General features: G+C 61.9%; 40 protein-coding genes (1 of these 40 running past the window's edge). 15 read left to right on the top strand and 25 right to left on the bottom strand.

Going from position 1 to position 57,671, the window contains the following annotated elements; genetic code table 11:
• Positions 1-1,567, bottom strand: the 5' portion of a protein-coding gene (locus tag RT460_RS12325; protein WP_313319256.1) for an EAL domain-containing protein. Its footprint begins 1,382 nt before the window's first position; only the first 1,567 of its 2,949 coding nucleotides appear in the window; it begins with the start codon at positions 1,565-1,567; its stop codon lies beyond the left edge, outside the window.
• Positions 1,568-1,893: 326 nt separating this feature from the next.
• On the opposite strand from RT460_RS12325, the gene RT460_RS12320 reads away from it, so the two are divergent.
• Positions 1,894-3,999: a M13 family metallopeptidase gene (locus tag RT460_RS12320; RefSeq protein ID WP_313319255.1), complete on the top strand. Its 2,106-nt coding sequence runs from the start codon at positions 1,894-1,896 to the stop codon at positions 3,997-3,999.
• 234 nt (positions 4,000-4,233) lie between these two features.
• Here the strand turns inward: RT460_RS12320 and RT460_RS12315 are convergent, their stop codons facing one another.
• Complete coding sequence (locus RT460_RS12315) at positions 4,234-5,160, bottom strand: oxygenase MpaB family protein (RefSeq protein ID WP_313319254.1); 927 nt, start codon at positions 5,158-5,160, stop codon at positions 4,234-4,236.
• Between the two features lie 321 nt (positions 5,161-5,481).
• On the opposite strand from RT460_RS12315, the gene RT460_RS12310 reads away from it, so the two are divergent.
• The gene (locus RT460_RS12310) at positions 5,482-6,084 is read left to right on the top strand and encodes a hypothetical protein (RefSeq protein WP_313319253.1); all 603 of its coding nucleotides are present in this window, start codon (positions 5,482-5,484) and stop codon (positions 6,082-6,084) included.
• 232 nt (positions 6,085-6,316) lie between these two features.
• Here the strand turns inward: RT460_RS12310 and RT460_RS12305 are convergent, their stop codons facing one another.
• From RT460_RS12305 to RT460_RS12285, 5 genes are all read right to left on the bottom strand, one after another.
• Positions 6,317-6,652 carry a hypothetical protein gene (locus tag RT460_RS12305; RefSeq protein ID WP_313319252.1) on the bottom strand — a complete coding sequence of 112 codons (336 nt, stop codon included), beginning with the start codon at positions 6,650-6,652 and terminating at the stop codon, positions 6,317-6,319.
• Between the two features lie 27 nt (positions 6,653-6,679).
• Positions 6,680-7,453, bottom strand: a complete 774-nt coding sequence (locus RT460_RS12300; protein ID WP_313319251.1) for a LytTR family DNA-binding domain-containing protein — start codon at positions 7,451-7,453, stop codon at positions 6,680-6,682.
• Positions 7,443-8,795: a histidine kinase gene (locus RT460_RS12295; RefSeq protein ID WP_313319250.1), complete on the bottom strand. Its 1,353-nt coding sequence runs from the start codon at positions 8,793-8,795 to the stop codon at positions 7,443-7,445. Before RT460_RS12295 ends, RT460_RS12300 begins: the two co-directional genes overlap by 11 nt.
• Positions 8,796-9,115: 320 nt before the next feature.
• A complete protein-coding gene (locus tag RT460_RS12290) occupies positions 9,116-11,095 on the bottom strand; it encodes a hypothetical protein (RefSeq protein ID WP_313319249.1) in 1,980 nt (659 codons plus the stop codon).
• Between the two features lie 122 nt (positions 11,096-11,217).
• Positions 11,218-12,867, bottom strand: a complete 1,650-nt coding sequence (locus RT460_RS12285; protein WP_313319248.1) for a M28 family metallopeptidase — start codon at positions 12,865-12,867, stop codon at positions 11,218-11,220.
• Positions 12,868-13,220: 353 nt separating this feature from the next.
• On the opposite strand from RT460_RS12285, the gene RT460_RS12280 reads away from it, so the two are divergent.
• Complete coding sequence (locus tag RT460_RS12280; protein ID WP_313319247.1) at positions 13,221-16,253, top strand: carboxypeptidase regulatory-like domain-containing protein; 3,033 nt, start codon at positions 13,221-13,223, stop codon at positions 16,251-16,253.
• Between the two features lie 168 nt (positions 16,254-16,421).
• Here RT460_RS12280 and RT460_RS12275 read toward each other — a convergent pair whose 3' ends face one another.
• The 5 genes from RT460_RS12275 to RT460_RS12255 form a co-directional block, all read right to left on the bottom strand.
• The gene (locus RT460_RS12275; RefSeq protein ID WP_313319246.1) at positions 16,422-17,672 is read right to left on the bottom strand and encodes a sigma-70 family RNA polymerase sigma factor; all 1,251 of its coding nucleotides are present in this window, start codon (positions 17,670-17,672) and stop codon (positions 16,422-16,424) included.
• Positions 17,673-17,766: 94 nt separating this feature from the next.
• Positions 17,767-18,123 carry a DUF1428 domain-containing protein gene (locus RT460_RS12270; protein ID WP_313319245.1) on the bottom strand — a complete coding sequence of 119 codons (357 nt, stop codon included), beginning with the start codon at positions 18,121-18,123 and terminating at the stop codon, positions 17,767-17,769.
• Between the two features lie 13 nt (positions 18,124-18,136).
• Positions 18,137-18,544 (bottom strand): VOC family protein, encoded by a 408-nt coding sequence (locus RT460_RS12265; protein ID WP_313319244.1) that lies wholly within the window; start codon positions 18,542-18,544, stop codon positions 18,137-18,139.
• Entirely contained in the window at positions 18,541-18,984 is a 444-nt protein-coding gene (locus RT460_RS12260) for a VOC family protein (RefSeq protein ID WP_313319243.1), read from the bottom strand. The genes RT460_RS12265 and RT460_RS12260 overlap by 4 nt, the downstream gene beginning before the upstream one ends.
• Positions 18,985-19,008: 24 nt before the next feature.
• Complete coding sequence (locus tag RT460_RS12255; RefSeq protein WP_313319242.1) at positions 19,009-19,440, bottom strand: YciI family protein; 432 nt, start codon at positions 19,438-19,440, stop codon at positions 19,009-19,011.
• Between the two features lie 164 nt (positions 19,441-19,604).
• Here RT460_RS12255 and RT460_RS12250 point away from each other — a divergent pair, with 164 nt between their 5' ends.
• From RT460_RS12250 to RT460_RS12240, 3 genes are all read left to right on the top strand, one after another.
• The gene (locus RT460_RS12250) at positions 19,605-19,979 is read left to right on the top strand and encodes a YciI family protein (protein WP_313319241.1); all 375 of its coding nucleotides are present in this window, start codon (positions 19,605-19,607) and stop codon (positions 19,977-19,979) included.
• A gap of 240 nt (positions 19,980-20,219) precedes the next feature.
• Positions 20,220-23,321 (top strand): TonB-dependent receptor, encoded by a 3,102-nt coding sequence (locus tag RT460_RS12245; protein ID WP_313319240.1) that lies wholly within the window; start codon positions 20,220-20,222, stop codon positions 23,319-23,321.
• A 338-nt stretch (positions 23,322-23,659) separates the two neighbouring features.
• Complete coding sequence (locus tag RT460_RS12240; protein WP_313319239.1) at positions 23,660-26,641, top strand: TonB-dependent receptor; 2,982 nt, start codon at positions 23,660-23,662, stop codon at positions 26,639-26,641.
• A 90-nt stretch (positions 26,642-26,731) separates the two neighbouring features.
• Here the strand turns inward: RT460_RS12240 and RT460_RS12235 are convergent, their stop codons facing one another.
• Positions 26,732-28,810: a gluconolaconase gene (locus RT460_RS12235; protein ID WP_313319238.1), complete on the bottom strand. Its 2,079-nt coding sequence runs from the start codon at positions 28,808-28,810 to the stop codon at positions 26,732-26,734.
• Positions 28,811-28,897: 87 nt separating this feature from the next.
• Between RT460_RS12235 and RT460_RS12230 the strand changes: the two genes are divergently transcribed.
• Positions 28,898-29,359 carry a hypothetical protein gene (locus tag RT460_RS12230; protein ID WP_313319237.1) on the top strand — a complete coding sequence of 154 codons (462 nt, stop codon included), beginning with the start codon at positions 28,898-28,900 and terminating at the stop codon, positions 29,357-29,359.
• Between the two features lie 253 nt (positions 29,360-29,612).
• On the opposite strand, the gene RT460_RS12225 is transcribed toward RT460_RS12230, so the two are convergent.
• A complete protein-coding gene (locus RT460_RS12225; RefSeq protein WP_313319236.1) occupies positions 29,613-30,386 on the bottom strand; it encodes a lytic transglycosylase domain-containing protein in 774 nt (257 codons plus the stop codon).
• A 121-nt stretch (positions 30,387-30,507) separates the two neighbouring features.
• Between RT460_RS12225 and RT460_RS12220 the strand changes: the two genes are divergently transcribed.
• Both RT460_RS12220 and RT460_RS12215 read left to right on the top strand, forming a co-directional pair.
• The gene (locus RT460_RS12220) at positions 30,508-30,816 is read left to right on the top strand and encodes a hypothetical protein (RefSeq protein ID WP_313319235.1); all 309 of its coding nucleotides are present in this window, start codon (positions 30,508-30,510) and stop codon (positions 30,814-30,816) included.
• A gap of 34 nt (positions 30,817-30,850) precedes the next feature.
• The gene (locus RT460_RS12215; RefSeq protein ID WP_313319234.1) at positions 30,851-31,090 is read left to right on the top strand and encodes a hypothetical protein; all 240 of its coding nucleotides are present in this window, start codon (positions 30,851-30,853) and stop codon (positions 31,088-31,090) included.
• Between the two features lie 12 nt (positions 31,091-31,102).
• On the opposite strand, the gene RT460_RS12210 is transcribed toward RT460_RS12215, so the two are convergent.
• Both RT460_RS12210 and RT460_RS12205 read right to left on the bottom strand, forming a co-directional pair.
• On the bottom strand, positions 31,103-32,176 hold the full coding sequence (locus RT460_RS12210; RefSeq protein WP_313319233.1) for a chitinase: 1,074 nt from the start codon (positions 32,174-32,176) through the stop codon (positions 31,103-31,105).
• Between the two features lie 224 nt (positions 32,177-32,400).
• Positions 32,401-33,363: a hypothetical protein gene (locus RT460_RS12205; RefSeq protein ID WP_313319232.1), complete on the bottom strand. Its 963-nt coding sequence runs from the start codon at positions 33,361-33,363 to the stop codon at positions 32,401-32,403.
• Positions 33,364-33,547: 184 nt separating this feature from the next.
• Here RT460_RS12205 and RT460_RS12200 point away from each other — a divergent pair, with 184 nt between their 5' ends.
• Positions 33,548-35,296 carry an acyl-CoA dehydrogenase family protein gene (locus RT460_RS12200; protein ID WP_313319231.1) on the top strand — a complete coding sequence of 583 codons (1,749 nt, stop codon included), beginning with the start codon at positions 33,548-33,550 and terminating at the stop codon, positions 35,294-35,296.
• A gap of 224 nt (positions 35,297-35,520) precedes the next feature.
• Here the strand turns inward: RT460_RS12200 and RT460_RS12195 are convergent, their stop codons facing one another.
• Positions 35,521-37,023 carry a SulP family inorganic anion transporter gene (locus tag RT460_RS12195; protein ID WP_313319230.1) on the bottom strand — a complete coding sequence of 501 codons (1,503 nt, stop codon included), beginning with the start codon at positions 37,021-37,023 and terminating at the stop codon, positions 35,521-35,523.
• 295 nt (positions 37,024-37,318) lie between these two features.
• Between RT460_RS12195 and RT460_RS12190 the strand changes: the two genes are divergently transcribed.
• From RT460_RS12190 to RT460_RS12175, 4 genes are all read left to right on the top strand, one after another.
• Positions 37,319-38,161 (top strand): MnmC family methyltransferase, encoded by an 843-nt coding sequence (locus tag RT460_RS12190; RefSeq protein ID WP_313319229.1) that lies wholly within the window; start codon positions 37,319-37,321, stop codon positions 38,159-38,161.
• 176 nt (positions 38,162-38,337) lie between these two features.
• Positions 38,338-38,979 carry a CDGSH iron-sulfur domain-containing protein gene (locus RT460_RS12185; protein ID WP_313319228.1) on the top strand — a complete coding sequence of 214 codons (642 nt, stop codon included), beginning with the start codon at positions 38,338-38,340 and terminating at the stop codon, positions 38,977-38,979.
• A 24-nt stretch (positions 38,980-39,003) separates the two neighbouring features.
• Positions 39,004-39,300, top strand: coding sequence for a hypothetical protein (locus RT460_RS12180; protein ID WP_313319227.1), 297 nt, complete (start codon positions 39,004-39,006; stop codon positions 39,298-39,300).
• A gap of 347 nt (positions 39,301-39,647) precedes the next feature.
• Positions 39,648-40,778, top strand: coding sequence for an alpha/beta fold hydrolase (locus tag RT460_RS12175; protein WP_313319226.1), 1,131 nt, complete (start codon positions 39,648-39,650; stop codon positions 40,776-40,778).
• Positions 40,779-40,888: 110 nt separating this feature from the next.
• Here the strand turns inward: RT460_RS12175 and RT460_RS12170 are convergent, their stop codons facing one another.
• The 4 genes from RT460_RS12170 to RT460_RS12155 form a co-directional block, all read right to left on the bottom strand.
• Positions 40,889-42,100 (bottom strand): serine hydrolase domain-containing protein, encoded by a 1,212-nt coding sequence (locus RT460_RS12170; protein ID WP_313319225.1) that lies wholly within the window; start codon positions 42,098-42,100, stop codon positions 40,889-40,891.
• Positions 42,101-42,506: 406 nt separating this feature from the next.
• Positions 42,507-45,911 (bottom strand): TM0106 family RecB-like putative nuclease, encoded by a 3,405-nt coding sequence (locus RT460_RS12165; RefSeq protein ID WP_313319224.1) that lies wholly within the window; start codon positions 45,909-45,911, stop codon positions 42,507-42,509.
• Between the two features lie 84 nt (positions 45,912-45,995).
• Positions 45,996-47,327 (bottom strand): hypothetical protein, encoded by a 1,332-nt coding sequence (locus tag RT460_RS12160; RefSeq protein WP_313319223.1) that lies wholly within the window; start codon positions 47,325-47,327, stop codon positions 45,996-45,998.
• A gap of 28 nt (positions 47,328-47,355) precedes the next feature.
• A complete protein-coding gene (locus RT460_RS12155) occupies positions 47,356-48,765 on the bottom strand; it encodes a competence protein CoiA family protein (RefSeq protein WP_313319222.1) in 1,410 nt (469 codons plus the stop codon).
• Between the two features lie 50 nt (positions 48,766-48,815).
• Here RT460_RS12155 and RT460_RS12150 point away from each other — a divergent pair, with 50 nt between their 5' ends.
• Positions 48,816-49,853: a hypothetical protein gene (locus RT460_RS12150; protein WP_313319221.1), complete on the top strand. Its 1,038-nt coding sequence runs from the start codon at positions 48,816-48,818 to the stop codon at positions 49,851-49,853.
• Here the strand turns inward: RT460_RS12150 and RT460_RS12145 are convergent.
• From RT460_RS12145 to RT460_RS12130, 4 genes are all read right to left on the bottom strand, one after another.
• A complete protein-coding gene (locus RT460_RS12145) occupies positions 49,850-53,653 on the bottom strand; it encodes a hypothetical protein (RefSeq protein ID WP_313319220.1) in 3,804 nt (1,267 codons plus the stop codon). The two genes, RT460_RS12150 and RT460_RS12145, sit on opposite strands and share 4 nt — an antisense overlap.
• Positions 53,654-53,814: 161 nt before the next feature.
• Positions 53,815-55,341 carry a phage terminase large subunit gene (terL, locus tag RT460_RS12140; protein WP_313319219.1) on the bottom strand — a complete coding sequence of 509 codons (1,527 nt, stop codon included), beginning with the start codon at positions 55,339-55,341 and terminating at the stop codon, positions 53,815-53,817.
• Entirely contained in the window at positions 55,334-55,762 is a 429-nt protein-coding gene (locus RT460_RS12135) for a DUF5681 domain-containing protein (RefSeq protein ID WP_313319218.1), read from the bottom strand. The genes terL and RT460_RS12135 overlap by 8 nt, the downstream gene beginning before the upstream one ends.
• Positions 55,759-57,120, bottom strand: coding sequence for a DNA methyltransferase (locus RT460_RS12130; RefSeq protein WP_313319217.1), 1,362 nt, complete (start codon positions 57,118-57,120; stop codon positions 55,759-55,761). Before RT460_RS12130 ends, RT460_RS12135 begins: the two co-directional genes overlap by 4 nt.
• Positions 57,121-57,671: the final 551 nt, after the last annotated feature.

Genomic DNA, 57,671 nt, shown 5'->3' with positions numbered 1-57,671 from the left:
CGTCCTTGCGCAGATGGGTGCTGATCTTCATCCCTTCCTGCTCGCCGCGCAGCGCGCGCGCCACGCTTTGGCGGATGTCGGGCCATTCCTCCGGCGGCCGGATGTCCAGGATCGACATCGCCAGGAATTCCTCACGGGTGTAGCCGTACTGCGCCACGGCTGCCTGGTTGACCTCCATGAAGCGCAAGGTCACCAGATCAAAAATCCAGAACGGCGCCGGGTTGCGGTCGAACACCAGCCGGAACTGGCGTTGCGCCTCTTCGGCGCGCTCTTCGAACTGCACCCGCTCACTCACGTCCACCACCGCGCCGGCCAGGCGTCGCGTACTGCCTTCCTCGCCGACCAGTTCGCCGCGGGTGGACAACCAGCGCCATGAGCCATCGGCCAGTTTCAACCGGAACCCGACATTGAGCGCACCGTGGCCTTGCCGCGCCATGCTCAGCTTGTCCTTCAGCGAACTGCGCTCGTCTTCATGCACCTGCGCCAGGAACTGCTCCAGGGATGCGCTGTTGCCCTTGAGATGCAGCATCTGCCGGGTCGGCTCGGACCAGACCAGTTGCGGCGGCTCACCATGCACGTACCAGGTGCCAACCTTGCCCACTTCATGGGCCAGCGACAGCTCAGCGTTGCCCGCGCGCAACTCATCGCCCAGGCGGGCCTGGTGCCTGGCACTGCGATCAACCGCGAACAGCAGGTAGGCAAGGCCCAGCAGATAAAGCAGGTAAATGCCTATGCCCGCATACAGGAACACGTACCAACGCGCCATCACCTCCTGGTAGGACAGCGCGGTGAACAGGATCAGCGGGTAATCCGGCGGCACGCTGACCGCCGCGATACGCAGCTGGCCGTCCGATGGGCTGACCACGACGCCACGTGCGATGACGTCGTTGGACGCGGGAATGATGGACATGGGCGTCGGCAGCTTCTTGCCCACCAGGCGCCCTGGGTCACGGCTGTGTGCCAGCAACTGACCATAGCGGTTGCCGATCGAGGCCACGCCGTCGCGGCCCAGGTCCAGCCCGCTGACGACTTCCTGGAATGTTCCCAGCCGCACCCGCGCCAGCAGCCACTGGCCCGGCTGTACCGCCAGCGCACTACGCACTGTCCAGTGCCCGCCCGGCAGTTCCTCCAGCGCGCCCACATACAACTCACCGCTCAACACGCGGTTCTGTGCGATGACCCACTGAGGCAGCGTTGGATCACCGCGCCCGGATGACAGCGGCCGGCCCTGGCCGTCGACCAGGGTGATCGATACCAGGTCATGGTTGCGTTCCAGGACGCCGCGAAGACTCGCCTCGAACAATGCCGGGGCCTGTTCCGGGACACGCGCATAGAGTTCGCGGCCATCGTTGGCGCTGCCGCGCAAGGCCCGCTCCATGGTGATCAGCTGCGCACGCAGCAAACGGTCGCTGCCGCTGGCCAGCGCCACGCTCTGCCGCTGTGCGGCCTGCAAACGCGTGCTGCGGTCGTTCCACAACATCATGGTCAGCGCGACCGCCAGCAGGATGGCCACCAGCACACCCGCGATGGCGATTACCCGCACCGGATGGGCAGGTGCTCGGCTCACCAGGATGTCCGGAGCAGCAAAGGAAGGCGTTTTGTGTTCACGATTGTTGATCCAACGACTGCTTTGGCACCAAGGGTGCCGCCGGATGGGGATCCAGCGACGACATCAAACAAACGTGTGACCGCCGCACTGCCAGCGCCTCCCCAGACACCACCCGCAGCGGGTTGCCTGCAAGCATGCCGCACAAGGGCCATCGGCGTGAAGGGCTTGTGAGAAAAATCTTTGCCACGCCACACGCCGGCGCGCACATCAAGTGCCAAAATCGGTATCTGCCTGAGCGCCAGCACAGGTCTAGACTTGGCAACCCAACCTTTCTGGATACTGCCATGGCTTTGCAACGTTCCCTGCTGATGCTTGCAATCGGTGCCTCGCTCGCGCTGAGCGGCTGCGACAAGGACGGCGCAACGCCGGCCACTGCCAGCAGCCCGGCCGCAGCACCTGCACAGGCCGCGCCCAAGGCGCAGCTGGGCAGCTTCGGCTTTGATGCCGATGGCATGGACCGCACCGTCGCCGCCGGCGACAACTTCTTCGACTTCGCCAATGGTGGTTGGGTGCAGCGCACCGAGATCCCTGCCGATCGTTCCAATTACGGCAGCTTCAACGTGATCGCCGAAAAAACCTTGGCCGATACCCGCGCGATCATGGAAGAAGCTGGCAAGGCCGATGCTGCCGATGTCCGTAAGATCGGTGACTATTACGCAGCGTTCATGGACGAAGCCGGCATCGAAGCGCGCGGCGTGGCGCCGATCCAGCCGCAGCTGCAAGCCATTGCCGGCATCGCCGACAAGCAGGCGTTGGCACGCACCCTGGGCGCCAGCCTGCGCGCCGATGTGGATCTGCTGAACGCCACCAACTTCTATACCCCGCACCTGTTTGGCGTCTGGGTCTCGGTGGACCTGCTGCAGCCGGATCGCAACGCACCCTATCTGGTGCAGGGCGGCCTGGGTATGCCGGACCGTGACTTCTACCTGCAGGACGGCCGCATGGCCGAACTGCGTACGGCCTATCAAGGTTATGTTGCCAAGCTGCTTGAGTTGTCCGGCGACAAGGATGCAGCGGCCAAGGCAGCACGCATCGTTGCGCTGGAAACCAAGATCGCCCGCGCCCACGCCACCCAGGAAGAAACCAACGACGTGCAGAAGGGCGCCAACGCCTGGAAGCAGAGCGACCTGACTGCCAAGGCACCCGGCATGGATTGGGCGGCCTTCCTCGATGGCGCCAACCTGGGCGCACAGCAGGACTTCATCGTGTGGCAACCGAAGGCGGTGAACGGCCTGTCCAAGCTGGTCGCCAGCGAGCCGCTGGACGTATGGAAGGAATACCTGGCCTTCCATGCCCTGGATGAAGCCGCGCCCTATCTGCCCAAGGCGTTCGCCGATGCCAGTTTCGCCTTCCACGGCACAGCGATGAGCGGCACCCCGCAGCAGAGTGATCGCTGGAAGCGCGCCGTGGCCGAGACCAACACCGCCGTTGGCGAGGCCGTGGGCAAGATCTACGTCGAGCGTCACTTCGATGCGGCCACCAAGGCACGCGCCGATGAAATGGCCAAGAACATCATCGCCGCCTTCGCCAAGCGCATCGACGCATTGGCCTGGATGTCGCCGGAAACCAAGGCCCACGCCAAGGCCAAGGTGAACGGCCTGAAGGTGGACATGGGCTATCCCAGCAAGTGGCGCGATTACAGCGCACTGGAAGTAAAGCGCGACGACACCCTGGGCAACGCCCAGCGCGCCTCGCTGTTCGAATACCAGCGCAATATCGCCAAGCTGGGCCAACCCGTGGACCACAGCGAGTGGGCCATGCTGCCGCAGACCATCAATGCGATGAACGTGCCACTGGAGAACCGCCTGGTGTTCCCGGCGGCGATCCTGCAACCGCCCTTCTTCGACGGTGCCGCCGATGACGCCATCAACTACGGCGCCATCGGTGCGGTGATCGGCCACGAAATCAGCCATGGCTTCGACAATGCCGGCGCGCTGTTCGACGAAACCGGCAAGCTGCACAACTGGTGGACGCCGAACGACCTGAAGCAGTTCAACGCCGCCGGCGATGCGCTTGCCATGCAGTTCGACAGCTACGAGCCGTTCCCCGGTGTACACGTCAATGGTCGCCTGACGCTGGGCGAGAACATCGCCGACGTCGCCGGCCTGGGCACCGCCTACGATGCTTACCGGCTGTCGTTGCAGGGCAAGCAGGAGCAAACGCTGGAGGGCTTCACCCCGGACCAGCGCTTCTTCCTCGGCTTTGCCCAAGCGTGGCGCAGCAAGGCACGTGAGCAGGCCCTGCGCAACTCGCTGCTGACCAACGTGCACGCACCGGGCCAGTTCCGTGCGTTGACCGTACGCAACGTGGACGCCTGGTACCCCGCGTTCGAGGTCAAGGAAGGCCAGAAGTTGTACCTGGCACCGGAGAAGCGGGTAAAGGTCTGGTAACAGGCTGCGTTTTTGTTTTTGGAGACAGGCGCCCATGGCGCCTGTTTCCTGCTTCTTGTTTCCTGTAGTGCCGAGCCATGCTCGGCAGAAGCCTTGCCGGTAATGCCCTGCCGAGCATGGCTCGGCACTACAACGCCCTCCCTTGCGCCGAAGGCGCGGGGGAGGGTTGGGGAGGGGTTGTTTTTTGCTCGTAAGGCCTCTGCCGAGCATGGCCCGGCCCTAGATACGCGTTGGTCAGGCCGGGGCAGGCCACGTAGACAGCACCGCAGGCACCTGCCCTACCCGCTTGCAGGCACGTGTGGAAATGCCATCGTTCAATGCAATGCGGAACAACGGTGCAACGCTGCGCAGCACGCGCGCGGCGACCACCGATTGCAGTTGCTGCCCCCTGCTGCGTCCTAGCAGCTGCACCGCCCACTCCGGCAGCAAGGCCGCGCCGGCCGCAAGAAACACATCGCGCGAAACCCCCGGCAAGGGCACCGGCAGGCGTACCTCGGTGAGCACATCCAGCACTTCGCGCGAACGCGCATCCATGCGCAGCTGCGCCTGCTGCGCGTGGAAGTACGCGTACACCTGCGCCTCGCTGGATGGCACGTCGCGCGCACCCAAGGCCTCGGCAACGCGCCGGTACTCATCGTAATAACGGTCGGCAATGGCCACGGGCACGTCACGGCAATAGCGTCGGCATCCTTCAAGAAACCCGAATGCTTCGGTGACATGCACCCAGGTCAGCAACTGTGGATCATCGGCCGCATAGGCCTGGCCATCGGGCAAGGTGCCAACCACCTGCGCATGAATACGGCGCACGCGTGCAATCAACTTCTCGACCTCACCCGCCGGTGCATAGCTGGTCCCGGCGACGAAACTGGTGGTGCGGCGCAGCCGCCCCACCAGGTCCTGGCGGAAGTTGGAATGATCGTAGACGCCGGCAAGTGCACGCGGATGCAGCAACTGCAGCATCAGGGCGCATAGACCACCAGCGAGCATGCCGGGAAATTCGGAATGAATGCGCCAGGTGACGCTGTCCGGGCCGAACCAGCCCGGGTCGCCCAATGGCGTGTCGTAGGCGACACCACTCTGGTCGCGTGGAAAGGCGTCCAGCACCCAACGGCGGATGTGGGCAGTGGCGGCGGAGGAAACGGGTCTGAACAGGGACGACATGGACCCTATCCTAGCGGCAGGGCTGCGCAACTGGGCCCCATCCCCCCTGCCGGCACCGGTGCCTTCGTTCATCCTCGGCCGGGTAACGAAATATTGTGCAACCGCAGCACCAAAGTGCTGCGGAACGCGTAATGCCCGCCACTTGCCTGATGATGCAACGCAAAACCCGGGCGCCCAGGCTGTACCCCTACTGCCGGCAGCGCCGCCATCTTCGCACCGCCCCCATTGCCAAGCACGATGAAAGTGCTAGAACTTGAAGCGCCTGACCGTTCCACGCTGCATCCGTCGCTCGTTCCAGATAGTTACTGCAAGGAGCTCAACATGATCGCGTTGTTTCGAGGTTTGGGGTTGTTGTTGGAAGACAACGAGCTGTATCACAGCCCGTTTGAAAAGCAGGTTGACCACTGGAAAAAGCTGAGCGACCAGCAGATACGCGAGGAAGTGAACCTGTTGGCCAAGGCAAAGTGCCAATGGCTGATGGCGTCGATCGTACTTTGGCAGGCATCGTCGCTGCTGATCCTGGGATTGATCACCAACTACCTGTGGCGTGATGATTTCCATATCACCTTCACCCGCGTGGTGATCGTGCTCGGCTCATGGATCTCGATCCTGTTCGTGATCTGGTTCATGGCCAACATGTTCGACCGCACCGCCGGTTTCGAGCGCTGGATGAAAGCCTTCAACAGCCGCGCCCGCATCAGCTCCGACGCCGACAGCGTCGATGAAGTGGCCGAAGCGCTGGAGATGGCCAAGCACTATCCGGAAGTGCTGGACTACAAGCAGGCGGTCACGGCCAACCGCGAGTTGCGCCATGAAGACATCCGCATCATGCGTGAACTGGGACGGATGCGGCAGCACTCGATGCTGGTCGGCGAACTGAACCACATTGGCGACGATGGGCTGCGTCTGCAACCTGCGTTCTGACGTTATTCCCCTTTGTTGCTCCTCATCGCCGCGCTTTGTCGCGGCGATCTTTTTTGTCTGGGAACCGAGGGCGTAACTTCCCCCTCTCCCCAATCCCTCTCCCGCAAGGGGAGAGGGGCTAAAGCTGCAGGTGCAGAAAGTGCCTGAACTCCAGCGCGCTTGCGTCAACGCAAGGCCGGGGTGCGGCGCGCGGTTTGGGAGAGAGGTGCGCTTCAACACGGCACAACCAAACTCACCGCCGGATGCTCACCTGCTGCGCAAAACCGGCCGGCAAGCCGTCAACGATGCGTGTATTGCCCACCACCACCACGAAGTCCTGCAAGGCTTCGCGGTTACAGACCTGCCCTGCACCGCCAGCAGCGGCATCGCAATGCTCACGATAAACCTGATAGCCGCAGCGACCGCTGTCGCTCTGCAGGCATTGGAAGCGCGCCACACCGGCGTTGACCGTGGTGCGGCTGAGCAGGTTCTGCTCGCCACTGATGCGGGTAACCGAGGTCTGCCCGGGGGATTCGTGTATGCCCAGCATCGACAACAGGCTGCCAAGCAGAACGGTGAGGTAATGCATGGTGATTCTCCGGCTGACCAGGCGGCATCACATGCCGCGGAAAAGACTCATGAACGGTTGGCTGACTACCAATGTCTCGGCCCGCTGCTTCAGCCGCAGCACGCCGCGCCCACTGTCGTCGCGGCTCACTGCTGCCACCGCTTTCATGTTGACGATGGTGCCGCGGTGGATCTGGCGGAAGCTGTTTGCATCCAGCGCGGCGGCCAGTTCACGCAGGGAACTACGCAGCAGCAGCTCCTCGTCGGCGGTGACCACCACGGTGTATTTGCTGTCAGCGCGGAAATACAGCACCTCGTCCAACATCACCAGGCGGGTTTCGCGGCCATTGCTGGCGGTGATCCAGGCCAGCGGTGGCGCGGCAAGTGCCGCCGAGGGTTGTCGCGCCAACTGCTGCAGTAGCCGCTCCAGCATGCCCGGGTCGGGGCTGCCACTCTGCCGACGTGCCAATACGCGCTGACGGGTTGCCAGCAGGCGTTCGTCACTGACCGGCTTGAGCAGGTAGTCCATCGCGCCTTGTTCAAACGCGCTGATCGCGTACTGGTCATAGGCGGTGACGAAGACCACCTCGGTCTGCGGACTCACCTGCTGCAGCGCGCGGGCCACGTCGATGCCGGTAATGCCGGGCATGCGGATGTCCAGAAAGGCCAGGTCGGGCTTGTGGCTATCCAGGGCCTCCAGTGCGGCAGCGCCATCTTCGCATTCGGCGACGATGCGCAACTCCGGCCACAGGCGCTGCAACTGGTCCAGCAAGGACTGCCGCAGCAGGGGCTCGTCCTCGGCGATCAGGGCATCAAGGTGCATGGGGCACCTCCGGTACCGCAGGTATCTGGACCGTGGCCACTGGCACCGACGGCACGGCGGCCGGGGCCGGGGCCGGGGCGCCCCCGCCCGTAACCGCTGCAACGGGTCCACGTCGCGGCAGGCTGATGGTGGCGGCCATGCCACTGGGGAAATTGGACACCAAGGCCAACGTGGCCTGTTCACCGCAGCTCAAACGCAGCCGCTCGCGCAGGTTCTTCAAGCCGATCCCGGTACCGCTGTTGTCCGAGCTGATGCCCTGCCCATCGTCGGCCACGGTGATGGTCAGCTGGCCGTCCAGCTCGCGGGCCAGGATCCACACCGTGCCGCCACCACTCTTGGGTTCCAGGCCGTGCTTGATCGCGTTCTCCACCAACGTCTGCAGCGACATCGACGGCAGGCTGATGCCGTGCAGGGCCTCGGGCACATCGATCTGCAGGGCAAGCCGCGAGCCCATGCGTATCCGCAGGATCTCCAGATAGGCCTGCACACGCTCCAGTTCCTGCCCCAGCGTGGACACCGATTGATCGATGCCCGGCAGCGAACTGCGCAGGTACTGGATCAGGTGACCGAGCATCTGCTCGGCACGCAGCGGATCACTGCGGGTCAATACCTGCGCATTGGCCAGCGTGTTGTAGAGGAAGTGCGGTTCCACCTGGGCATGCAACAGGTTGAGGCGGGCAACACTGAGTTCCTTCTCAGCCTCGGTGCGTGCAACGTGTTCGCGTTCCTCACGACGCTGCTGGGCGACCTTGCCACTGAGGGCATGGGTGATGGCCTCGGCATTCTCATAGTTGCTGCCCTCGTCCAGCAGCAGCAGGTCCACCCAGGCGCCGGCATCCGGCTCGAAGAACAGCGTGACGCTGCTGGTATCCACGCCGGGGATGACCCGTGCGGTGATCTGGTTGTGCTTGATGGCCAGCCGTGCCATCGGGTTCCACCGCGACGGCGGGCGTTCGCCATAGGGATCTGCGCGGCGCTGGGTGGCACGCAGCTGCAGGGTACCGACCGAACGCTCCAGCTGCTCGATCCGCGGCATCTGCCCGATCACCTGCTCCAGCAACGCGAACGCCCTGGGGGCATCCAGCGGCAGCTCGACCTGGCGGCGATGGCGGTTGGCCAGGGTCTGCGAATCGATGCGATCAGCGATCAGGGTGACGCGCCGGATGTGACTGACCACGGAGGTCAGCGCGAACACCGACAGGGCCATCGCCGCGAGCCCGAAGATCCAGCCGGGCGCTTCGTCCATGCCACTGAACAGGCCGCTCCACAGGAAGGCCGCGGCCAGAAGGGTCAGTGCCCAGGCAGCGAGGATGCGGAAACCGAGAAAGAGGCTGGCGAACATGGTCAGTCACCGAGAGGATTGGGAGCGAGCATAGGCGTCCGCCACGGGGCTGCAAGCGGCTTGCGACGAAAGCCGGGAAAAGGCGATCAAGCCCGGATTGGCGACGATGGAAGCCCCGGGCATCGGCAACCGCGGCGGAAGCCGCCAAGCATCGGAATCGCGCGTGTCTGCCGGTAGCCCGGGTAAGCGCAGCGCACCCGGGGGCTCTGCGCGGACTGCCCCGGGTGCGCGCTGCTTACCCGGGCTACGTGGTGCGGGCCTTATTGGGAAAGCGCCTGCCGAGCATGGCTCGGCAAGCCTCTGTCGCGCAGGTCTCGGTGCTACAGGGGCTTGGCTTGCCAGTCCGCCGGTAACGGCCAACGGGCAACCCCGTCACCGCACAGGCCTATCAGGGCATCACCTTGCGGGGCCCAGTGCAGCTGGCGCAGGTCCCAGCAGGCCGAACGACTCGGGTTCAAGCTGAGCGACCTGCCGCTGTCCAGGTTCCATACCGTCAGAACCGGCGTACCGCCGCCGTTGCTGCCCAACGCCAACATTCGACCATCGGCAGATGCTGTCGCGGCATTCAAGGAATCCAGACCCGGCAACGTGAGTGAATGCCGCAGCTTTCCGCTGGCCACATCAATCACATGCATGCCCGGATTGCGGCGCGACCCTTCCATCAGCACGAAGCCCACCGCAACCCAGCCACCGGCCGCCGAACCCATCGGCGTCGGCACCCACTGCGCCATGCCGGCATCGTCATGGACATCCACCTCGCCGAACCGGCGCGGCAGCGGCAGCACGCGGCTGACACGGCCATTGCTCACGTCGAGCTCGGTCAAGCCAGCCGGGTCTTCCACCCAGAAGCCCTGTCCCGGTCCGTCCCAGCGCACCGGCTTGATCAGCGCATTGCCGGGATAGCCGCCGACCACGCCTTGCCGCGGCGCATCGAATTTCTGCGCATAAACCCAAGGCACGCCTTCGGCCGCCGGCGCAGCCTGAAGTTCCAATACACGCAGCACGTCGCGGATGCCGCCGCGGCCGTCCAAAGCATGGTCGTAGGGCTGTGGCTGCCCCAGCCCATCCTGCGTCCAGTTCCAGCCGCCGCTGATCGGCTGGCGTACGTTGCCCGCCCATTGCACCGGATGCGATGTCGCAGCCGCCTGGCCGACGGCATACGTCACCACGTGCTGCTGCACAGCCAGCCACGCAGTGCGCCCTTGCGGGTCGGTACTCAAGCCGGCCCGGCCGGCATCGCCTGCGGCCTGCCACAGCCGCTGCGGCGTATTGCCCATGCCTGGCGCCCAGCGCCACAAGGCATCGGGGTAGCCGCTGAGCAACAACACGCTGCCGTCGGCCAGCGGTCGCATGTCGTAGTACTGGCCACTTTCGCTCGTCAGCAGCCGCTGCGCGGCCGTAGCATCCTTGCTGCTGCCCGGCGCGATCAGCGTTGGCTCGACGATACGACTGTCAGCCTGCAACGGCAGCTGCCAATCAGCGCTACCTACGCCGACCTGCAAGGCTGCAGCGGGCAGCTTGCGCAGCGCGTCGTAGACGGGGGTGAAAAGGGACTGCGGTACACCGCGTCGGCGCAGCCGGGGCGAGGGGCCGCCGCCCATCACATTGAACTCGCGCAGCTGGTCGATGATGCCGCCATCCGGGTTTGGCCAATCATCGGTGCGGCTGAGGGTTACCGCCGTGGCCGGCTTTCCCAGCGCTTCGTCGATCTGCATGACCCGCACTTCGATCGTGCTTTTGGCGCGCCCGAGCATGCCGTGTTTATGCTCGGCGCTGGCCTGCCAGCTGGCGAAGTCGACCTGCAACTCGGCCATCCTGTCGCTTAGCGCATCGACCGTGGGATCGCGCTGCAGGCGTTGTTCGCGTATTGGCAGTTCTTCAGCCAGCAGTGCGCCCTGCTCCACTGCCGTGCGTAGTGCAGGCATGCGATAGCGACGGATGAACTCCGCTTTCAGTTCCGGGCGGCGGGCAATCAGCACATTGCCCCAGCCGTGTTCCATGTAGGCCACGCGCGTGCGTTGCACCGGAGCCTTGAACGTACCCAGCGGTGCCAGGCTGGCCTGTACCACCGGCAGCACTTGATCGAACGGTAGGGACACCACCAGCTCCACCTGGCCCAGCAGACGCTGGTTCTTGGCCAGCAGCGGCGTCTGCAGTGCAGTGGGCAGGCCCTTTTCCGGTTCCTGCTGATTGCTGGGAAGCATCTGCCAGTTCGGCGGCAATGGCGAGGCGAGTGCTGCCATCGGAAAAATCGTGCAGGCCAGGCAGAGGATTGCGCGGCGTGCGCTGGTATTTGGCATGGGTCTTCCTTGGTGGTGCGAAAAGCGAGGAGCGGGACGAGCCTCAAACGTTGTGCAGCTACGGCCCTCACCCCAACCCCTCTCCCACGGGAGAGGGGCTTCAAGCGCACTTGCGTTGTGCCTTATTTACGCTCTGCGGCGCTCGCGTCGCGGACCGCGCGGAAGCTTTCTTCCGGGCTCCAGTTCGGCCAGTCGCGTGAGTTGGCCAGTTTCTCACCCAGCGTGTACAGCACTTCCAGATCGCGGGCTGCGCCGGCAAAGGTCCAGTCGGCCTGCCACTCGTCGCCCTGCTGGTGATAGCGCTTGGCGGTGTACTCGTCGGAGGCCTTCTTGCCGGCGGCCACGCCACCGTCGATCCAGTCCTGCCCTGCCCCGTAGGACAACGCCGGCACGCCGCGCTTGGCGAACGGGAAGTGATCGGAGCGGAAGAACAGGCCGGCTTCGGGCTTGGTGTCCGGGGTGTAGCGGATGTCCCAGCCCTTGGCCACGTCCTTGAGCTGATCCAGCAGTTCCACCTTGGCCGTGCCATAGATGCCGAAATCACGCGACGGGCTGTACGGCGACATACCGTCCATGTTGATCACCGCCACCGTTTCGGCCAGCGGATACAACGGGTTGTTGGCGTAGTACTCCGAGCCGAGCAGGCCCTTCTCTTCGGCGGTCACCGCCAGGAACACCACCGAACGCTGCGGCTTGGGCTGCGAGGCAAAACCACGCGCAAGTTCAACCAAGGCCGCAGTGCCCGAGGCGTTGTCCATTGCGCCGTTGAAGATACGGTCGCCACGCGCGTCCGGCTCACCGACACCGATGTGATCCCAGTGGCCGGAGTAGATGATGGTCTCATCCGGATGCGTGCTGCCTTCCAGGCGCGCCACCACGTTGTGCGAGGTGATCACCTCGTTCTTGACCTGGTAATTGGCCGAGAAGGTCTCACCCTGCAGTTCCACCGGCTGGAAGTCGCGCGACTGCGCCTGCTTCTTCAGTGCTTCGAAATCCAGGCCGGCGCGCTTGAACAGGTCTACCGCCAGATCACGCTGGATCCAGCCTTCCAGGGCCGGGTGTGCCTCGGCCGGGTTCTGCCGGACCACGTCGAACATGGTGTTGGTATTGGAACCGGCCACCGTCGCCCAGCCATAGGACGCCGGTGCGGTTTCGTGCACGATCAGCACGCCGGCGGCGCCCTGGCGCGCGCCCTCTTCGAACTTGTAGGTCCAACGGCCGTAATAGGTCATGCCCTTGCCGTCGAAATCACCGGCGCCGGACTCGAAATCGGGGTCGTTGATCAGCACCACGGCGATCTTGCCCTTCAGGTCGACGCCCTTGAAGTCGTCCCAGTTGCGCTCCGGCGCCTTGACGCCATAGCCCAGGAACACCAGCGGCGCGTTGCGGATATCGACCTGGCTTGCCCCGTTCATCGCTGCACGCACAGCGATTTCCTGGCCCTGGGTCAGCGTCTGCGGCTTGCCCTGGCTGCTCAGCGACAGCTCCGGCTTGCCGACGATATCACCCTTGAGCAGCGGCACGGCCTGGGTCCACAGGCGCTGGCCGTCCTTCAGGTCACCACCGGGCTGCATGCCGGCATCGGCAAACTGCTTGCTCAGGAAGGCGATGGTCTTTTCCTCACCCGCCGTCGCCGGCGAGCGGCCTTCATAGGCGTCGGAGGAAAGCTCCTTCACATCGGCCGAGATACGGGCGCCGTCGAACTTCGGCGGGGCGGCCATCAAGGCCGTGGACACGGACATCGCCAACAGGCTGATTACAACTCGTTTCACGCGGTACTCCAGTGGTCAGTCAACCCTTGGAGTTTAGCCAGCCGCGTGCCGCCGTGCAGTGTCGTTGTGCACTGTCGCGCCCCTCGCCAGTGGACTACCCCAGGCCTGGCACCCGCACGCTACGACCGGCAATCCCCCGGCCCGAAAAGCCATCGGCGGGCGCTGCTGATGGCGGTGGCCGCTGGTGGGCACATCAACCCAGCGCAAGCGCCGCCATCCATTAGCGGGGAATTGTTGCCGCCATGTGTCAGCGACCACCATGGCCCGTTGCATTGCCGTGAAACCTTTTGGCCAGGGCGACTCATGAAGTCGGGGAAGGGGCGCCCGCCAACTTTTATCTCAGAGGGGTTTCAATGAGCAGTTTCAATCGCAACCAGCGCACCTTCAGGCGTACCGCGCTGGCGGTGGTTCTCACGTCCGTCATCGGCGCCGCCGCCGCACAGAGCACCACCGGTTCGCTGTACGGCAGTGCCCCGGCTGCAGCCGGCGGTACGATCACAGTGCAGAACGAGTCCGGCCTAAAGCGCAGCGTGACGGTCGATGCCAACGGCCGCTACAACCTGGGTTCGTTGCCGGTAGGCAAATACGCCATCACCCTGCAGCGCGACGGCCAGGTCATCGACACCCGCCAGGACGTGCTGCTGAAAGTCGGCATGGGCACCGAGGTGTCCTTCGGCGGCGCTGAAGGCGCTACCAACCTGGATGCAGTGACTGTCACCGCCGCCAATGCACCGAAGATCGACGTGACCAACACGGTCTCCAAGTCGGTAATGACCTCTGAACAGCTGGCCGTGCTGCCGCTGGGCCACAGCGCCGAGGCCATCGCCCTGCTGGCTCCGGGTGTGGTCGCCGGCAGCGGCGAGTTCAGCAATGGCTCGCGCTCGGTGCTGTCCTTCGGCGGCTCCAGCGTTACCGAAAATGCTTACTACATCAACGGCTACAACACCTCCAACCCACTGAGCAACATGGGGGGTGTCAGCCTGCCGTACGGTTCGATCGACCAGCAGGAAACCTTCACCGGTGGCTACAGCGCCCGCTACGGCCGTTCCACCGGTGGCGTTATCAACCAGCTCGGCGAGCACGGCACCAACGAATGGCACTTCGGCTTCCAGACCACCTGGTCGCCGGACAGCCTGTCCGCATCGCCGCGTGACATCTGGTACCCACGTGCCACCCTGCCCAGCGGCTATGGCTACACCGATGACTCGTTGCCGGGCACCCTGTACCGCTACCGCAACAACGATGCAGCAACGCGCACGACCTATAGCGGCTATGTCAGTGGCCCGCTGATCGAAGATCGTCTGTTCATCCATCTGGCTGCCGAGTCGGACAAGACCGAAGGCGTATCCACCGGCAACAGCGCTGCAGCCCAGCAGATCCGCAACAACTACAGCTACAGCTCGCCGAAGTTCTACGGCAAGATCGACTGGAACATCAACGACAACAACACCCTGGAATACACCCGTATCCAGAACACCGATCGCCAGGCCGGCTACTACACCGCCTTTGACTACGACACGCTGACCGAGGGCGACCGTACCGGTGTTTATCCCAACACCACCAAGCTCAAGGACACCTACGACATCTTCAAGTACACCGGCTACTTGACCGATGACTTGACCTTGAGCGCCACCTACGGTCGCAGCAACGAGGAAAACCTGGAGTTCAACCCGGCCGAAACCTCGCAGCCCTACCTCAGCGGCACCGCCAGCCAGGACCCGTCGATCACCGGCGGCACGCCGATCCGCAACTCCTCGGCGACCTACGTCGGCAAGTCGCCTGATGCCAGCAACAAGAGCCGCGGCCTGAGCGTTGACCTGCAGTACCGCATCGGCAACCACGAGTTGACCGCTGGCATCGACAACATGTACTTCAATGCCTACAACGAAGGCCAGTCGATGAACGGTCCGGGCTACGCCTGGATTTACGGCAAGCTCGCCAACCCCAGCGCCTCGCCCAACGCCGCTTTCGATATCGCCGCGCCCGGCGGCAACGGTTACTACGTGCAGAAGTACATCTTCTCCACCACCACCAGCATGAGCGTGGAGCAGAAGGCCTATTACCTGGAAGATCGCTGGCAGATCACGCCGGACTGGCTGGTCACCCTGGGCCTGCGCAACGACAAGTTCACCAACTTCAACAGCTCGGCCGTGCCGTATGTCGAGAGCGGCAACCAGTGGGCGCCACGCCTTGGCGCAAGCTGGGACGTGTTTGGTGATTCCTCGCTGAAGGTATTCGCCAACCTGGGCCGCTACTACCTGGCCCTGCCCAACAGTGTGGCTATCCGCGGAGCCTCCGCCTCGACCTACACCCGCGAGTACTTCACCTATACCGGCATCGACGCAGACGGCAACCCGACCGGGCTGACCGCGCTGGGCGATGGCCCGATCTCGGCCAACAACGAATACGGCCAGACCCCGGACCCGCGCTCGGTCGCACCGACGGACCTGAAATCGCAATACCAGGATGAGCTGATCCTCGGCTTCGAGAAGACCCTGGGCGACTCCTGGAACAGCGGTGCCAAGGTCACCTTCCGGCGCCTGCAGACGGCCATCGACGACATCTGCGATAGCGACCGCATGGTTGAGAAGCTCACTGCGATGGGCGTGGACCCGGACTCGGTCGACATCCCCGGCTGCCTGATCTTCAACCCGGGCAAGACCAACACCTTCATGCTGGCCAATGTCGACGGCTCCGGCTACACCCAGGTGCAGATGAACGGCCAGGACTGGGGCTACGGCAACAACAAGGCCAAGCGCAACTACGTCGCGGTGGATCTGTTCCTGGAACACCCGATGACCGACAATTGGTACGGCCGCGTGGACTACACCTGGTCGCGCAACTTCGGTAATACCGAAGGTCAGGTGAAGTCGGATATCGGCCAGGATGACGTATCCAAGACCCAGGACTGGGACGCGGCTGCGCTGATGGCATACGCCGGCGGTTACCTCGCCAATGATCGTCGCCACCAGCTCAAGGCGTACGGTGCCTACAAGATCAACGACGAGTGGATTGCTTCGGCAACCCTGCGCGTGCAATCCGGCATGCCCAAGAGCTGCCTGGGCTACTACGGCACCAACGAGGACGATCCGCTGGGTTACGGCTCGTCGTACCACTCCTGCTTCGGTGCTTCGTCGAGCCCGGGTGATGCCGGCCGCCAGCCGTGGACCAAGCGGCTGGATCTGGGCGTGCAATACCGTCCGTCCTTCGCCGACCACAAGCTGGCCTTTGGCCTGGATGTGTTCAATGTGTTCAACGAACTCAAGCCGGTGCAGAGCGAAGCGCAGGCACAGGATGGGCCGTACACGGTGTCCAATACCTACAATATCGGCACTTACTACACCTCGCCGCGTTCGGTCCGCTTGAGCGCGTCCTACGACTTCTGATTAAACAGCCTGCAAGGCTGATCGCTCAAACTGAAGTCACTGAAGCCCCGGCACTGCCGGGGCTTTTTCTTCTCTCATCGGAGCGCTGAAAGCGAACGCCCGAACTGGACAGCATTCCTGCAGATGGGAGGCAAGTGCTTTCCAGCCCGCCTCAACCAATAGCAGACATCATTGCTTCGCAGCAGCGCGCGCCAGCAGGCTCTCACGCTCGCGCGCATTGTTGCTGAGCGCTGCCGCCTGGGCGAATGCGAGGGCAGCTTCATCATGTCGCCCCAACCGCGCCAACAGATCACCACGCACTGCTTGCAATGGCGCATAGCCCTGCAGTTGCGGGTCGCCCAGCAAGCCCTGCAGCAGCGTCCATGCCACTGCGGCCCCCTGCGCCTGCGCGACAGCAACCACGCGATTGAGTTCCACCACCGGCGACGGCATCGCCTGGGCCAGCCGGGCATACAGGGCCGCAATCGCGGACCAATCGGTATCCGCAGCCTCTCGCGCTCGAGCATGGCACGCCGCAATCGCCGCCTGCAGCACATAGGGATCGTCACTACCGCCCAAGGCTTGCGCCTGTTCCAGTAGCGCCTGCCCACGCGCAATCTGCAACCAATCCCAGCGACTGCGGTCCTGATCCAACAGCAGTACCGCCTCGCCATCGGCTGCTGCACGCGCGCGCAGCCGCGACGCTTGCAACTCCATCAATGCCAGCAAGCCGAGGATGGGCACGCTGCCCGGCATCAGGCCCGCCAGCACGCGGCCAAGCCGCAGCGCCTCTTCGCACAATCCTGGCCGCATCCAGTCATCACCGCTGCTGGCGGCATAGCCTTCGTTGAACACCAGGTAGACCACGTCCAGCACCGACTGCAGGCGTTGCGGCAGTTCGCTGCGACGTGGCACTTCGAAGGGGATTTGCCGCTCCGCCAACAAGCGTTTGGCACGGACGATGCGCTGGGCAATGGTTGGCTCGGGCAACAGATAGGCGCGGGCGATTTCGTGGGTGCTCAGTCCGCACAACAGGCGCAGGGTCAGGGCAACCCGGGCATCGGCGGGCAACGCCGGGTGGCAGGCGACGAAAACGAGCCGCAGCAAATCATCACCGATGTCATCCAGATGCTCGGGCTGTTGCGCAGCCATGGCCTCGTCCTGCTGTTCATCGATGAGCTGCCTGTGGCGCTGCGTGTACAGCCGCCGTTGACGCAGGCGGTCAATGGCGCGCCGTTGCGCGGTGGCCATCAGCCACGCAGCGGGATTGTCCGGCGTACCTTGGTGCGGCCAGTGTTCCAAGGCGGCAAGCCAGGCGTCCTGGGCTACTTCCTCGGCACTATCCAGGTCACCGAGCATCCGTGCCAGGCGCGCAAGCAGGCGTGGCGATTCCATGCGCCATACGGTGTCGAGCAGTCGTTGCGTTTTCGCGGTACTCATCGCGCGTGATGACAGCACCGTCGCCCGGCCACTGCAAGCCGCAGCGCCCTCCCCCACACCCACTGCGCAGGGGAAGGCGCATCCCGATCGCGCATCACAACTGCACGAACGGCTTGAAACCACCCCAGAACATGCGCTTGCCATCGAACGGCGTGTTCTGCGGGGTCATGCCTGCTATCCGTGGATCGGCCATTGCCTTGGCGTTGACCTTGTCGCGATGGGCGCGCGAACGGAACAGAACATAGGCAAACACCACCACTTCGCCCTCTTTCAGCTTGACCGCCTGCGGAAAGGAAGTGTGCTTGCCCGGCTTCACGTCCTCTGCCACGGCCTCGACATAGGCCAGGGCACCGTGCTCCTTCCATATGCGGCCTGCCTTGCGCGCAAGGCGTTGGTAATCACCAAATTTATCGCTGGGTACCGGCAATACGTAGCCATCGATGTAAGCCATGATCGTCTCCTGGTTACTGGTCGGGCATGCCGTCCATATGGGCGATTTCCCATAGGTGGCCGTCCAGATCCTCAAAGCCGCGTTGGTACATGAAGCCGTAGTCGCGCGCCGGCATGGGCTCGGCACCACCGGCAGCCAATGCCTTTGCAAGCAGCTGATCCACCGCATCGCGGCTGTCCGCCGACAAGGCAATGATCACCTCGGTCTGCTTGCGCCCGTCGCCAAGCGGTTTGGGTGTGAAGGTCTGGAAGAAGGGTTCAACCAACAACATCACGAAGATGCTGTCGCTCACCACCATGCAGGCGGCGTTCTCATCGCTGAACTGCGGGTTGAAGCTGTAGCCGAGCGCGCCGAAGAACGCACGCGAAGCCGGCAGGTCACGTACGGGCAGGTTGACGAAAATCATCTGCGGACCACTCATGCATCACCTCCGGCGGACATCGGCTTCATGCAGTTGACCATCCAAGGCTTGCCATAGCGGTCGATCAGCATTCCCCAGCGGTGCGCCCAGAAGGTTTCCGCCAACGCCATCTGCACCTGGCCACCGTCGGCGAGCGCGGCAAATACGCGCTCGGCTTCCTCGATGCTGTCCACATCGACGTTGATCGTGGTGGCACTGCCATCACCGGGTTGCGGTCCATCGGCAGCCATCAGCACCGCGCCGCCAGCTTCCACCTGGCAATGGGCGACCTGGTCGGCCTGCGGCATGAAGCCGCCGCAGCCCTCGCCGTCCATGTCCGGACTCGGCGGCATGTCGCTGTATTTCATTTCCGATACCACGCTGCCGCCCAGTGCCTTGGCATAGAACACCATGGCGTCGTGGGTCTGGCCATTGAAGCCTAAAAATGGAATCAGTTTCATTGTCGTGCTCCTGGCTGGGTGGGGTCAGTTGTTGTGATCGATCTGTTCGCGCAAACGCTGCTCCTGCGCCTGCAATTCCGGAGTGAAGGCCTCGCCGAAATCTTCAGCTTCGAAGAACGGGCGGATCTCCACCTCGACCGGCGTGCCGCCATCCGGGGTGAACGGAGCGCGCTTGAGCCACTCCAGTGCCTCCTCCAGTGACCGCACCTGCCAGATCCAGAAGCCGGCGACCAGCTCGCGGGTCTCGGCGAACGGTCCGTCAATGACGCTGCGCCCTTCGGCGGCAAAGCGCACCCGGGCGCCATGGGATGTCGGCCGCAGGCCATCACCGGCCAGCATGATCCCGGCCTTCACCAGTTCTTCGTTGAATGCGCCCATCGCGGTGATCTCTTCGCGGGTGGGCATCACACCGGCCTCGGTGGCGGGCGTAGCCTTGACCAACACCATCACTTTCATCGTCGTGCTCCGTGGCAGGCGGTTTGCCTGCTTACAACCAGAACGACGAACCAACGGCGTACAACTCGACACACACGCAAGGCCTTTTTATGAATTTGTTCATGCGGCACTGCGCCATGGGCTTTGCGACATGATGTCCGCCTCTTGCCCAACAGGTCGGCCCCATGAAGTTCATGCTCCTGATCTACATCGACCCAGAGCTGCTGCAGACCTTGCCCGATAGCGATTACGACGCACTTATGCGGGGTTGCCTGCAGCACGCCGATGCCCTGCAAGCCAAAGGCACCCTGCTGATGTCACAACGGCTGCAGTCCGCGGACAAAGCCCAGACCCTGCGCAGCCGCCACGGCCAGCCGCGCGTCACCGACGGACCGTTCGCCGAAACCCGCGAGATCCTGGCCGGCTTCAATCTGATCGAAGCGGCCGATGCCGCCCAGGCCATGCAGATCGCACGCCAGTTCCCGTGGGCCGCGTACGGCAGCATCGAGGTGCGGGCAGTGGATGACCTGTCTGTGGAACGGGATCGACTGCGCCTATGACGCGGACTAGCGTTGCAATCGATTCCTGCGGCCTGTTAAGCCTACGCAGGCTAAGCATTCACCTACGATAGAATTGGCTTGACACATAACATGTTGTTTTAATTGGTAAATAAAAATTTTTACGCGATTTTTGATGAACGTCCATTAACTTTCAGCCGTAACCAGCGTTATCTTTCGTTCACCTGGGGTTTAGGCATCTGACTTGAGGCCTGCCAGGACCATCTATTTGGAGAGAGAGAGATGACCCACCGCAAGACCATTCAGCGGGCCGCGCTGAGCGCTGCCCTGAGCCTGTGCATTGCTGGCGGCGCCTACGCCCAGAGCACCACAGGCAGCATTTACGGCACCGTGCCTTCGGCTACGCCCGGAACCACCGTCCAGGTGACCAACAATTCCGGTTTCTCGCGCACCGCCACGGTTGATGCCGATGGGCGCTACAGCATCAGCTCGCTGCCGATCGGCAACTACAAGATCAACGTTCAACGCGATGGGCAGGTCATCGGTACCCGCGATGTCTCGGTCATCGTGGGCGCCGGCACGGATGCCTCGTTTGCCAGCGGTGGCGCCTCGACGCTGGAGACGGTGAATGTCACTGCCACCGCAGCAGCAGCCATCGACCTGACCGCAGTCGATACCCGTACCGTGATCACCGCTGAACAGCTCAAGCGCCTACCGATCGGCCGCACCGCTGAAGCCATTGCGATGCTCGCCCCGGGTGCCGTTGCCGGCGCCGGCGGTTATACCGCGCTGGCCAACTTGGTTTCGTTCGGTGGTGCCGGCGCTTCCGAAAATGCCTACTACATCAATGGCTACTTCACCGGTGAGCCGCTCTCCAACCTCGGTGGCTCGGGCTTGCCCTTCGTCGCGGTTGCACAGCAGGAAACCTACACCGGCGGCTACAGCGCCAAGTACGGCCGCTCCGATGGCGGCGTTATCAACCAGGTCGGCAAGAGCGGCACCAACGATTGGCAGTTCGGCGCGCAGATCGACTGGGCTCCCAAGTCACTGCGCTCGCGTCGCGATGACCTGTACCTGCCCGATATTGACCTGTCGCAGTTCAACTCCAACGCCAATCTTCCCTCTACCTGTGGTGTGGATAAGGATGAGAAGTGCCAGTGGGGTTATGCAGATCCGGACCTGGCAGGCACCAAGTACCAGAGCGGCAAGGGCGTGGAGTTCGGTTCAACGCGCTATAGCGGCTACGTTGGTGGCCCGATCATCCAGGACAAGCTGTTCTTCTTCGCTGGTGGCGAGTGGTACAAGACCGATTCGGTGACCAACCCGAATACCCTGGGCAATCCGCGCAGCGTGCATGCCGAGGACGACAACTCCAAGTACTACGTCAAGATCAACTGGAACATCAACGACAACAACCTGCTGGAGGCCACCTGGTTCCAGCAGAATGATGACTACAGCGGCAGCTATCGTGATTACGACCTGGACACCTTCAAGGAAGGCGCAAGGCTCGCGACCGTGCCTACGCCCATCATCAAGGAGACCGACTACCGCGTCTTGAAATACACAGGCTTCCTGACCGACAGCCTGACCTTGAACGCAACTTACGGCACCAGCGATTTCACCAACCGCCAGGTCAATCCCAGCATCATCCCCGGCGCGCCGTACATCGTGGGCTCTTCATTCCAGAACCCAGCTGCCAACGGTGGCAACGAAGTCAAGAACATTCAGGGTGGCTATCAGTCGATTGATGCCAAGGACAAGACCCGCGGCCTGCGCGCGGACCTTGAGTGGGTGGTGGGCGACCATACCCTCAGCCTTGGCGTGGACAATATCAAGTTCGAAGCCAAGAACGAGGGCACCTCACAGGTTGCCGATTACTGGGAGTACAAGAAGGCCACGGATGGCTCGGCCAACATCTCGCCGTCGCTCGGTGTAGGTGCCCCTGGCGGCGACGGCTACTACGTCCGTCAACTCAAGTATTTCAACAACACCAGCATGTCCTTGGACCAGAAGGCCTGGTACCTGGAAGATCGCTGGCAGGTCACCGACAACCTGATGCTGTCGCTAGGTCTGCGCAACGACGAGTTCACCAACAAGAACGACGCCGGCGAAGCCTACATGGATGCCAAGAATCAATGGGCGCCGCGCTTGGGCTTCAGCTGGGACGTCATGGGCGATGCCTCGTTGAAGGTGTTCGGCAATGCCGGCCGCTACTTCCTGGCCATGCCCAACAACGTCGCCATCCGCGGCGCTTCGGCGTCCACCTACACCTTCCAGTACTACACCTACACTGGCGTTGATGCCAACGGCCTGCCCACTGGCTTGGTCGATGTGCCGGGTGTGGACGGTGCTCCAGCACCTGGTCCGGTTTCTTCGAACGGCGAGTACGGCGTGCCGATCGATGTCCTGGCGTTTGCGCCCAAGGACATGAAAAACATGTACCAGGACGAGTACATCCTGGGCTTTGAGAAGACCTGGGGTGAAAACTGGGTATACGGCGCCAAGGTGACCTACCGCGATCTGAAATCATCCATCGACGACATCTGCGACAGCGGCAAGATCGTCGACAAGCTGATCGCTGGCAACATCGATCCCGACTCGGTCGAAATCGCAAGCTGCTACATGTTCAACCCGGGCGGTTCCAATACCTTCAGCCTCAAGAATGTCGACGGTTCAGGGCGTACCGAAGTCAAGATGAACGGTGCGGACTGGGGCTTCGACGAGGGCGTGAAGCGCACCTACAAGGCACTGGACCTCTATCTTGAACATCCGTTCGATGGCAAGTGGGAAGGCCGTTTGAACTACACCTACAGCAAGAGCGAGGGCAACAACGAAGGCCAGGTGAAGTCCGAGTTCGGCCAGACCAACATTTCCAAGACCCAGGATTGGGACGCTGCGGAAATGATGCGTTTCGCCAATGGCTACCTTGCCAATGACCGTCGCCATCAACTCAAACTGTTCGGCAGCTATGCCATCACCCCGGAATGGATGGTGGGCGGAAACATCCGCGTCATGTCAGGCTCGCCGATCAGCTGCCTGGGCTACTACAACCCGGATGGTTCGATCAATGAAGGCACCTCCGCAGCCGACCCGATCGGCTACGACGCCGCCTACCACACCTGCCTCGGCAGCATTGCAAAGCCCGGCTCACGCCGTAACCCCTGGACCAAGAACGTCGACCTGGCATTGACCTATCGCCCGGCCTACTTCGATGACAAGGTGACTTTCAGCATGCAGGTTTTCAACGTGCTCAACGACCAGAAGGCTACCCAGGTCGATGTGACGTCGGAAGAAGGTCCTTACACCGTGTCCAACACCTACATGGTGCCGATCGCCCGCCAGACCCCGCGCTATGTGATGTTCTCGGCGACCTACGACTTCTAAGCCTCTGCGCGCAAAAAGTGCCCCTTAGAAGGGCATGGACTGACTCTCTGACACGTGATTGACCCCGGCTCCGGCCGGGGTTTTTTTTGGGCCTGAAGAATGGCCCCGCGCCCCATCCACCCAGGCACATGAGCAGGACTTGCGTAAATGAACAGGCGCAAAACACCACGGCAACAGAATTACTCCTTTAACTTCAATAGCTTGAAATTAGTTTCACCTGATATTGCAAATTGCAATCAAGTGAAATTAATATTTCGTTCATCTGTAATGAAACCTACATTTCACTGCAGGGTGGTTGCAACAGCAGTTCGTCGTCTTTCACTGATCCAAGGACTTCCATGACTCGCAGCACCAAAGTCACCAAGCTCAAGCGCACCGCGCTGGCTGTCATCCTGACCTCTGTCATCGGCGCCGCCGCTGCCCAGAGCACCACCGGCTCCCTGTTCGGCAATGCGCCGGCAGCCGCCGGTGCCACCATCACCGTCCAGAACGAATCCGGCCTCAAGCGCAGCGTCGCCGTCGACGCCAACGGCCGTTACAACCTCGGCTCGTTGCCGGTGGGCAAGTACTCCATCAGCCTGGAACGCGATGGCCAGGTCATCGACAAGCGCGAGAACGTGCTGCTGCGCGTCGGCGCCGGCACCGAAGTTTCCTTTGGCGCCGAAGGTGCCACCACGCTGGATGCGGTGACTGTTACCGCTGCCAGCGTGCCGTCCATCGACGTCAGCAACACCGTCTCCAAGTCCGTCGTCACCTCCGAACAGTTGGCGGTGCTGCCGTTGGGCCGTAGTGCCGAAGCGATCGCGCTGCTCGCGCCCGGCGTGATCGCCGGTAGCGGCGAGTTCACCAACGGCTCGCGCTCGGTGCTCTCCTTCGGTGGCGCCAGCGTTTCCGAGAACGCCTATTACATCAACGGCTACAACGTCACCAATCCACTGAACTATCTGGGTGGCGTCAGCCTGCCTTATGGTTCCATCGATCAGCAGGAAACCTATACCGGCGGCTATAGCGCCCGCTACGGCCGCTCCACCGGTGGCGTAATCAACCAGCTCGGCGCACGTGGCACCAACGAGTGGAAGTTCGGCGTGCAGACCACCTGGTCGCCGAAAAGCTTGGCCGCCTCGCCGCGTGACATCGTGTATCCAGGTGACGGCTCCATCTACCGTTACCGTGACGGCGACGGCAAAACCCAGACCACCTACAGCGGCTACGTCAGCGGCCCGTTGATCGAAGACCGCCTGTTCGTGCAGCTCGCCGCCGAGGCCGACAAGACCGATGGTGTTTCGACCAACAGCATCGAATCTGCGCAGCAGGCACGCAATAACTACAGCTACAGCTCGCCGAAGTTCTACGGCAAGATCGACTGGAACATCAACGACAACAACACGCTGGAATACACGCGTATCCAGAACACCGACCGCCAGGCCGGTTACTACACCGCTTTTGACTACGATGACCTGAGTGGCGGCGATCGCACCGGTGTTTATCCGAACACCACCAAGATCAAGGACACCTTCGATATCTTCAAGTACACCGGCTATCTGACCGATGACTTGACCTTGAGCGCCACCTACGGCCGCAGCAAGCAGGACAATCTTGCGTCCAACCCCAGCGATTCTCCGTTGCCGTATATCAGTGGCTCCGCGTATCAGGATCCGGCAATTACCGGCGGCTCCCCGATCCGCAATTCGCAGGCGACCAATGCCGGCAAGGCCAACGACGCAGGCAGCAAGACCCGCGGACTGCGCGTGGATCTGGAATACCGCATCGGCAACCACGAGCTGACCGCCGGTATCGACAACATGTATTACAACGCGCACAACGAAGGCCAGTCGATGACCGGCCCGGGTTATGCGTGGATCTATTCGCAGGTTGATCCGAACGAATCGCCGAACAGCAAGTTCAACATCGCTCCCCCGGGCGGTGAAGGCTACATGGTGCAGAAGTACATCTTCTCCACCACCACCAGCATGAGCGTCGAACAGAAAGCCTACTACCTGGAAGATCGCTGGCAGATCACTCCGAACTGGCTGGTAACGTTGGGCGTTCGCAATGACAAGTTCACCAACTTCAACAGCTCGGCGGTTGCCTATGTTGAGAGCGGTGACCAGTGGGCGCCACGCGCTGGCGTGAGCTGGGACGTGTTCGGTGATTCTTCGCTGAAGGTCTTCGCCAACCTGGGTCGCTACTACCTGGCCCTGCCCAACAGCGTGGCCATCCGTGGTGCATCGGCCTCGACGTACACCCGTGAGTACTTCACCTACTCGGGCATCGATGCCGACGGCAACCCGACTGGCCTGACCGCTCTGGGCCCAGGTCCGGTGTCGTCCAACAACGAATACGGTGTTGCACCGGATCCGTACTCGGTCGCACCCACCGACCTCAAGTCGCAGTACCAGGACGAACTGATCCTCGGTTTCGAAAAGACCTTGGGCGAATCCTGGAACACCGGCGCCAAGGTCACCTATCGCCGCCTGCAGGCTGCGATCGATGACGTCTGCGATCCGGACCGCATGGCTGACAAGCTCAGTGCTGCTGGCGTGGATCCGGACTCGGTCACCATCCCGGGCTGCCTGATCTTCAACCCGGGCAAGACCAACACCTTCATGCTGGCCAACGTCGATGGCTCGGGTTACACCCAGCTGCAGATGAATGGCCACGACTGGGGCTTCGGCAGCCAGAAGGCAAAGCGTGACTACGTCGCCGTCGACCTGTTCCTGGAACATCCGATGACCGACAAGTGGTACGGCCGCGTCGATTACACCTGGTCACGCAGCTTCGGCAACACCGAAGGCCAGGTGAAGTCGGATATCGGTCAGGACGACGTGTCCAAGACCCAGGACTGGGACGGCTCCTACCTGATGGAGTACGCCGGTGGCTACCTGGCCAACGACCGTCGCCACCAGTTGAAGGGCTTTGGTGCTTACCAGTTCAATGACGAGTGGACCGCCTCGGCAACGCTGAGCGTCGCCTCAGGCATGCCGAAGAGCTGCCTGGGCTACTACGGCACCGATATCACCGATCCGATGGGTTACGAGTCGGCCTACCATTATTGCGGTGGCAAGCCGTCGCGCCCGGGTGATGCAGGTCGCCAGCCGTGGACCAAGCGTCTGGATCTGGGCGTGCAGTACCGTCCGGCCTTCGCCGAGCACAAGCTCGCATTCGGCCTGAACGTCTTCAACGTCTTCAACGAACTGAAGCCGCTGCAGAGCGATCCAAGCTACGAAGTCGGCCCGAAGAAGACCTCGGCAACCTATGGCATCGGCACCTACTACACCGCGCCGCGCTCGGTGCGCCTGACCGCTTCCTACGACTTCTGATCAGAAGCCCCGTAACGAAGCAATCTCTCCAATGGATGTAGTTGAGCCCCGGCCATGTGCCGGGGCTTTTTTATAGGGGTACAGGCACGCTCACTGCAGCAGCAGCTGCAACTCACGCCCCACCATTGCCTCATTGCCGCTGAAGTCCTTCGCGCTTATGCGGATCGTGTAGTTGCCTGGTTGCAGTCCGGCAAGTTGCAACGCACCGTCGGCCAGCAGCCCATCACGCACGGTGTTGGTCAACACGTAACGGAAACGCGTACTACTGCTGCCGTGCACGGTAATGCCGCTGTCGGCGGCATAGGCCATCTTGACCGCTTCGCGTTGCGGCGGCATGCGGTTGAATATGAGGTTGGTGTGCGGCTGCTCATAACCCGGCACGGGGCGACCCGCGGCATCAAGCAGCTGATAGCCCAGGCTGTACAGGCCCAGGCGGCGACGTGGCAGGTTATTGTCCACCTGGTCCCAGGCTTCCACCACCAACTGCAGGCCATTGCTCTCGCGCGCAATGCGCAGGCGGCCGCCCAGCTTTTCGGTCAGCCGCTGGTTGTTGCTGTCCAGCAACGCGATGTCGTCTATCTTCGGCGCAACGTGGTCGGCATAGTTCGAGAAGCCAAGGCGCACGGCATTGCGTTCATAGCCGGACGGCCCCACCGCCAGGTGCACATGCGCCTGGTTGTTGATGCTGCCCAACGCATCACCGGCCTGGAAGCGCGTACCGCGCCGCACGCGCACCCGTTCAAGCTGGCCGGCCTCGTCATGTACCAACTGCATGCGATTGGGATCCAGCGCGCGGTTGGCTGCGTCGCGGCCAACCTTCATATGGATGTAGTCGAGCTTGTCCAGGGACAGGCCTTCGGCCTGCCCGCCCAGGGTCCAGGTGGACGCTGGGCTGCTGACCTTGCCACTGGCGATGGCCAGTACCGTCTGGCCGACGTCGCCGCGCACGTCGAAGCCGCTGTGCAGGTGATGACGGCTTTCGCCGCTGAAATTGCCCCTCACTTCCCCCAGGGTGCCGGTTACTTCGTGCCAGCCAAGCTGCGGCGCCAACGGCCAGCGGCCCTGGTTGCGCGGCAACGGATTGTCGGCTGACGGCCCCAGCTGCGGTGCAACCTCGCCAGTAGTAGCGGTGCGCGGCACAAGGTGATGGATGCGGTAAGCATCGGCATCGGCCAGCAGCAGGCTGCCGTCGGGCGCCAGCGCCAAACCCGCCGGCCGCGCGAAGCGTTGCGCATCGTTGCCGGCCACCGCCACGATGTGGCCGTGCGGCGACAACTGCACCACGCGCCCGCTGAGCCGTTCGCCCACATAAACCACGTCGTCATGCGTGATCGCCAAGCTCATCGGCCCCCACAGAACGCGCTCGCCGTCGGGTATGCCAACCCGCGTACTGACCATGCCGTTGCTGGCGACGGTACGCAGCGCATTGTTCTGCAGGTCAGCCACCCATAGATTGCCGTGGCTGTCGAACTGCAGATCGGTGGGGGTATCAAAGCGCGCCAGTGCCCCCATCCCATCGGCCCAGCCCGGCAGTGCACCGCCAGCCAGGGTGCTGACGCTGCCGTCGGCAGCAATCACACGGATGCGGTCATTCCAGGTATCGGCCACATACACGCGCCCATCAGCGCCAACGGCAACGCCCATCGGACCATTGAAACGCGCCTGCGCGGCGGCCCCGTCGGCAAAGCCCGGGGTGCCATCACCGGCCACGGTACTGACCTGCCCCAGCGGGGTGACACGGCGGATGGCGTGGTTGCCGGTGTCGGCCACGTACAGATTGCCATGCGCATCCAACGCGATACCGGAAGGCGTATTGAAGCGGGCGCTGCTGCCCTGCCCGTCGGCAAAGCCCTCGATCCCACCGGCCAGGACCTGGAAGCTGCCATCCAGCCCCCGGTAGAGGATGCGGTTGTTGTCACCGGCATCAGCAACGAACAGCACGCCGCCGCCCAGCGCTACGCCCCAGGGATCACTGAAACGTGCCTGCTCGGCCACGCCCGTTGTGCTGCCGGCCACACCATCACCGCCCAACAGGTCGATACGTGCCTGCCAGCCCAGCGGTGTAGCCGCAGGCGCCAGCGGTGCAGGCGTGCGCGGCCACAGGAAGCTGGCGGCCAGTGCTGCACCGGTGAGGACAATGACGGCTGCTACCCAATATTTGCGATCCATGTACACCCAACCCACGACGGACCCGGCACGATAGACGCTCACGGCCCGCGGCGGAACCGCCGAAAGCCCTGTCCGTAGGAGAAACGTATGCATCTGTATCTGCAAGAAGACCAGATCCGCCTGCAGGCCGGGCACACAACCAACATCCGCTTGCCGCTGTCGCTGGCATCGCTGTTGGCGGACGGCCTGCAGCGCTTTCCCCCTTCTGAGCAGGCCCTGGAGCAGGCCATCGCCAGCACCGAGGACGCCTTGATGCCCTGGATTCCGGCCCTGCGTTTGGAACCGGACGCGGTACTGGAATGTGCCGACGCCGTGCTTGCGCCGCTGCCCGAACTGCTGGTCTATCCAGCGCAGCCGATCCTGGAGCTGGACATCGACGAGGTAGAACGCGCATTCAACCAGCTGGCGCAGGTGGCGGCGGGGACGCCGGCAAAGAACGCGGGATTGCCGGAGCGCGCGGATTTCGTCGCCGCGCTGGTGGTGGTGCGGGAATTGATGCACCACGTTGGCTGGGAGCAGTTGCGTTTGCGTGAAGCTCGAGTGGGTTGAGTGGGGAGTTGCAGGCAAACACTGAGCTTCGCCAGAGCCAGAGCACCCCTCCCCAGCCCTCCCCTTCGCCTTTGGCGAAAGGGAGGGGGCTCAAGCCAAAGCACCGGCGCTGCAGTATCTGCCCCCTCCCTTGCGCAAAGCGCAGGGGAGGGCTGGGGAGGGGTGCTTTGGCTTTGGCTTTGGCTTTGGCTTTGGCTCCAGTTCCGGGTCCGACTGTAAAGCCCCCTCACCGCTCCAACACCCAACAAGAAAACTACAGCGCCGGCCGCTCCGGTCCGGTTCCCATCGCTTCGCGGTACCGGCTGTACAAGGCCAGCACCTTGTCGACGTACTGCCGTGTTTCGGCATAGGGCGGTACCCCGCCATAGCGGGTGACGACCCCGATACCGGCGTTGTAAGCAGCCGCAGCCAAGGTCCTATCCCCGTTGTAGCGACGTAGCAGTGACTTCATGTAACGCGCGCCACCATTGATGGACTGGGCTGCGGACAGCGGATCGGTCACGCCGTATTCGGTGGCGGTATCCGGCATCAACTGCATCACGCCCTGCGCGCCCTTTGGCGACACCGCTTTCTCGTCGAATGCACTTTCCGCATGTGCCACTGCGCGCAGCCAGGCATCATCCACGCCGGTTGCCTTGGCCGCAGCGCGGAACTGCGGGGCATGCCGGTTCAACTGCGGGGTTCCCACCCGCCCCAACCCTGCATGCGCTGGCTCGCCGGGCGGCGTCGCCACGGTGAATCGCAGGTACGGCGTTGAACCTGGCAGGTTGCGCGTGGAGTAGACCAGCTTGCCGTCCTGCTCGCGCTCGTACAACGTGCCGCTGAACACGCCGAAGTTGCCCCACAGATTGGGCGTCTGCACGGCGTTGTCTTCGATCTCCATCGCCTTGCAGCTGGAGCCGGGCTCGGGTGCCGTGGCCATGCTGACGGTGCCCTTCTGCACGCAGCGGTACACGGTGCGCGCCTGCAACGGCCCACACAACATGTACAACAGCAGCAACAGCGCAAGCGCAGCTGCGCGCGGCATGGCCGGATCCAGTCAGGAGGAGGAGGATGATGCTGCCCCTGCATCCTTGAACGGCAGGTGATGAAAAATGCAGCAATCGCGCCCAGAATGAATAGCTGCTTTCCGGACCTGTCCCGCGCCCATGACCGTGCCCCTGCTAGGGTTCGACAACCCCCAATTCCATACCGGACGCAATACCAGCGTACGGCGCGGTGCCCGCTGGTACGGGGTGGCGGAGGCGTTTATCGCCCTGGGTAATGACCGTCAGTTGGGACCGCTTGCACTGCAGACCGAGCTGCGCAGCTTTGATGCGCTACAAGATGCAGACCTAGGAGATGAACACGACCCCGAGTGCCGTACCCGCGCGGGTCTGCTGCGCACGATGCAACGGCTTTACCCCGGTTTTCGGAGCGATGAGCTGGTGACCCTGGTGCATTTCCGGATGGAGTAAACCGGTATCGAATACACCGCTGGAGCGCAGCAGATTGCTGTTGTTGTTGCTGTCTCTGCTGTTGTTGTTGCTGTCGCTGTCGCTGCTGTTACTGCTGTTGCTGCTGTTACTGCTGTTACTGCTGTTACTGCTGTTGCTGCTGTTACTGCTGTTACTGCTGTTGCTACTGTTACTGCTGTTACTGCTGCCGCTGCCGCTGCCGCCCCTCCCTTCTCCCGCTTGCGGGAGAAGGTGGCGCAAAGCGCCGGATGAGGGGACTCCTGCCTTGTCTTGAAACCAACCCCAATCACTGCTCCCGCGCAGTGCGCAGATGCCCGCCAACGGGTACCGAAAAAGCGCGCGCATCCGTCACATCCCAGTTGATCGACCAGGTCATCACGCCGCGAAACGTCGGATGCGGTTGACTGGGCTTCACCTCATCACACTGCGTGGCGGTGGTGAGGCAATCGAACGCTCGGTTGATATCCGCCGGCGTCGCATAACCGTTGCCTGCCGCGCGCAGCCCTGATGGCAAAGCCAATGCCACCTGATCCGCACGCAGCCCCTCGAACCGCCCGCCATCGGCCAAGGCAAACCCTTCGATCAACATCTTCGCCGAGGCCACCATCATGTCGACGCTGCCCGCCGGATATTTCTCGGCACGATACGGCGTAGGCAGGCCACCGTTGTTGTAGAGCTGCACATGCAGCAGATCCAACTCACCGCGCAGCCCATCGATCAAGGGCAGGTACGCCCCCCAGATACCCTGCATCGACACATGACCACCCTGCACGTAGGGATGCTCGGGTGCCATCGACACGTACAGGTTCGGGTACATGTCATGCAGGCGCTTCAACGCGGAAATCAGGTGGGGTACCACCGGCGCGTCATGGGTAACGCCGGCGATCTTCTCCAGGTCAATATCGATGCCGTCCAGCCCGAAGGCATCGATGGCCTCGGCCGTGGTACGCACGAAATTGTCTTCATCACGCTGCGTATTGAGCGTGACCGTGCCCAACTCGCCGCCAAACGAAAGCGCGACAATCCGGCCCTGCGCACGCTTGGTCGCGATGTCGGCAATCAACTGTGCGCGGTCAAGCTTCGGGTCCGGGTTGAACGCCACCCTGCCCTCACCGAGATCATCAGCGAAAGCCAGCACGATCACATCCCAACTCTCATCCACCTGGCCTAGCGGCATCACGCCCAGCCCGTTGTCAAAATTGTGCAGGTAGCCAACCAGCGCATGCTTCGGAAGAGGATGGCTGTGCCCCGGCGCATTGCCTGCCGTCGACATGATCGTGGCTGCTGACTGCGGTGTTGCCTGGCAAGCCGCGGTACAAGCCAATGCCAATACGCTGCCCAGGAAAGTGATCGACTTCATCGCGACTCCGCGCTTGAGGGAATCGCGATTCTAGGCAGGAAAAGCGGAGAAAAACCGCTCCAAAACAATTAGTTATGAAACCTGTCCAGCCCTGGCGTCGCAGTGTCCAGTGAATGACGCAAGTGCAGTGCAGCATGGTCGCGAGATGACACGCCCACCTTCCTCGCCCATGGCCCGCAACCACTGCAAGTCAGCAACAAGCTCCAGTCCCAGGACAGCACCACTCAACTGCATGTCTTCATCCGCTGCTCTGCGTCCCATAGCGCACGTCGCGCCATGTCATACGCGCTGTCGCCTGCGCTTAGCAGGCTGTGCTCGGCTTCGACCGGATCAGCACCATTGTTGAAGCGGTATTCCACCCGCTGCAAGGCGTCCAGATGCAACTGCACCGGTGCCATCCAGCGATTGCGCTGCTCCCGGCTGCAACGAGGGTAGCGCTGCTCAAGCGCGCCCAATGCCACGCGGATGCGCCGGCTGGCCTCGCCTTTCAGGTCGGGGGCCTTTTCAAAGCGGATCGGTGCCGCCTTGTAGGCATCGCCGGTCGCTTCACTGCCAAGATCGGATTTCTGTTCGTGCAGATTGGGGTTGAAGGCCACTTGCGGCGGACGCCGGGCCTGCGCCGGCTGTACATCGCGCCCGTGCAGCACCCTGGCGCCCATCGCCCCCAGCGACTCCGGCTTTTTCTTGCTGTCCTCGAACATCTTCGCCACCGTCTTTTCCAGCGGCCGCTCACCCACGCCGGTAGCCAGGACATCGCGATGCTCAAACGCCTGCTCCACGCCGGTCTTCTGCCGGGTGGGCGTTTGTTCCGGCACCGCCAAACCACCGTCCTTGCCATACAGACGTTGCGACCAGTTCGCCTGGGGGGGAGGCGGCGGTGACGCAATCGGCGCCGGTACTGGCATCTGCGCCGGTGCGATGACAGGTTCAACCGCGTGGACAGGCGGCGCTGCCTGATGGGCCTGGGGTGCCGCGAGCTTGGGAGCCTGCGGTGCGGCCAGCGGTACAGGCTGACGCGGCGCACCCGCCGGCTGCAACCAGCGCAACTGAATCCGTGTCTGCACCTGGATCGGCTCGGCCTGCGGCATATGCAGCAACAGCCGCGCCACTGCGGAAATCAGCGCCAGCGTGATCAAGCCTGCGGCAGCGCGGTTCCGGATTGGTTCGGGCGAGGCTTGGTAACGCATGCAATCCCATCAAGGTGGATCCACGGAGCGGCCGGCCTCACCGCAGCGGGTTGTGGCAGGAACAGACCCGCCATGGCACAGCGAGTTCCACGATTGTCGCCGCCGAATGTGTGAACCTATGGCAATCAGCTGAGTCAGCATTCAGCTTGCCGTCGTTGATTGTCCGACCTCAAAGGAGCGATCCGTGAATACCGCAGCATCACCGAACCTGGATGAAAGCATCGCCAAGCAGCTGTTCTTCGGCCATATCGCCGAGGATGCGCTGTTTCCCTATCCGCAGATCCGTGAGCGCGATCGCGAAATGCTGGGCGCGATGACCGACGCCATCGACCAGTTCCTGGACGAGAAGACCGCCGAGCTGCGCCAGTACGACCGTGATGCCGAGCAGCCGCCGGAGTTCATCCAGGCCTTGCGCGACATGGGCTTGTTCGGCCTGATCATCCCGGAAGAGTACGGTGGGCTGGAACTCTCCAACGGCGCCTATGCGCGGGTGCTGGGCCAGACCAGCAGCCATGACAGCTCGGTATCGCTGACCATCGGCGCGCACAGCTCGATCGGCATGAAGGGGTTGTTGCTGTTCGGCAATGACGAACAGAAGCAGCGCTACCTGCCCAAGCTGGCCAGCGGCGAAATGATTGCCGCCTTCTGCCTGACCGAGGCCGGTGCCGGCTCCGATGCCGCCGCCATCCGTACCAAGGCCCATCGCAATGACGACGGCAGCTGGACGCTGAGCGGCGAGAAGATCTGGATCACCAACGGCGGCATCGCCGACTTCTATACCGTATTCGCGCGCACCGATACGCCGGAAGGCAAGGTCACCGCGTTCATCGTCGAGGCCGGCTGGGAGGGCGTCAGCCACGGCCCGCATGAAGACAAGATGGGCATCCGCGCCTCGTCCACCACCACCGTGGCCTTCAATGATGTGCGCGTTCCCGCCGCCAATGTGCTGGGCCCGGTCGGCAAGGGCTTCAAGGTGGCAATGAACATCCTCAACAGCGGCCGCACCGGTTTGGGTGGCGGCGCCGTCGGCGGCATGCGTGCGCTGATCCGCATGGCCTGTGCGCAGGCATCGGAACGCAAGCAGTTTGGCCAGTCGATTGCCGAATTCGGCCTGGTGCGCGAGAAGATCGCGCAGATGACCGCCGATTGTTTCGCTGCCGAGAGCACGGTGTGGATGGTCGCCCACCTCATCGACAGCGGCCGCAGTGACTATTCAGTGGAAGCGGCCATGAGCAAGGTGTTTGCCAGTGAGGCCGTGCAGCGCTGCTGTTACGAAGCATTGCAGATCGCCGCCGGCAACGGCTTCATGCGCGAGCTGCCGTACGAACAGATGACCCGCGACACCCGCATCCTGTCGATCTTCGAAGGCACCAACGAGATCCTGCGCCTGTACGTGGCGCTCAATGGCCTGAAGGGGGTGGGCGCCACGTTGAGCGAGTTGCAGAGCGCGGTGGGCGGCATTTTCAATGATCCGATCAAGGGCTTTGGCGTACTCGGCGACTACGCCGGCCGCAAGGTACGTGAAGCTACCGGCTACGGTACCGGCCGCATCCGCACACCGCTGGACGACGCGCTGCGCCCGCTCGCACGCCTGTGCGAGAAATATGCGGTGGAGTTGTCAAAGGCATCAGACCGGTTGCTGCGCAAGCACGGCAAGAAGATCGCCGACCAGCAGCACGCGCAGAAGCGTGTCGCCGATGTCGCCATCGATCTGTTCGTTGGTCTGTGCGTGCTGTCGCGGGTGGAAAGCCTGATCCAGGCCAAGCACCCGGCTACCGATGACGCAGTGAAGATCGCCCGCCTATTTGCACGCCAGGCCCGCCGTCGCATGGCCCGCAACATCCGCGGCCTGGAGCGCAACGAGGACGAGATCATCGAATCGCTCGCCACCTCGGTGCTGGCACGCGGCGGCTACGCCTGGGACGTGATCTGACCTACTTCGGCTGGAGCGGTGCAAGACGCGAAGCCACAACAGTCGGAGAGCCCGCAATTTCGGGCTCTCCGGCAAGCAACTGCGGTACCGGCCTCATGGCGGGGCCGCGCGACAGCAGACGATCTGCGCGTCACGCTGCTACCGCACGAAACGTCTGGAGGTGTCTGCAATCGCAGACCTCCGCACGCGCGGCGACCGCTTCCGCTTCGCGGCTATTGCCGCTCCTACCGGGCGGGGCCGGCCAGGTCTTCCACGGCAAGGTCGCCCTCACGCAAGACACGGCGCATCAGCGCACGCCCTTGTCGATCCAGCCCCAGTACACGCGGCTTCACACCATGATGGCGATAGCGGCTGACCACCTTCTCCAACGCCGCCACTGCCGTGATATCCCATAGCTGCGCAGCCGACAGATCGATCACTACCTTGCGCCCTTCAGCCTGGCGTGGATCGAAGGCATCGATGAAGGCATCAGCCGAAGCAAAGAACACCTGCCCACGTACCGCGTAGCGCAGGCTGCCATCGACATCGTCTGCGGCATCTACCTGCAGCAGTCGCGCCACTTTCAGCGCGAAGAACACCCCGCTCAGCAGCACGCCCACACCAACGCCGGCAGCCAGGTTGTGCGTACCCAGTGTCACCGCCACCGTCGCCAGCATCACCACGCCGGACAAGCGCGGGTGGCGGACCAGCGCACCCAGGCTGCGCCAATCGAAGGTCGATACGCTGACCATCACCATGATCGCCACCAACGCGATCACCGGCACCTGCGCCACCCAGGGCTTGAGCAGCACCATCAACACCAGCAGGAATACGCCAGCGAACAGGGTAGACAGGCGGCCACGGCCGCCATATTTCACATTGCCAACGGTCTGCCCGATCATGCCGCAACCGGCGATACCGCCAAACAGGCTCGCAGCGATATTGGCCACGCCCAAGCCGGTGCACTCACGGTTCTTGGAACTGGGCGTGTCGGTGAGCTCATCGACCACGCGCGCGGTCATCATCGACTCCAGCAGGCCAACCATCGCGATGGCCAAGGCCGGCATGGCGATGATGCGCAGTGTTTCCAGATCGATCGGCAGCGCTGGCACCCCCATCCACTGCGGCAGCGATGCAGGCAGCTTGCCCAGGTCGGCCACCGTTGGCAGATCCAGCTTCAGCCAGGCAGCCAACAGGCTGAGCACCAGGATGCAGATCAGCGGCGATGGGATCGCGCGTACGCCGGGCAGCGGCAGCCGCGGCAGCCCGTAGATCACCAGCAGGCCCAGTGCCAACATTGCCCAGGTGGCGGCCGTAGCGCCGTGCAGCTGGGGCAACTGGGCAGAGAAGATCAGGATCGCCAGCGCGTTCACAAAGCCGGTACGCACCGAGCTGCTGACAAAGCGCATCAACACCCCCAGCCTCAGCACGCCAAACACGATCTGGATCACGCCGGCCAACACGCCGGCGGCGAACAGATACGGCAAACCATGCGCACTGACCAACGGCGCCGCCACCAGCGCGACCGAGCCCGCCGCGGCGGTGATCATCGCCGGTCGCCCACCAAACACCGCGATCACGATGCTCAGCACGAAAGAGGCGAACAGCCCCACCTGCGGGTCCACACCGGCCACGAAGGAGAACGCGATGACCTCGGGGATCAGCGCGAAGGTGGCCACGGCACCGGCCAACATTTCACGCAGGGGATTGGCGCGCCACTGCGCCAGTTCAGAATGCAGGAAGGACATACGGGCTGGCCACCGGCGCCGTCCGACAAGAGCGGCAGTGCAGGCGGAATCGAAGGGAGGGGCGCGAATTATGCCTGCAGTTGGTGGCTGGACGCTGGTTGGATGGGTGCCCCGGCAGCAGCGGACATCCAAAGCGGCCCCTCCCCAACCCTCCCCTTGCCTGCGGCCACGGGGGGAGTTCTGCCCTCCCTTTTGCGAAGCAAAGGGGAGGATTGGAAGGGGGCTCGTCGCCAAGAACAAAGCCCCAAAACCCTCCCTGCGGTAGCATTCCCTCCCCCGCATCACCGCCATCCCCATGCCCCACTACACCGGCCCCCTGCTGACCCGCCCCCTGCTCGAGCAGCTGCAAAGCGCCCTGAAGAAGGGCAGCAGCGAAGCAAGCGCCTCGCTCGACCTGGGCCGCAGCCAGCAAACGGTCAGCCTCAGCGCCGATGGCTGGCAGTACCGTGGCCAGCACTACCCATGGCCGGCCAAGCTCAAGGACCGCACCATCTATTACTGGGATGGCGACGACTTCAGCCCCGCCTCGCGCTTCGGCAGCGGGCTGTACAAGCTGGTGCCCACCGACTGGGGCATTCCCACCTTCGAGATCGACGGCATCAAGATGCTGGTCAGCGCGCAGCTATCGCCGCTGGACGATGCCCGCCGCAAGGTGGCGCTGGTGCAGCCACGCGGCAAGCAGATCCTCGATACCTGCGGCGGCATGGGCTATTTCGCTGCCTGCTGCCTGGACGATGGTGTGGCGTCGATCCGCTCGTTCGAAAAGAGCCCGGAAGTACTCTGGCTACGCGCCCTCAACCCCTGGTCGCCGGACCCCGATAGCGCCCACGCCGGTGGCAGCCTGCAGCTGACACAGGGTGATGTATCGAAGGAGATCGAACACATCGCCGACGCCTCGATGGACGCCGTGCTGCACGATCCCCCCCGCTTCGGCATCGCCGGCGAGCTGTACTCGCAGGTGTTCTACGACCAGCTGGCACGTGTACTGCGAAAAGGCGGACGCCTGTTCCATTACACCGGCGCCCCGAACAAGCTGACCAGTGGCCGTGATGTGCCACGCGAGGTCGCCACCCGCCTGCAGAAAGCCGGCTTCAAGGCCGAACTGGCGCTGGACGGCGTGCTCGCAGTACGCAAATAGCGCGATTTTGCAGGAGTCGCGCAAGCCGCGAAGCTGTTGCTTCTCAAGCCCAGTCCCATGGCTGCACCATTGGTCCCCGCTTCGCGGCTCACCTCGCCCCTACAAAAGCCCAGCTGCATACGCCCCGTCTTAACGTCCGGCGCGCGACACTGCGCATTCCGAAGCGGAGGCAGCCCATGGCAACCGAAACCGTACGCGGCAAGACCATCACGATCATTTTCGATGGCGAACGCTGCATCCACTCACGCAACTGCGTGCTCAGCCATCCCGACGTCTTCGTTCCCAATGTCGTGGGCGAGTGGATCCACCCCGATGCGGTGGCACCGGAAGAAGTGGAACTGATCGCACGCAACTGTCCGTCCGGCGCCATTCGCTACGCCTACAACGACAACAGCCACACCGAGCCCGCACCGGTGGTGAACCTGGTCCATGTCCGCGAGAACGGCCCCCTCGCCTTCAACGCACCACTGTTGATCGCCGGCAAGGACGAAGGCATGCGCGCCACCTTGTGCCGCTGCGGGGAATCGCACAACAAACCTTTCTGCGACCACCGCCATGTCGACTGCGGCTTCACCGCAACTGGCGAGCCTGCCGAGAAGGCATCCGACGCACTGCCACAACGCGACGGCCCGCTGCAGGTAAAGCCAACCAGGAACGGTCCCCTGCATGTCGTAGGCAACCTGGAGGTGGTCAGCGGAACCGGCCGTACCATCGACCGCGTGACCGAAACCTGGCTGTGCCGCTGCGGTCACTCCAACAACAAGCCCTTCTGCGACGGCAGCCACCGGAAGGTCGGCTTCCAGGCCGACGGCGAATAATCCACACCCCCACGGAGATTCAGCATGGCAAACCTCGAATTCCGACTCACCGCCGACGATGGCGTGGCTCAAGCCATGCTCGACATGCTCAAGGGCATGGACGATGTCGACTGGGCAGAAGACGTTATCGACCTGGAACCCGGTGCGGACGACGAAGACAGCAGTTCGGCCGGCCTCAGCGACAACGATGGCCCGGGCTTCCACCTGATCCAGGTTGAGACCACCAGCGACGACAGTGTCGCGCGCGTGGTGGATGCGGCCCAGGCACTGGCGGAGCGCTTGGGTGCGGTGCTGGAGTTCGAATCCAGTTCGCAGGACTGAATCTGGCACGCCGTTGCCAAGGCAGCATGCGACCTGTCCGCCAACGGCGGTCCGAACCCTTGGGTCGGCGCATTTCAAAATGTCCCGTTGACGTTGCTGCGCGCTCAATGACCGCGGGTTGGTCCGCCCTTGCCAACGTGTCGGGCAGAGCGTCATTCACAGCATCAATCCGCAACGGCGAGGTTTGCTTCGCCCCAGTTCAACCGATGCCTCCACCGGGGGCTGGGGCACAACGCTTGGCGGGTGACACATAGCACTTTTCCAACACTGCAAACCTGCCGGGCGTGCCTGCGCCCACTGCACATGCCATGCTTGGCCCCAGCAAAAGAAACCGAACCGGGGAACCGATGAAACTGCTGCCGCTGCTCCTGCTCTGCATCACCATTGGCGCTTGCCCAAGCCTGCGTGCAGCTGCGACTGAAGGCCCTGCCCCGCGTGATCGGGCACAGGCCGCCGCAATCGTGGCAGACCTGCGCCGCGTGGTTGCCGACAACGGCATCGAGCGCCTGGAAAAGGTGCACATCGGTGGTATCGATCAATGGGTAGCCATCCGCGGCAATGATCCGCGCAACCCGGTTTTGCTGATGCTGCATGGCGGCCCTGGCTGGGTGGCAATGCCAACCAGTTGGTACTTCCAACGCGGCTGGGAGGAGTACTTCACCGTCGTGCAGTGGGATCAGCGCGGTGCGGGCAAGACCTTCGCGAGCAACGATCCGGTGCAGCTGGCCCCCACCATGACGCGTGAGCGCATGGTCGCCGATTCGCTGGAGATGGTGGCATGGCTTCGCCAGGAATTCGGCAAGCAGAAGATCTTCCTGCTCGGTCACTCCTGGGGCAGCTACCTGGGCCTTGAGGTTGCCAAGCAGCGCCCGGAATGGCTGCATGCCTATATCGGCATGGGCCAGATATCCAATGCGCCGGAAAGCGAGCGCCGTGGCTGGGCATGGACAATGCAACAGGCACAACGCGACCACAACACGCAGGCTATCGCGGATCTGCAGGCGATCGCACCGTATGCCCAGGGCAATACGGCGGTCGCATTGGATGCACTGTTCAAGCAACGACGTTGGTTGAACCACTACGGCGGCATGGTCCACAACCGCCGCGGCGGCGATGCCGAGGCCGCCGCGTTTGCGCTGTCGCCGGAGTATGCCGATGCAGACATCGCGGCGGCCTGGAAGGGCAATGAATTTTCAATGCAACACCTGCTTGCTGATGTGCTGACCCTCGACATGAGCACCACCCGCCAGCTCAGGACACCGCTGTTCCTGTTCCTGGGTCGCCATGATTACAACGTATCGTCCGAGCTCGCCGCCGAATGGTTCTCCCGTGTGGAAGCACCCAGGAAGAAGCTGATCTGGTTTGAACAGTCCGCGCATGAAGTGATGAACGAGGAGCCCGGAAAGACCCTACTGAGTCTGGTGCAAGAGGTTCGTCCCCTCGCCGAGCAAGCCGGCGACGGTGCCTTCGAGCGCTGACGACGTGACCATGCAGGCCCACCTGCAAGCGCTGGCTGCGTCACGCGCAACAGCGCCATCGCAGGGCGAAGCCAGGCAAAGGTAGTGGCACAACGAAGGCCCGCCTGCGATCAAAGATCGTACGAAAGCAGATCGTATCCAGTCACTGCACGCACTACGCGCTGGTGGACGAACGAACCACTGCCGCCATTGGTCAACACCACAATACCCCGCCCCCGCTGCGCATCGCCAATGGCGAAGTTCTTGAAGATGCCGCTATTGCTGCCGGAGTGATAGAACACCGGGCCATCGCGGGTTTGCTCCATGTTCCAGCCAAGGCCCTTCTCGGTCCATCGCCCCGGCAAGCTGATCTGCGGCGTCAACATGATCTCTCGTGCAGCCTCACTTATTTCCCAGGACGCACGTTGCCGGCCCGCCATCATCAAGCAGAGAAAGGCGGCATAGTCCTGTACCGTCGTGCGCAGGCTGGCCGCCGCATTGGCGAGGATGTCGCCCGGCCATGTCACCAATCCTGGCCGCGCAAGCGCTAGAACTTCCGGTAACGCACGCTCGGCATCTTCATACTTCCATGCGGATAGCGGCTTGCCCCAGCGTTCGGCGACACGCTGAGCCGCGCTCCATTGTTCGCGCAACACCTGCGGCGGCATGCCTGCATCGACATGATCGTGTGCGCGATGACCAAACACCGAGCGCGCGGCCAGATCCGTATTCCAGGTATAGCTGCTGTCTTTCATCCCGGCAGGACCAAACAGATACGCCTGCATCGATTCATCCAGGCTCTGCCCGGTGATCGCTTCAACCACCAGCTGCAACCAGACGAATGCCTCACCGGAATAGTTGATGCGCGTACCCGGCTTTACCATCGGTACAAGCTTCTCGGTCGCAGGCAACTCGCGCCAATTGGGCAGCCCAGTCGTGTGCCGCAATACATCGCGTACAGTGATGAGCTCAACCCACGGATGATCGCCAAGATAATCAGGGCGCCGATACCGCACCAACGGGGCGTCCAGCGCGATCCGCCCCTGCTCAGCGAGCTGCATCAACAGATAGGCGAAGACCGGCTTGCTGAGCGATGCGTCTTCGAACACCGTGTGCGTGTCGACGCGCATGCGGGTTTTCGCATTGGTCATGCCAAAGCCTCGGCTCCACACCACAGCACCGCCTTCAACCACGGCTATCCCGACACCAGGAACTGCGAAAGCCTGCATGATCCGGGACAGCTCGGCGAGGAAGGTATCGTCAGGTATCCACGAACTGCTGGCGGTGTCTTTACACGAAGCGGCCGAAGCTCGCGTTGAAGATAACGCGGCGGCAATGCCCAACGTGGCGGACTGCACAATGAAGCGGCGACGACCTGGAACCGTGCGTATCGGCATTGGCAGAAGCCTCCCTTACGGAAAGCTCAGCTTAGCCCTTGTCATCCAGGAATTTAATCGACAGATGATCGAATCCAACGCCGAGCCCGATCAAAGTGGGCGCGTAACAGGCGCAGAGCCGACGCAACCGACACGAAAAAGGGGCGGCATCTGCGCAAACCCTTTCTGCTTTGGTGGTGGAGGCAGTCAGGGGCTAACCCGTCTCTGCCTCCCTTTTCCCAGTTTCAGGGAAAATTTCAGCGAATCCTAGCCCTGTCCTCCCCTGGACTTGAGGTCCACCCAAGACCGGCAGGCCTATCAAGGCCATATCTCCAGCGGCCCAGCCTCGAAGAACAGGGAAGGCTTCAGGGAACTAATGGCCTGACAGCGGCGTTGCCAGCTCCAAGTATCGACAGAAGGCATTTGCCAGCCGCATCTGGCGGGGAGTCCTGCAACTGACTTCGAACACGGATGGCGAAGCAACAAGGATGCAGATGCACTTGGCTCGCGACGTCGCGACGTTGAGCCGGTTGAGGCTGTAGAGGAACTCCATGCCACGGGGCGCATCCGCATAGCTCGACGTGGTCATCGAATAGATGACGATGGGTGCTTCCTGTCCTTGGAACTTATCCACCGTACCGATGCGGGCACCCGAAATCCTGTCAGCCAACTCGAATACCTGCGCGTTGTAAGGCGCGATGATCAGGATGTCTTGCAGGGTCAAAGGCCGTTCAACGCCATCCCTATCGATCCATATCGAATCCCCCGAAAGAATCTCAGCGACCAACCGCTGTACGGCATCGGCCTCCTTGGGCGAGGAGCTCTGGTTGCCCCGTGTTGGAATCGCCAAGAAGCGCAGACCGGCGCCGTTAACCCGGCTCGTCGACTTAACGGACTGTATTTCGAGTCCCGGACGAGGATGCAATCGGCTCGCATAGAACATCTCAGACGTGAAGTTGCAGATCTCAGGGTGCAGCCGCCATGTCTCCGCGAGAAACAGCCCTCGGTCCGCCTCCAGCGTCTGCGCTTCTCCAAGTACGTGGTGTAGGGCTGATACGTCCGTTCCTTCCGGGTGACTGCCCTGCATAGGCTGATCCAATTGCTGCGGGTCTCCCAGCAATACGAGTCTCGGCGCCGCTTGGGAAATAGCTAGAACGTTAGCCAGCGACATCTGGGCAGCTTCATCGACGAAAAGCACGTCAACGGACTCCGCTGCGTCTGGGGACGCCCACAACCAGGCCGTGCCTCCAGCGACTTGCGCGTCGGAAGCAAGTGCGGCGAATAGGTCGGCGCCCGTTCTGGCGAAACGTAAGTGCGGCTGGTCAGGCTCCGGATCCGCGGGCTTTTGTACGCATTGCAGCGCAAGCCCCTGCTCTTCTGCGGCTTTGATCGCCTCGTTGAGCAAGTTACGGATCACCTTGTGGCTAGTCGCACAGATCCCGACCTTCTTTCCCGCTTGCACCAATGCACAGATCATTCGGGCACCGGTGAAGGTCTTACCTGCCCCCGGCGGGCCCTGAATCGGCAGTACTCCTCCCTCGAGAGCAAGCGCCACCCGCCGCGCGGCATCCACGGTCAGCTCACCCGCCTGTTGCATAGCCTGCCCGCCGATACGGGGCCCAATGCGTAAGAGCAAATCGCGAGCCGCGAGAAAAGCGCCAGGCCCCTCAATGCCGTGAGCGACGACGTACTCACCTAGACGCACAAGTGCGTTGGCTAGCACCGCTGCATCGACGACCTTGTGGCTGAATACTGCTTCTGGGTGGACAGCGGCACTGTCCATACGCTTCTTGATGTCGATCCACCGTTCCTCTAGGGACACGGCAACCACTGACCCCAGCTTCGCGCCTCCGAGCTGGTGGAGGTCCTCCGAGCCGCGCATTTCGGTTTCTTGTGGAGGAAAGGTGTAGCGATGGATTGGCGCCCTTGCCGTGCCGCCTTGGGCACCAACAAACGTCAGTCCAGACAAACCGGCGCGTTCATCGAGCAGATCGTCGGCCGCCAGGTCTGAAAGCCGAAAGTACTCCCACCAGACCGACTTTTGCTCTCGTCGATGCCAATCCAAGCTATGCGCGAGCAACCAGCGCGCCTGCTGTTCAACCGACCGCCCCTCGATATCTGCGGGCACATCCACTGTCAATTGCGCAATCAACTCGGCAATCTTTAGTTGCCAGTCGCTTAGTGCCTCGCTTGCTGCAGCCTCCGCCGCGACCGGCCGTGGACACTCAACCCCTTGTGCTATCAGATTTGTACGTTGCGCCTCCAACCAATCACGCAAGCTGCGGGTCGATTCGCAGTCATCCCGGTTGTAGCGCGAAACGGTATCGCGCGTGTCGTCGTCGATGAGGCTCAGATCGCCCAATTCGAGCCCGGCTTGCACTTTTGTTAGCGCCTTATTCGCCTCTGGAAGCGAAGTTGCGCGCGAGAACCCATACAGCGGCTCCAATTTCTTGATCGAATAGCTCTCAACACTGGCACGCAAACTTTGGCGAACAACCCCGTACAGGTCGACCAGACAACGGGAGCGAAGTAGCGAGTCGATCTCTTCCTCGCGCGTCGCATAGCGCCCCATCAGTCGCTTCAGTGCGGCCGGTTCGTACGGCGCAAAGTGAAAGATGTGGAGATCGGGGTATATCTTGAGCCGGTCCATCACGAAGTTCACGAACCGCTCGAAGATCCGCTTTTCCTCCTCCCGGGACAGCGCCCACTCCGCGATGTATGCCGGCTTCCCCTCCGTATCCGTGTAGGCATAGCCGAACATGTACTCGAGCCCGCCCTCACCCGCGAAAGGATCCCCTTCCAGATCCAGAAAAACATCGCCAGGCGAAGGAGGCGGCAGCGTCGTTAACCCAAAGCCCGCCGTAACCGGGAGCAACTCGTGGATGACGGCAGCCGCTTGGCGCCCGGCAAGTTGAACTCGGGCCTGCTCCCGCACGCGCTCGTATGCTTGGGCGGAGCCGCGCGTCGGTTTCCAAGTCATCGGCAGCGGCATCGCTGCGAGGGCCGTTAGCGTCGCGATGCCTCGGGACACCAGTTCGTCCATCTGCGTTTTCGTAACTCCCGCCACTAGGGACAGATGGTCATCAGCGCGACGACGCTCGTCGCAACGCTCCTGCCAGCGACAGACGTCGCAATGCTCCTTAGGGTCGGGGTAGGTCTGCGCCGTCGTCTGTGCAGCCACTGCCGACTCCATCGCCTGACGCACGCGACGGTAATAAGCGGCGTAGTCGTCCATCCGATAGACCTGTGGCTCATAACCGCTCCAGGGGGCCACGACATAGCAGTGTTCCGGGCGAAGACCCTGGCTTGCTTCGAGCAAGGCGGCATAAACGCAAAGCTGCAGGACGGTGCCGGCCTTCGTTTCGCGGGCCAACTTGGTATCGATGACTTCGTAGGACCAAGCCCCGAGGTTGCTAGGCACCTCCATGCGACGGAGCACGTCGGTGCGTCCAACCCAGTCGTTCACCCAAAATGCTGCCTGCACAATAATCGGGTCCCCGCGACGCATCGCGTCTTGTGTCGAGGCGATGACGTCATCCCCAATGCCAATGCCCTCGATCACTGTGACTTCGAAACCTTGTGCTCTGAGGTGATCGACGAAGCCTTGTTCATGCTGCGTCCCTCGAGCCCAGAGAAGTTCCAGAAGGAGATCCCGGCGTGCAGGCTTCGCAAGCGTGCCGTTGGCAACGGCAATGTCCAGGCTGGTTAGGTGGTCGCAGTTGAGATGGCCCACAAGGTCGGACGCACTTAGCAGCATTCCGTCGCCATGTTTTTCCATACAAGCTCCTCGTCCTGCGGCAGATACAAAAATCGATCGCTACGACGCTGACTCCAGAATACCCATCTCAAAACTTTCCCGCAGCTATCGATGGAGCTGTGTGTACCACTGGTTGGGATGCCACGCTGGTTTCGTTTCCAGCTCATCAGGCTGGCTCAAGGCGTTGGCGTTGGCCTCGCCCGTCCCTTCTTCAAGCTCCTCTTCAGAATCCTCAACTGACCCAAGGAGGGACCGCTTCTTCGGGTCGACATACCACCAGTCCTTTGGTTGCTTATCCCATGAACTTCGGCCCGTGAAGTATTCGCTCAACTCTACGCTCGGGTCGATGACGCCTTTCAGATCCGAACAGAGCGGATCCAGTGCTTGAACTTGCAGATTCGCCCACTCTAGCCAGGCTTGGGCCTCTAGGCTTTGATCTCCCTTCTGCTCAAAGGCAGCAATAAATTGCCTTAGTCGCTCAGCCTGCTCCCAAGCCCGTAAGTTGTTGACCAGCCTAACCCTTTGCAGCCTGAGTATCTCCTGGGCACGCGCTTCCGCGACCCGGCGTTTCTCTGCTTCACGCTCCCTAGCTTCTCGCTCCTCTCGCTGAATCCGATTTGCCAGCAAGGCAGCCTCCCAGGAAGGGATTGCTGCAACGACCTCGCGAAGCTGTGCTTCAAGCGATGCCTTGGCACGGTCTTTCCAGATGTTGGGGCAATTACTGATCCCCCGACTGAACTCCAACGTGAACTCCCCTGTCCCCACCAAGATATAGGCGGGACGCCAAGGCTCGTAGTAGTGCTCGCCACGTCGGCCAGGTGGCCGTGGCGGCGGCGGAGGTGGAGACGTCTGTTTGGTTCGTTCATCCAACCGAAAAACAATGACACCTTCTTTGAGGACCAGCTCGGTCTCGGCGTTCTTTTCCGAAATGCGTACCTTGTAACCCTTGTCCTCGAACTGTTTGATCAAGGCATCCATCAAGATCAACGCTCGATCGAGCTGAGCAGCCGATGTCCTCACCCGCAAGAACTTTTGATAGTTCAGCGGTATGACCCCTTTGTCTTCCTTTCGATCCTTCGCCGCTGCTTTAAGCTCGGCAACCAAACGATGAGGCTTGACCAGTTCCGTCGGAATTTCGATCAGCGGGCCGTTAGGGATCTCGACTTTCGGCAGCTTTGGTGGTGGATTCTCATGCACGGTGAACCATACCGAGTCCGGTTGATCCGGCTTGGATTTGGGCAATGGCGGTGTCTTCACTGCCCTGCCCGATTTCACAATGGCCCAGTGCCCTCGGTTCGGGAGGGGGATTCCCGCTTTCCGACACGCCTTTGCGACAGCGGCGTCGGATACACCGATTTCCTTGGCGATGACCAGAACCGGGCGATCCCACACCATTTTGTAGAGATCTTCCCGCGTGAATTCGACTTGCTTGTACATCTCGCTCTCCCACCCTTAAAGAAGCTCGTCACTGGCTACGTGATGCCGGAATCTTTACCTGACCCAGAATGCCCGGCACCTGTTCCAGAGCGCCCACGTAGATCAACCGATCCACAAATGCGTTGATGGGCCGATAGAAGTCCGGGATCTGCTGGTTCTCCAGGTCCGTGAATGCCCAGAAGGAAATCCTGTTCTTCCGGATGCCCGCGCTGCGCACCTTGCTACGGAACTTGTACTGCGCCCGGAACAAGATGTAGAGCCCCTCCTCCCGCCCGAACTGCTGCATCACCCACTGCGCCAGCTCCCTTTGGTTAAACTGCGTTCCCGCCAACTGTCCAAGTACGAACCGGTGGTAGCTGGCGGCTTGCCATAGGCTGGGGTGAACCTGGTAGATCCATGCATTGGGTCCGCAGTAGCGGATTGCCTTCTGCACCTCCGCAGAAGGGATCTGGCTGATCAGCCGCTCTGCCTCCTCGCCGTCTCGGACCTGATAGTCGGCCAGCAGAGTCTCAATGCGAGAGACCGAAACCAGGGTGGGCAGCTCCTCCAGCAGTTCCAGATAGGGAGCCCGTTGCTGCTCCTGAAACCGAGCGCGGTTCTCTTGCTGGGCCATCCGTTGGGCTTGCGCGTCCGCAGCCGCTCTTAGCTGGACTTGCCGGGCCTCCTCCAGGCGCTGCCGCTCCAGCGCGATTTCCTGGTTGCGCAGCGTTACCTGGGCTTTGAGGTCCCGATAGGCCGCGCGCCAGGCCTCGGTCGCTTCCGGGCAGGACAGCCAATACCGATTGGCAGGGTCGTACAGGACCGCCTCGATCAACTGGTCCTCGTCATGGAGGAAGTCCGGGCTCAAGGTCGACAGATCGATTTCGACCAAGCGCTTTCCCTCGGCCTGAATTCGGCGCTGCTTCAGGGCGTCCACCGCGTGGCTAACCCGGATCTCGATCAGCAATTCGCCCCGATCATCCTGGGCCATTACATCCGGGGTGTAGTCGCCCTGAGCCTCCTCCAATCGGAGGTCCTGCAGCTGAACCCGGCGGGCCGGGTAGTCCACCCATGTCCCAATCCATTCTCCACCGGCATCGTCCAGCAGAACCGGAGGGTTGGGCAGGTCTGCCTCTCCATCCCAGGCCGGCAGCAACACAGCGGCATGCTCGGCCAGCAGCTGTTTGGCCTTCTTGTGAAGGGCCGTCTCATAGCCAGCCCGGCAGTTCGATTCGGCCAGATGGGCGAAGTGCGGGCGTCGATGCTCACTGTCGGTGGCCTTGGCGACCAGAGGCGCCTGGCAAGCGGGGCAAATGCACCCGCACTGCAAGCCAGTGGGAACCTGCCTGGGGCTCCACATCCGCCCCTCCCTGAGGCCGAACGGGACTCGGAGACTACCGGCCTCCGGGCGGGCCTGAGACGAGGCGAACTGAGGGTGATCGAATGAACCTTGGCGCATGGCGGCTTTCCTTCCAGACTGATGGGAAGGACAAAGCGTGTGGAGGCGACATGGACACAAACAGCCCGAAACCACCAGAAACTGGTTTCGATAAGTTCAACGCAATCAAGATCTTGCGGGACTGGCTGGATCGCGAGGGCGGCAACAAGAAGACCCCGCAGGTACTAGACCTCTTGGCCGAGCACACAGCCAAGGCCTGGGCAAGCGATCAACCGGCCCCGGCTGTGGATCCGGACACCCTGCGTCGGTTCTATTTCGACAAGCACGGCGGGCGGACCCCGGACACCCCTGCCTCACGCTGGCTGCCGAGCACCGAGGTCCGCCAATGGTGGGACATGCGGCAAGCGCAGCTGGAACAAGCCTGCCGCCAAGCCGGGCTCGCCCTCATCCCCGTGCTCACGCTGCAATCCGGCGGCGGCCGCGGGAACACAACCCTGTATCGGTTGGACATTCAGCTCTTACCAGTGGCCGATGAGATTCCCGAAGGTATCCCTCCCATCGAGACCGGGGCAGCGCAAGCCAAACTCATCCGATACCAGGTCGAACCCGCCAAGGCGGCCTGGTGGCTGCGCCCAATCATCGGGGATGCGCCCTTTCGGATGCGTAGTTGGCGGGGCTATCTGCTTATCGGAATGACGATTGCTGAGGCGCTGGCGCTCCTCGCGCTCTGGGGCTTCCTCCTTCTAATCTTCCGGGGAGCGCGCCCGATCCAGATCAGTGACCTCGGGCTTTTCTTGACGCTCCTGGCGATCACGTGGACCTGGTTGCACTTCACGCAGCCACTCATCCGGTTACCCATCGATCGGGTCACGATTGCCAGCGACCTGTTCCTCGCCTGGTCACAGCTCAACGGACAGTTTCGGATGACCCGGGATGCAAAGAGCAAAGTGGCGGGTGGGTGGTTTCAGTTTGTGCGGCACTGGGGAACCTGTCCCATCTGCGCTGGCGAGGTAGAGATTGCCGCCGGTCGGCAGGCCTTTCCGGGACGTCTTGTCGGGCGGTGCAGCGATAGCCCGTTGGAGCATGTTTTTAGCTTTGACCCCGTCAGCCTCATCGGAGCAGCCTTACACACCGACTCTTCACGCTAGTCAGCCTGATGGCCGAAGAACTTGGACACACCACCAACATAAGTGCCCTTTAAGGCGTCGATCTTTGCATACTGCATCGGCACCACTCCACTAACGAAAAGAGCTGACACAATCGCCGGCGCTTCGATGCCGGAGAATCTTGCGAGCTCGGGTAGATTATCCTGAAGCATGCGAACTCTTTCCAAGTGCCGAAGCAGCTTGTCCGGTTTGCCCTTCTTCAATTTTCCTTGATAGTCGGAGAGCAGCGCAGCGATCTCAGAGTAATTGCGCGCAATTGAAAGATCCTTGCACTCTCCGATACAGACCAGGTTACTTCCTGGCTTCCAAGCCAGAATATCGATATCCCCGAAATCGCGATCTAAGCCGCGCCTCAATATTTCGGGAAGCCCAATGCCTTCTCGTACCGTCCAGCCAGCCTCTTCAAACTCTTCGGCGGCCTTATGATTGAACGTATGTCCTTCGCCGGCACGACCTCGCCACTCCTTGCGCATTGGATCACTGACGAAGAATGATTGATCCAGTGTTCCTTGGTATGCGGAACCTAGAACGTATAGGACTCCGCGGCGCAACATGCTGGGGGCGATGACCAATAACGGATCATCTGAATCATCCATCCGGATGATTGGTCGCGCGACTAGCGACAGCCTTCGCCCAAAACGCCAAGGGAATATCTCCTGCAATTTGAACCCAGGAGGCGGCTTATCCCAGTGTGGACGTGGGGCTAGCTCGTATTGCCCAATGAAGCGAATGAGCTTTTCCTGCTCAAGCACCCCTGCGAACACGGACAAAAACTCACTTCTGCGCAGCTTCAGGATCGGGACTCTCTCTTGAATCGCCTTTCCTTCAACAGCATCAAGAATCTGCCTCGTTTGGTCTATATCAACCCCAGTCTCGGCAACCCATGCCTCCCAAAAAGGCTCACCGAAATACTCGCGCGTACTGTCTAGCCCTTCTGGCGGCAAGTAATACTTTTGCTGCCCTGCAGCGCTGCAAACAAACGCCTCACCCATTGCCTGAATCAAAGTCGGCTCGACGACTTCATTACCGAAATCATCCTGAAAAAGGATATCCCCCAACGGAGAGATCCTCAGGCGTGGGATCAAGGCGTTGAAGTAAATCCCGTCAGAAAGCCCACCCATCCGTATTAGTAAGGAAACCTTTGCAATGAGGTCCCCAAGCTCCATCTCCGCTGGCGCCACTCCACCTTCAAGCGGACATGCACACAGAGCCATTTCAATCAAAACACGGCTACAAATGCTTGCGCCTGAGAATCTTGAGAGCTCTGAAACTATCTCATTGACCACATGCGATTCATCACCATGTAGACCAAGAACGGCTGCTGACGTCTTCTTCCACTGCTGCTCATTCCTTGTTGCTTCAAGGCAATTTAGAAGCAGCCTGTCGACAACCGCACCGCGATCGAAATGACCCAGACTTCCAAGGATATCTCCTACGAGTGCGTCAACAGCTTTATTCAACAGAGATGTGCAGTTATCTCTGCCATCGACAACGTCACTCTCTCCTTCGTGCAACCGCCACCCGAGTCCAAGGCGCGAAATTGCATCGTCGATTGGATTAATCGAGATCAATTCTCCCGGCAATTCATCCCGAATGTAGTCGATCAACTCATGCGCGTGAAACATGTGAAAACTACGCGCCGCATCATTCGGGACCACAAGCCCCTTGAGCTCCCTGACCAACGCTTCAGGATCCTCCATCGACATCAACATCAACAGTCCACGCAACATACTCTCAACTATTGCGCTTTCCGCCGTGTTCTTTGGCTCTCTGAATGTGTGAATAAATCCACCGGAAAGGCTAACCAGAGCAGCTTTCCCACCGTCCGAAATCTCTATTGAACAATGGCCGATCGGTGACGTCGGGATCTCTGCCTCAATGGCTTCTAACGCCGCTTCGTCATCCTCAAAGCGGATACACACGCCGAAATGGCCCCCGCCCTCAAACTGATCATCAAGAACTGATCCGATGCGGTGCAACCATTCTGTCGTCATCTCCCAAAGACGGTAGTGTGTCTCCGAAGAAATGATGTTTGGCGTATCCACTTCTAGCCAAATCTTATGCTCCCCTTCATAGAGGGCCACCAATCGCCCATCTCCCGCGCAGTGCATGCATGCGTATAGCCGTGACATACTTTCTCTTGGGAAGGTTGGATACGGCTGAATCCTTTGTATGTCGTGCCAATCACCTCTGTGATCCCAAGCCGAATGGCGATCATGGCTTTGATCAACTTCCACCCGAAGATCACGAAGGAGGTTGAGCGGTGGATTGATGTGAATTGGCCGATCGGGTGAGATTCGCCCCGGTGGCAGGTCCTCATGCGGCACAAAGTGCCCATGATTTCTCCTCATCCAGCCAAACAGGTTAAGGACGCCATTGAGGTTGATGATCTTTACGCCGTTTGCCCTTACGGCATTAAGACCTTCCTCATAACGCCAGAATCGGCGCACATTCATTTCGTCCAGCCCACTTAACCTGACCAAGTCGGCAGCAGATATGAATTCAAACTTCCATTTCTTAGACCCGTCGCTCGAGAATGAGGCGTCATAGCCCTTGCCCCATCCACATCCCACTACCACATGGATGCCTCTTCGAAAATCGGGGTCGGCTTCATGGCTTTTCTCAGCACTCCGCATCGATCTTTGTAGGGATTCCTGCAGTTCGTGACTTAGCTCGATTGCGCTTTTGAAGCCCCCACCATCATGTCTCGCAATGGAGGACAGAAATATGTGAAATGCGATCACATACCCACGATCTATAGCGACAGAGAAGCTTGCAAGACGATCCGCGCCTCTTTTCCCCCATGCAACTGGAGCGCGCTTGAGATCCCCAAAAAGGGGAGTGCTTCTGAGAATTTCGGCGTATTCTGCCGATAGCACTAGATCAAACTGGTCTGTCGCTCCCATTTCATTGACAGTCCATATTGCAAATTCTCGGAGCGCAGTTGTGATCGCGGTCGGAATGACAACGATCAGCCTATCCCCGACATCGATAAATGGATGCCGATCTATTGCTGTGAGAGCGACTTGTTGACCACCTAGCTCGGTCAGTGCTTGCCTAGGGAGGAAGAAGGGGGCCAAGTCCTTTTTCAAGACACCCCGTGCTTGGAGGTCTTGATACAGAATGGATGTTCTCTCGATCAGCGCATCTCGTCGCCCTATCTTTGTCGTGGAAATTGTCGCGCGACGAGTATCAGATCCCTGCTGATAACGGTGTAACCCCGCCCTCTCGCAGATGATGTCCGAGACCACCAGCATTGCACGCACGGCACGTTTGAGACTCTCGAAATTCCCCTCCTCAGGCATAGTCGCTATCACGTTAACCACACGCTGCGTGTAGAATCCCGCCGACTCCCAAATGCCCTCTAGCATTCGATAGTCGGTCTCTTCTGTCTGGATCAGTGTTACAAACACATCTTCTGCGGGGTCCTCGCCACTGACACACGGAGACTTCCCAATCTCCAGGTACCAGCGCCCCACATCATTCAGATTTGGCGTCTTTTGGCCATGACAATGCATCACGGCCAGAGCGACCAGAAGCTCTAACCTGATGCAGTTGGATTGATATTCCGGAAGCGTCAGCAATGAACCAAGCAACGCTACGGCCTGGAGCCGACTAAAGCGACTCAGATCCGCGCATAAATTTCGATTCGCCTCTGTCGCCTCGTCGAGGCTAATTTCCAGTTTAGCCCATCGCTCACTTTCTGCCATTCGCGCAAAGAGATCCTCCATCTGTGCGCTCCAGCGATCTAGACTTACCCGCTCAAGCTCATCCTTGTTCAAGTCCTTACCCCCGACGCCCCGCACTTTCAGTAGCGGGCTGTTTATAGTCCGGGCTTCATCGTAGCGACTTTGGCCGCCAACTGCTGTCAAGCTACTTAGATGGGCCGACCTCCCCACCGATGCCGATGCTATTGCAGAACGGCATGCCCGCCCCCTGACACTTAGCGCTTCAGTCGCCCAGACCGCAGCATGTCATTGACCTCAGCGATGGTGATGCCTCGGCTCTTCGCGATCTCTTGCTTGAAGTAGGTGATCAACCCAGGTTCTCGCCCCTCAACCGTCATCCATCTCAGCGCCTGTGAGGTCGAGTCGACTTGGTCGTCGTACTTGCTCTTGGGGAAGGTGATCAGCTCATAGATGTAATCCTGGAGCCAAGACGCTTCCTTGGGGATGCGGACGCTACCGTTCTCTATCGTGGCCGTCTGAGCGTGCATGCGCATGACCTTGTCGCCACCCTCGGTCTTGACCCCCTTCATGCCGTAGAGCTCGCCGCGTAGTTCCTGGATCAACTGGCTGCCCGAGGCCTTGTCCTCGATCAGGATGGTTTCGGCCTCCCACTGCTTGGCTAGCCTGACAACCTGCCGCTTGAGCTCCGGATACTCCATCCGCTTGCGGTAGACATCGAGCAGATAGAAGACCTTGTTGTAGACGCCCCAAGTGGTGCAGACGCTGAAGTCGGCCAACTGGGATTCCTTGATGGCCGTATCCCAGCTCTGAATGATGGCATCGAAGGTTTTCGGCAGGTCTTCTTGCTCGTAGCTGAGCAACCAGGTTTGTTTGACCAACCCACCACCCAGCGGTACCGGGGCCTGTAGGTACTGAGCCGAGAAGGCATAGGTGCCCAGGGCGGATCGGATCTGCTCCAGGACCCCAACGGGCTCTCTCCGCGGATGCAGCAGATCCCCGATCTCGCGCCGGTAGATCTCTTCGCCTAGCAGGGTGCTGTAATGCCAGGTCTCGTCCTCGTGGGCGATCGCCGGCAGGTTCACGACCTCCCAGTCCTCCTGCTCCAGGACGTGCCCGACCAAGTCGTCCAGGTGCAGCCGCTGCATGATCAGGACGATGGCGCCGGTCTGCTTGTCGTTGAGCCGGGTATAGAGCGTGTGGTCGAACCAGTCGTTGGCAGCCTGTCGCTGGACATCGGACAAGGCTTCATCCGGCTTGACCGGGTCGTCGATGATCAGGATGTCCCCACCCCGCCCGGTCGGCACCCCGCCGACCGAGGTCGCCATGCGTCCGCCCTTCTGGGTGGTCTCGAAATCGGCCGTGGCGGTACGGCCTGCCAGACGGGTGGCAAACACACGCTGGTACCAGGGCGACTGCATGACCGAGGCGGTGTCCCGGGCCAGCTTGCTGGAGAGCTCCTGGCCATAGCTGGCGCAGATGATCCGCTTGGACGGATCCTTGCCCAATACCCATGCCGGGAACGCCACCGAGGCGCAGATCGATTTCAGGCTCCGGGGCGGCACGGTGATGATCAGCCGACGTAGCTTTCCCTCGAAGACTTGGGTCAATCGATCAGCGATCAGATCCAGGTGCCAGTTGTGGGCATACGGCGAGGTCGGATCGACGTGGGCGAAGGTACGGGCGATGAAGGTGGCCAGATCGTGTCGCAGCAGCGCATCGAACTCGGCCGGCGAGACAGACATGGGCTGCGGAACAGCCTTCAAAGCAATGCGCTTAGTCATGGGAGGACTCCGGTGGCGAACGATCCAGCCGCTTGAGTAGATCGGAAAGAATGGCGGCATCCTGAGCTTCCAGTGATGTCGAAGGGCCAGGCTCTTCCATACCGACTAGGGGCGAGAGGCCCAGCATCTGCTGCATGGCCTTGGCATCGCCTTTGACGGCGCGGTTCACCAAGCCCTTCACGGCGGCATCGAGCTTGGTGATGAGCCGCGGTCGCCCGTGCTCAATGATCGGCACCTTCTCGCGCAGAGCACGGTTCAAGGCCATGGCGAGATTGAGCGACCCTTTAGGACGACCCTTGGGATTGCCAGACTGGCCGGGCTGAAACCGTGAGTGTTTAGGCGGTTTGCCGTAGCCGACGGCGTAGTCATCGATAACCGCCGTCGGTGGTGTCACCTTCTTCGCGCGCTTGGAGGTGGTCATGGCGCAACCTCCTGCGACACGACCTCATCCACGGCTCCGGCAGCTCGTCGGGCCATGACGGCCTCGAAAGGCTCGCCACTCTCGACCAGCACGGCGGATCGCTCTGTACGCCGTTGCCAACGCTGGATCGCCACATCGACGTAACGCGGATCCAGTTCGATTCCATAAGCGATCCGGCCGGTCTGCTCGGCCGCGATGAGCGTGCTGCCACTGCCCAGAAAGGGATCCAGCACGATCTCGCCCCGCTGGGAGGCATCCAGCAGCACATCGGCGATCAGGACCACCGGCTTGACGGTCGGGTGCAGGGCCAAGAGATTGCCCTCCCCCGTGGACCGGGCAAAGGAGTTGATCCCGGGATAGCGCCAGACGTTGGTGCGGTTGCGGCCGAACCGGCCGAGCTGCACGTTGTTGGTGTGGGCGGCTTCACCGGCCTTGAACACGAACACCAGCTCGTGCTGGCTACGGTAGAACGAGCCCATGCCGCCCGTGCCCTTGTCCCAGACGCACAGGTTCTTGAGCGAGAGTTCGGCAGCGTCTCCAGCAGCGAGCAATTCTCCTACGTGCCGCCAATCCATGCAGACGTAGATCAACGCACCTGCAACCGAGGTGCGCCGCATCTCCCGCAACGCCTGGCGAAGGAAATCAGTGAACCCCTCTTGCGACAGCTCGCCACTGGCCATCGGGAACTCGGGGTGCTGGATCGCGCCGTTGCCGCTGACGTGGCCTGCAATGGGGACGTTATAGGGCGGGTCGGTGAACACCACGGCCGCCGAAGCACTGGCCATCAAGGTGGCGTAGGTCTCGGGCAGCAGCGCATTACCGCAGGCGATACGGTGGGATTCGAGCTGCCAGACATCTCCCAGCCGGGAGACTGGCTCGGCCGAAGGATCGACCGAAGGCAGCTCCTCTACATCCTCCTCGATCTCGCCCAGGCTCTGGATGCGGAAATCGATCTCAGGAAGATCAAATCCAATGGCATCCAGATCGAAGTCGAGCTCAGCTTCGGACAGGACCTTGAGCTGTTCGGCGAGCAGCCGGTCATCCCAGGTGGAGCAGTCGGTGAGCCGGTTGTCAGCAATTCGATAGGCCCGCACCTGATCCGGGCTCAAATGCTCAAGCCGGATGGTCGGCACCTCGGACCAGCCCAGGGACTTGGCGGCGAGCAGCCGGCCGTGACCGGCGATTACGTGGTTCTGGGCATCAATCAGGACCGGACAGTTGAAGCCGAAGGTCTGGATGCTCTTGGCCAGCTGTCGCACGTGGCGATCCGGGTGCTGGCGAGGGTTCTGAGGGTCGGGGATCAGAGAACCGACGGGAAGAGATTGCAGGTCAAGCGCGTGAGTCGTTGGTGTGGGCATGAGTCGCTCCGGTGTGGGAAACGACCCTTAAGTAATCACCGATTCCCTGTTCGGGCTATGCGCTCCCTTCGGATCGGCGCACTTTGCTCCGTACGCTCCGGACATAGGCCTCACTCACATGGAGCTGAAGAGCCACGTTCTTGGCCGCATCCCGGCGGTCGATCCCGAAGGCTCGAAGCGCCCGCTCAATCTCAGGCGCCTTGGAGTGGGCACGTCGCGCTTTCGCGGCCGCTTCCGTGGGCGGACGCCGTTGAAGCTTGGCAACCTCCGTCAGGAAGTCCCGCTCCATCTCCTGAACCTGCCGGACAATGGGCAGTTCCAGCGAGCCTGGACCCTTCTCCTCCCCCTCGGCCCAGTATCGGCGTTTGCCGTCGTAGCCGAGCTCACTTATGACACCTTGAGGGATCTTGGGGTACTGCAGGTGATAGACGGAGCTCCGGATAAGCGTGGCCTCGTCTTCAGTAAGGGGGATCCCCCGCTCCTGAGCCTTTTTAATGGTTCATCGCGGATTAGCGTGGAGCCTCAGCTGACCAGCAGTACCCTTTAGGCCT

This window comes from Stenotrophomonas sp., assembly GCF_032061965.1.
Classification (GTDB): domain Bacteria; phylum Pseudomonadota; class Gammaproteobacteria; order Xanthomonadales; family Xanthomonadaceae; genus Stenotrophomonas.
Note: the sequence above shows the minus strand (reverse complement) of the source record. Positions and strands in the feature narration are given on the sequence as shown.

What these genes read in the sequence shown, in the direction of transcription:
- RT460_RS12205 (WP_313319232.1), bottom strand. Translation starts at nt 33,363, where the DNA reads ATGCGTTACCAAGCCTCGCCCGAACCAATCCGGAACCGCGCTGCCGCA.
- RT460_RS12185 (WP_313319228.1), top strand. Translation starts at nt 38,338, where the DNA reads ATGGCAACCGAAACCGTACGCGGCAAGACCATCACGATCATTTTCGAT.
- RT460_RS12270 (WP_313319245.1), bottom strand. Translation starts at nt 18,123, where the DNA reads ATGGCTTACATCGATGGCTACGTATTGCCGGTACCCAGCGATAAATTT.
- RT460_RS12230 (WP_313319237.1), top strand. Translation starts at nt 28,898, where the DNA reads ATGCATCTGTATCTGCAAGAAGACCAGATCCGCCTGCAGGCCGGGCAC.
- RT460_RS12220 (WP_313319235.1), top strand. Translation starts at nt 30,508, where the DNA reads ATGACCGTGCCCCTGCTAGGGTTCGACAACCCCCAATTCCATACCGGA.
- RT460_RS12260 (WP_313319243.1), bottom strand. Translation starts at nt 18,984, where the DNA reads ATGAAACTGATTCCATTTTTAGGCTTCAATGGCCAGACCCACGACGCC.
- RT460_RS12245 (WP_313319240.1), top strand. Translation starts at nt 20,220, where the DNA reads ATGACCCACCGCAAGACCATTCAGCGGGCCGCGCTGAGCGCTGCCCTG.
- RT460_RS12265 (WP_313319244.1), bottom strand. Translation starts at nt 18,544, where the DNA reads ATGAGTGGTCCGCAGATGATTTTCGTCAACCTGCCCGTACGTGACCTG.
- RT460_RS12165 (WP_313319224.1), bottom strand. Translation starts at nt 45,911, where the DNA reads ATGGAAAAACATGGCGACGGAATGCTGCTAAGTGCGTCCGACCTTGTG.
- RT460_RS12320 (WP_313319255.1), top strand. Translation starts at nt 1,894, where the DNA reads ATGGCTTTGCAACGTTCCCTGCTGATGCTTGCAATCGGTGCCTCGCTC.
- RT460_RS12195 (WP_313319230.1), bottom strand. Translation starts at nt 37,023, where the DNA reads ATGTCCTTCCTGCATTCTGAACTGGCGCAGTGGCGCGCCAATCCCCTG.
- RT460_RS12300 (WP_313319251.1), bottom strand. Translation starts at nt 7,453, where the DNA reads ATGCACCTTGATGCCCTGATCGCCGAGGACGAGCCCCTGCTGCGGCAG.
- RT460_RS12180 (WP_313319227.1), top strand. Translation starts at nt 39,004, where the DNA reads ATGGCAAACCTCGAATTCCGACTCACCGCCGACGATGGCGTGGCTCAA.
- RT460_RS12275 (WP_313319246.1), bottom strand. Translation starts at nt 17,672, where the DNA reads ATGAGTACCGCGAAAACGCAACGACTGCTCGACACCGTATGGCGCATG.
- RT460_RS12280 (WP_313319247.1), top strand. Translation starts at nt 13,221, where the DNA reads ATGAGCAGTTTCAATCGCAACCAGCGCACCTTCAGGCGTACCGCGCTG.
- RT460_RS12305 (WP_313319252.1), bottom strand. Translation starts at nt 6,652, where the DNA reads ATGCATTACCTCACCGTTCTGCTTGGCAGCCTGTTGTCGATGCTGGGC.
- RT460_RS12175 (WP_313319226.1), top strand. Translation starts at nt 39,648, where the DNA reads ATGAAACTGCTGCCGCTGCTCCTGCTCTGCATCACCATTGGCGCTTGC.
- RT460_RS12250 (WP_313319241.1), top strand. Translation starts at nt 19,605, where the DNA reads ATGAAGTTCATGCTCCTGATCTACATCGACCCAGAGCTGCTGCAGACC.
- RT460_RS12155 (WP_313319222.1), bottom strand. Translation starts at nt 48,765, where the DNA reads ATGCGCCAAGGTTCATTCGATCACCCTCAGTTCGCCTCGTCTCAGGCC.
- RT460_RS12135 (WP_313319218.1), bottom strand. Translation starts at nt 55,762, where the DNA reads ATGACCACCTCCAAGCGCGCGAAGAAGGTGACACCACCGACGGCGGTT.
- RT460_RS12255 (WP_313319242.1), bottom strand. Translation starts at nt 19,440, where the DNA reads ATGAAAGTGATGGTGTTGGTCAAGGCTACGCCCGCCACCGAGGCCGGT.
- RT460_RS12190 (WP_313319229.1), top strand. Translation starts at nt 37,319, where the DNA reads ATGCCCCACTACACCGGCCCCCTGCTGACCCGCCCCCTGCTCGAGCAG.
- RT460_RS12130 (WP_313319217.1), bottom strand. Translation starts at nt 57,120, where the DNA reads ATGCCCACACCAACGACTCACGCGCTTGACCTGCAATCTCTTCCCGTC.
- RT460_RS12160 (WP_313319223.1), bottom strand. Translation starts at nt 47,327, where the DNA reads ATGTACAAGCAAGTCGAATTCACGCGGGAAGATCTCTACAAAATGGTG.
- RT460_RS12210 (WP_313319233.1), bottom strand. Translation starts at nt 32,176, where the DNA reads ATGAAGTCGATCACTTTCCTGGGCAGCGTATTGGCATTGGCTTGTACC.
- RT460_RS12235 (WP_313319238.1), bottom strand. Translation starts at nt 28,810, where the DNA reads ATGGATCGCAAATATTGGGTAGCAGCCGTCATTGTCCTCACCGGTGCA.
- RT460_RS12295 (WP_313319250.1), bottom strand. Translation starts at nt 8,795, where the DNA reads ATGTTCGCCAGCCTCTTTCTCGGTTTCCGCATCCTCGCTGCCTGGGCA.
- RT460_RS12225 (WP_313319236.1), bottom strand. Translation starts at nt 30,386, where the DNA reads ATGCCGCGCGCAGCTGCGCTTGCGCTGTTGCTGCTGTTGTACATGTTG.
- RT460_RS12240 (WP_313319239.1), top strand. Translation starts at nt 23,660, where the DNA reads ATGACTCGCAGCACCAAAGTCACCAAGCTCAAGCGCACCGCGCTGGCT.
- terL (WP_313319219.1), bottom strand. Translation starts at nt 55,341, where the DNA reads ATGACTAAGCGCATTGCTTTGAAGGCTGTTCCGCAGCCCATGTCTGTC.
- RT460_RS12315 (WP_313319254.1), bottom strand. Translation starts at nt 5,160, where the DNA reads ATGTCGTCCCTGTTCAGACCCGTTTCCTCCGCCGCCACTGCCCACATC.
- RT460_RS12310 (WP_313319253.1), top strand. Translation starts at nt 5,482, where the DNA reads ATGATCGCGTTGTTTCGAGGTTTGGGGTTGTTGTTGGAAGACAACGAG.
- RT460_RS12290 (WP_313319249.1), bottom strand. Translation starts at nt 11,095, where the DNA reads ATGCCAAATACCAGCGCACGCCGCGCAATCCTCTGCCTGGCCTGCACG.
- RT460_RS12150 (WP_313319221.1), top strand. Translation starts at nt 48,816, where the DNA reads ATGGACACAAACAGCCCGAAACCACCAGAAACTGGTTTCGATAAGTTC.